Annotated in this window: 52 protein-coding genes and 1 pseudogene (1 of these 53 running past the window's edge); 15 read left to right on the top strand and 38 right to left on the bottom strand. The window is 52.0% G+C overall.

Annotation, left to right across the window (positions count from 1 at the left end):
• Positions 1-468: 468 nt before the first annotated feature.
• From cysK to hrpA, 5 genes are all read right to left on the bottom strand, one after another.
• A complete protein-coding gene (cysK, locus tag ACH5Y9_RS11150) occupies positions 469-1,446 on the bottom strand; it encodes a cysteine synthase A (RefSeq protein ID WP_171694985.1) in 978 nt (325 codons plus the stop codon).
• Positions 1,447-2,150: 704 nt separating this feature from the next.
• Entirely contained in the window at positions 2,151-2,375 is a 225-nt protein-coding gene (locus ACH5Y9_RS11155) for a hypothetical protein (RefSeq protein ID WP_445369663.1), read from the bottom strand.
• An 83-nt stretch (positions 2,376-2,458) separates the two neighbouring features.
• Entirely contained in the window at positions 2,459-2,782 is a 324-nt protein-coding gene (locus ACH5Y9_RS11160) for a hypothetical protein (protein ID WP_033158040.1), read from the bottom strand.
• A gap of 155 nt (positions 2,783-2,937) precedes the next feature.
• A complete protein-coding gene (locus ACH5Y9_RS11165; RefSeq protein WP_445369664.1) occupies positions 2,938-3,645 on the bottom strand; it encodes a rhomboid family intramembrane serine protease in 708 nt (235 codons plus the stop codon).
• A gap of 42 nt (positions 3,646-3,687) precedes the next feature.
• A complete protein-coding gene (hrpA, locus tag ACH5Y9_RS11170) occupies positions 3,688-7,581 on the bottom strand; it encodes an ATP-dependent RNA helicase HrpA (protein ID WP_445369665.1) in 3,894 nt (1,297 codons plus the stop codon).
• 387 nt (positions 7,582-7,968) lie between these two features.
• Here hrpA and ACH5Y9_RS11175 point away from each other — a divergent pair.
• Positions 7,969-8,510 (top strand): annotated as a pseudogene (locus ACH5Y9_RS11175) (REP-associated tyrosine transposase).
• A gap of 58 nt (positions 8,511-8,568) precedes the next feature.
• Here the strand turns inward: ACH5Y9_RS11175 and ACH5Y9_RS11180 are convergent.
• Both ACH5Y9_RS11180 and ACH5Y9_RS11185 read right to left on the bottom strand, forming a co-directional pair.
• Positions 8,569-8,934, bottom strand: a complete 366-nt coding sequence (locus tag ACH5Y9_RS11180; RefSeq protein ID WP_445369666.1) for a hypothetical protein — start codon at positions 8,932-8,934, stop codon at positions 8,569-8,571.
• Positions 8,924-9,109: a hypothetical protein gene (locus ACH5Y9_RS11185; protein WP_133120726.1), complete on the bottom strand. Its 186-nt coding sequence runs from the start codon at positions 9,107-9,109 to the stop codon at positions 8,924-8,926. Before ACH5Y9_RS11185 ends, ACH5Y9_RS11180 begins: the two co-directional genes overlap by 11 nt.
• 172 nt (positions 9,110-9,281) lie before the next feature.
• Between ACH5Y9_RS11185 and ACH5Y9_RS11190 the strand changes: the two genes are divergently transcribed.
• Complete coding sequence (locus ACH5Y9_RS11190) at positions 9,282-9,758, top strand: hypothetical protein (RefSeq protein ID WP_445369667.1); 477 nt, start codon at positions 9,282-9,284, stop codon at positions 9,756-9,758.
• 54 nt (positions 9,759-9,812) lie between these two features.
• On the opposite strand, the gene ACH5Y9_RS11195 is transcribed toward ACH5Y9_RS11190, so the two are convergent.
• From ACH5Y9_RS11195 to ACH5Y9_RS11240, 10 genes are all read right to left on the bottom strand, one after another.
• A complete protein-coding gene (locus tag ACH5Y9_RS11195) occupies positions 9,813-10,100 on the bottom strand; it encodes a hypothetical protein (RefSeq protein WP_445369668.1) in 288 nt (95 codons plus the stop codon).
• 112 nt (positions 10,101-10,212) lie between these two features.
• Entirely contained in the window at positions 10,213-12,720 is a 2,508-nt protein-coding gene (locus ACH5Y9_RS11200) for a PEP/pyruvate-binding domain-containing protein (RefSeq protein WP_445369669.1), read from the bottom strand.
• Positions 12,704-13,573 (bottom strand): phosphatase PAP2 family protein, encoded by an 870-nt coding sequence (locus ACH5Y9_RS11205; protein ID WP_445369670.1) that lies wholly within the window; start codon positions 13,571-13,573, stop codon positions 12,704-12,706. Before ACH5Y9_RS11205 ends, ACH5Y9_RS11200 begins: the two co-directional genes overlap by 17 nt.
• Positions 13,566-14,762 (bottom strand): 1-acyl-sn-glycerol-3-phosphate acyltransferase, encoded by a 1,197-nt coding sequence (locus ACH5Y9_RS11210; RefSeq protein WP_445369671.1) that lies wholly within the window; start codon positions 14,760-14,762, stop codon positions 13,566-13,568. Before ACH5Y9_RS11210 ends, ACH5Y9_RS11205 begins: the two co-directional genes overlap by 8 nt.
• Before the next feature lie 232 nt (positions 14,763-14,994).
• On the bottom strand, positions 14,995-15,801 hold the full coding sequence (locus ACH5Y9_RS11215; protein ID WP_445369672.1) for a formylglycine-generating enzyme family protein: 807 nt from the start codon (positions 15,799-15,801) through the stop codon (positions 14,995-14,997).
• 98 nt (positions 15,802-15,899) lie between these two features.
• On the bottom strand, positions 15,900-18,926 hold the full coding sequence (locus ACH5Y9_RS11220; protein WP_445369673.1) for a formylglycine-generating enzyme family protein: 3,027 nt from the start codon (positions 18,924-18,926) through the stop codon (positions 15,900-15,902).
• Positions 18,926-19,909 (bottom strand): AAA family ATPase, encoded by a 984-nt coding sequence (locus ACH5Y9_RS11225; RefSeq protein ID WP_445369674.1) that lies wholly within the window; start codon positions 19,907-19,909, stop codon positions 18,926-18,928. The genes ACH5Y9_RS11220 and ACH5Y9_RS11225 overlap by 1 nt, the downstream gene beginning before the upstream one ends.
• Entirely contained in the window at positions 19,906-21,396 is a 1,491-nt protein-coding gene (locus ACH5Y9_RS11230; protein WP_445369675.1) for a hypothetical protein, read from the bottom strand. The genes ACH5Y9_RS11225 and ACH5Y9_RS11230 overlap by 4 nt, the downstream gene beginning before the upstream one ends.
• On the bottom strand, positions 21,396-21,743 hold the full coding sequence (locus ACH5Y9_RS11235) for a trypco2 family protein (protein ID WP_445369676.1): 348 nt from the start codon (positions 21,741-21,743) through the stop codon (positions 21,396-21,398). Before ACH5Y9_RS11235 ends, ACH5Y9_RS11230 begins: the two co-directional genes overlap by 1 nt.
• A 183-nt stretch (positions 21,744-21,926) precedes the next feature.
• Positions 21,927-22,685: a class I SAM-dependent methyltransferase gene (locus ACH5Y9_RS11240; protein WP_445369677.1), complete on the bottom strand. Its 759-nt coding sequence runs from the start codon at positions 22,683-22,685 to the stop codon at positions 21,927-21,929.
• Positions 22,686-23,265: 580 nt separating this feature from the next.
• Here ACH5Y9_RS11240 and ACH5Y9_RS11245 point away from each other — a divergent pair.
• From ACH5Y9_RS11245 to ACH5Y9_RS11270, 6 genes are all read left to right on the top strand, one after another.
• The gene (locus tag ACH5Y9_RS11245; protein ID WP_445369678.1) at positions 23,266-24,087 is read left to right on the top strand and encodes a hypothetical protein; all 822 of its coding nucleotides are present in this window, start codon (positions 23,266-23,268) and stop codon (positions 24,085-24,087) included.
• A gap of 325 nt (positions 24,088-24,412) precedes the next feature.
• Complete coding sequence (locus tag ACH5Y9_RS11250; RefSeq protein ID WP_101055547.1) at positions 24,413-24,934, top strand: DUF1097 domain-containing protein; 522 nt, start codon at positions 24,413-24,415, stop codon at positions 24,932-24,934.
• A gap of 433 nt (positions 24,935-25,367) precedes the next feature.
• The gene (locus ACH5Y9_RS11255) at positions 25,368-26,915 is read left to right on the top strand and encodes an alpha-isopropylmalate synthase regulatory domain-containing protein (RefSeq protein ID WP_445369679.1); all 1,548 of its coding nucleotides are present in this window, start codon (positions 25,368-25,370) and stop codon (positions 26,913-26,915) included.
• A gap of 231 nt (positions 26,916-27,146) precedes the next feature.
• Positions 27,147-27,290, top strand: coding sequence for a hypothetical protein (locus tag ACH5Y9_RS11260; protein WP_445369680.1), 144 nt, complete (start codon positions 27,147-27,149; stop codon positions 27,288-27,290).
• An 84-nt stretch (positions 27,291-27,374) separates the two neighbouring features.
• A complete protein-coding gene (locus ACH5Y9_RS11265; protein ID WP_445369681.1) occupies positions 27,375-27,671 on the top strand; it encodes a VapC toxin family PIN domain ribonuclease in 297 nt (98 codons plus the stop codon).
• 133 nt (positions 27,672-27,804) lie between these two features.
• Positions 27,805-28,335: an REP-associated tyrosine transposase gene (locus ACH5Y9_RS11270; RefSeq protein WP_445369682.1), complete on the top strand. Its 531-nt coding sequence runs from the start codon at positions 27,805-27,807 to the stop codon at positions 28,333-28,335.
• 345 nt (positions 28,336-28,680) lie between these two features.
• Here the strand turns inward: ACH5Y9_RS11270 and ACH5Y9_RS11275 are convergent, their stop codons facing one another.
• Positions 28,681-29,721, bottom strand: coding sequence for an IS481 family transposase (locus tag ACH5Y9_RS11275; RefSeq protein WP_445366359.1), 1,041 nt, complete (start codon positions 29,719-29,721; stop codon positions 28,681-28,683).
• A gap of 353 nt (positions 29,722-30,074) precedes the next feature.
• Positions 30,075-30,521, bottom strand: coding sequence for a hypothetical protein (locus ACH5Y9_RS11280; protein ID WP_445369683.1), 447 nt, complete (start codon positions 30,519-30,521; stop codon positions 30,075-30,077).
• Between the two features lie 710 nt (positions 30,522-31,231).
• Here ACH5Y9_RS11280 and leuB point away from each other — a divergent pair.
• A complete protein-coding gene (leuB, locus tag ACH5Y9_RS11285; RefSeq protein ID WP_445369684.1) occupies positions 31,232-32,338 on the top strand; it encodes a 3-isopropylmalate dehydrogenase in 1,107 nt (368 codons plus the stop codon).
• Positions 32,339-32,486: 148 nt separating this feature from the next.
• Here leuB and ACH5Y9_RS11290 read toward each other — a convergent pair whose 3' ends face one another.
• Positions 32,487-34,562, bottom strand: coding sequence for a carbon starvation CstA family protein (locus ACH5Y9_RS11290; protein WP_445369685.1), 2,076 nt, complete (start codon positions 34,560-34,562; stop codon positions 32,487-32,489).
• A 240-nt stretch (positions 34,563-34,802) separates the two neighbouring features.
• On the opposite strand from ACH5Y9_RS11290, the gene ACH5Y9_RS11295 reads away from it, so the two are divergent.
• The gene (locus ACH5Y9_RS11295; RefSeq protein ID WP_445369686.1) at positions 34,803-35,294 is read left to right on the top strand and encodes a cytochrome P460 family protein; all 492 of its coding nucleotides are present in this window, start codon (positions 34,803-34,805) and stop codon (positions 35,292-35,294) included.
• A 26-nt stretch (positions 35,295-35,320) separates the two neighbouring features.
• On the opposite strand, the gene ACH5Y9_RS11300 is transcribed toward ACH5Y9_RS11295, so the two are convergent.
• The 5 genes from ACH5Y9_RS11300 to ACH5Y9_RS11320 all read right to left on the bottom strand — a co-directional run bounded on the left by ACH5Y9_RS11300 (position 35,321) and on the right by ACH5Y9_RS11320 (position 40,971).
• Positions 35,321-36,268 (bottom strand): histone deacetylase family protein, encoded by a 948-nt coding sequence (locus ACH5Y9_RS11300; protein WP_445369687.1) that lies wholly within the window; start codon positions 36,266-36,268, stop codon positions 35,321-35,323.
• A 276-nt stretch (positions 36,269-36,544) separates the two neighbouring features.
• Entirely contained in the window at positions 36,545-38,119 is a 1,575-nt protein-coding gene (locus ACH5Y9_RS11305; protein ID WP_101055750.1) for a peptide chain release factor 3, read from the bottom strand.
• 349 nt (positions 38,120-38,468) lie between these two features.
• The gene (locus ACH5Y9_RS11310) at positions 38,469-39,278 is read right to left on the bottom strand and encodes an ABC transporter permease (protein ID WP_205454064.1); all 810 of its coding nucleotides are present in this window, start codon (positions 39,276-39,278) and stop codon (positions 38,469-38,471) included.
• Positions 39,275-40,012, bottom strand: coding sequence for an ABC transporter ATP-binding protein (locus tag ACH5Y9_RS11315; protein ID WP_445369688.1), 738 nt, complete (start codon positions 40,010-40,012; stop codon positions 39,275-39,277). The genes ACH5Y9_RS11310 and ACH5Y9_RS11315 overlap by 4 nt, the downstream gene beginning before the upstream one ends.
• A complete protein-coding gene (locus tag ACH5Y9_RS11320) occupies positions 40,009-40,971 on the bottom strand; it encodes a PQQ-dependent catabolism-associated beta-propeller protein (protein ID WP_445369689.1) in 963 nt (320 codons plus the stop codon). The genes ACH5Y9_RS11315 and ACH5Y9_RS11320 overlap by 4 nt, the downstream gene beginning before the upstream one ends.
• A 430-nt stretch (positions 40,972-41,401) precedes the next feature.
• Here ACH5Y9_RS11320 and ACH5Y9_RS11325 point away from each other — a divergent pair, with 430 nt between their 5' ends.
• A complete protein-coding gene (locus tag ACH5Y9_RS11325) occupies positions 41,402-41,608 on the top strand; it encodes a hypothetical protein (protein WP_033158060.1) in 207 nt (68 codons plus the stop codon).
• Positions 41,609-41,868: 260 nt separating this feature from the next.
• Here the strand turns inward: ACH5Y9_RS11325 and ACH5Y9_RS11330 are convergent, their stop codons facing one another.
• A complete protein-coding gene (locus tag ACH5Y9_RS11330; RefSeq protein ID WP_445369690.1) occupies positions 41,869-43,530 on the bottom strand; it encodes an ATP-binding protein in 1,662 nt (553 codons plus the stop codon).
• A gap of 263 nt (positions 43,531-43,793) precedes the next feature.
• Here ACH5Y9_RS11330 and ald point away from each other — a divergent pair, with 263 nt between their 5' ends.
• Positions 43,794-44,909: an alanine dehydrogenase gene (gene ald, locus ACH5Y9_RS11335; protein ID WP_445369691.1), complete on the top strand. Its 1,116-nt coding sequence runs from the start codon at positions 43,794-43,796 to the stop codon at positions 44,907-44,909.
• 269 nt (positions 44,910-45,178) lie between these two features.
• On the opposite strand, the gene ACH5Y9_RS11340 is transcribed toward ald, so the two are convergent.
• Together ACH5Y9_RS11340 and ACH5Y9_RS11345 are read right to left on the bottom strand one after the other, a co-directional pair.
• Positions 45,179-46,213 carry a restriction endonuclease gene (locus tag ACH5Y9_RS11340; protein WP_445369692.1) on the bottom strand — a complete coding sequence of 345 codons (1,035 nt, stop codon included), beginning with the start codon at positions 46,211-46,213 and terminating at the stop codon, positions 45,179-45,181.
• Positions 46,214-46,357: 144 nt separating this feature from the next.
• Positions 46,358-46,555, bottom strand: coding sequence for a hypothetical protein (locus tag ACH5Y9_RS11345; protein WP_445369693.1), 198 nt, complete (start codon positions 46,553-46,555; stop codon positions 46,358-46,360).
• A 289-nt stretch (positions 46,556-46,844) separates the two neighbouring features.
• On the opposite strand from ACH5Y9_RS11345, the gene ACH5Y9_RS11350 reads away from it, so the two are divergent.
• Entirely contained in the window at positions 46,845-47,117 is a 273-nt protein-coding gene (locus ACH5Y9_RS11350) for a CopG family ribbon-helix-helix protein (RefSeq protein ID WP_445369694.1), read from the top strand.
• Positions 47,105-47,398: a type II toxin-antitoxin system RelE/ParE family toxin gene (locus tag ACH5Y9_RS11355; protein WP_445369695.1), complete on the top strand. Its 294-nt coding sequence runs from the start codon at positions 47,105-47,107 to the stop codon at positions 47,396-47,398. The genes ACH5Y9_RS11350 and ACH5Y9_RS11355 overlap by 13 nt, the downstream gene beginning before the upstream one ends.
• A 1,273-nt stretch (positions 47,399-48,671) precedes the next feature.
• Here the strand turns inward: ACH5Y9_RS11355 and hemN are convergent.
• Genes hemN through ccmA form a run of 10 tightly spaced genes read right to left on the bottom strand, consistent with a single transcriptional unit; the run spans position 48,672 to position 56,834 of the window.
• Entirely contained in the window at positions 48,672-50,051 is a 1,380-nt protein-coding gene (hemN, locus tag ACH5Y9_RS11360) for an oxygen-independent coproporphyrinogen III oxidase (RefSeq protein ID WP_445369696.1), read from the bottom strand.
• On the bottom strand, positions 50,051-51,259 hold the full coding sequence (gene ccmI / locus ACH5Y9_RS11365; RefSeq protein WP_445369697.1) for a c-type cytochrome biogenesis protein CcmI: 1,209 nt from the start codon (positions 51,257-51,259) through the stop codon (positions 50,051-50,053). The genes hemN and ccmI overlap by 1 nt, the downstream gene beginning before the upstream one ends.
• Positions 51,256-51,714, bottom strand: a complete 459-nt coding sequence (locus tag ACH5Y9_RS11370; RefSeq protein WP_101055538.1) for a cytochrome c-type biogenesis protein — start codon at positions 51,712-51,714, stop codon at positions 51,256-51,258. The genes ccmI and ACH5Y9_RS11370 overlap by 4 nt, the downstream gene beginning before the upstream one ends.
• Positions 51,711-52,241, bottom strand: a complete 531-nt coding sequence (locus ACH5Y9_RS11375) for a DsbE family thiol:disulfide interchange protein (protein WP_319961336.1) — start codon at positions 52,239-52,241, stop codon at positions 51,711-51,713. The genes ACH5Y9_RS11370 and ACH5Y9_RS11375 overlap by 4 nt, the downstream gene beginning before the upstream one ends.
• A 5-nt stretch (positions 52,242-52,246) precedes the next feature.
• A complete protein-coding gene (locus ACH5Y9_RS11380) occupies positions 52,247-54,184 on the bottom strand; it encodes a heme lyase CcmF/NrfE family subunit (RefSeq protein WP_445369698.1) in 1,938 nt (645 codons plus the stop codon).
• Positions 54,181-54,615 carry a cytochrome c maturation protein CcmE gene (ccmE, locus tag ACH5Y9_RS11385; RefSeq protein WP_033158068.1) on the bottom strand — a complete coding sequence of 145 codons (435 nt, stop codon included), beginning with the start codon at positions 54,613-54,615 and terminating at the stop codon, positions 54,181-54,183. Before ccmE ends, ACH5Y9_RS11380 begins: the two co-directional genes overlap by 4 nt.
• Positions 54,612-54,779: a heme exporter protein CcmD gene (ccmD, locus tag ACH5Y9_RS11390; protein WP_033158069.1), complete on the bottom strand. Its 168-nt coding sequence runs from the start codon at positions 54,777-54,779 to the stop codon at positions 54,612-54,614. Before ccmD ends, ccmE begins: the two co-directional genes overlap by 4 nt.
• Positions 54,776-55,537, bottom strand: a complete 762-nt coding sequence (locus ACH5Y9_RS11395; protein ID WP_445369699.1) for a heme ABC transporter permease — start codon at positions 55,535-55,537, stop codon at positions 54,776-54,778. Before ACH5Y9_RS11395 ends, ccmD begins: the two co-directional genes overlap by 4 nt.
• Positions 55,537-56,211: a heme exporter protein CcmB gene (ccmB, locus tag ACH5Y9_RS11400; protein ID WP_205454053.1), complete on the bottom strand. Its 675-nt coding sequence runs from the start codon at positions 56,209-56,211 to the stop codon at positions 55,537-55,539. Before ccmB ends, ACH5Y9_RS11395 begins: the two co-directional genes overlap by 1 nt.
• Positions 56,202-56,834, bottom strand: coding sequence for a cytochrome c biogenesis heme-transporting ATPase CcmA (gene ccmA, locus ACH5Y9_RS11405; RefSeq protein WP_445369700.1), 633 nt, complete (start codon positions 56,832-56,834; stop codon positions 56,202-56,204). The genes ccmB and ccmA overlap by 10 nt, the downstream gene beginning before the upstream one ends.
• Before the next feature lie 146 nt (positions 56,835-56,980).
• Here ccmA and purE point away from each other — a divergent pair, with 146 nt between their 5' ends.
• On the top strand, positions 56,981-57,340 hold the 5' portion of the coding sequence (gene purE, locus ACH5Y9_RS11410) for a 5-(carboxyamino)imidazole ribonucleotide mutase (protein WP_445369701.1). Its footprint extends 138 nt past the window's final position; the window shows 360 of its 498 coding nt (coding positions 1-360); the start codon lies at positions 56,981-56,983; its stop codon lies beyond the right edge, outside the window.

Below are 57,340 nucleotides of genomic sequence, written 5' to 3' on the forward strand. Positions count from 1 at the left end.
ATAAGCAACGATTTGGCATGAGTTAGTGATCATTGGTACTTTTAAATGCTTCTCTTGGGTTAAGTTCTACCTATAAAATTTCTTTTCTAATTTTATTTGTCATCGACCAAAGAGCTATGAGTGTTTGCCTATATAACATTTTTTAATGTAATTTATGATTATTGCACTTACTCGAACTGCTTGTCAGATTTGGTGCTTAAACCAGACCGTCAGAATCATCAATGAACTTCTGCTAAGGGTCGATTCCAGCAAATCAACAATCTCAACCCTCCCGTTTTTACCCAGAACACCAGACTTCCCTGTTGGATATTCAGCCTCAACTTGCGCAAGACAGAAATATTTTCAGCTACCGGCCAAAATGATGTTTCGACCTAATAATGCATATAGCGGAAATACAAAGGGGGCAGCAGCCAGTTTGCCAAGCTTTTACAAAAACCTTAGCCACCGCCCCTTAACTTCAGCACCGACTCAAACCGCCACGCCCTGCGCATCGAACAAGCCTTCGAATAAAGCAGAGCTCAAATAGCGCTCGCCGGAGTCCGGCAGTACCACCACAATGGTCTTGCCGACATTTTCCGGCCGTTTTGCCACCCGCACTGCCGCCGCAACCGCCGCGCCGCAGGAAATTCCGGATAACAAGCCTTCTTCCCGCGCCAAACGCCGCGCATACTCAATCGCTTCGTCATTACTGACTTGCTCGATGGCATCGATCATGGATAAATCCAATACATCGGGCACAAATCCGGCCCCTATGCCCTGAATTTTATGCGGCCCCGGCTGTATATCTTGGCCGCTGCGATACTGAGTTAACACCGGGCTGGCTTCCGGCTCCACGGCGATGGAAACGATGGGTTTGCTTTGCGTGAGTTTGATGTAGCGCGACACGCCAGTAATGGTGCCGCCAGTGCCGACGCCGGCCACTAAAATATCGACCGCACCGTCGCTGTCATGCCAAATTTCCGGGCCGGTGGTCTGCTCGTGGATTTGCGGGTTAGCGGGGTTTTTGAACTGCTGCAACAGTACATAGCGCTCAGGATCGGAAGCGACAATCTCTTCAGCCTTGGCAATGGCACCTTTCATGCCTTTGGCGCCCTCGGTCAGCACCAGTTTGGCGCCGTAGGCCACCAGTAATTTGCGGCGCTCGATACTCATGGTATCCGGCATCGTTAAAGTCAACGGAATGCCGCGGGCGGCGGCGACAAAGGCCAGTGCGATGCCGGTATTGCCGCTGGTTGGCTCGATTAACTCTTTGCCGGGTCCCAGCAGGCCGCGCTGCTGCGCATCGTTAATCATTGCCGCGCCGATGCGGCATTTCACCGAATATCCAGGGTTACGCCCTTCGACTTTAGCCAATAGGGTGACTTGAGCGCCGTCGGTAATGCGGTTAAGCCTGACCAGCGGTGTTTTGCCGATAGACTGCGAATTGTCGGGATACCAATATGCCATAACATTTTCCTTCAAAATGGATAGTCCAAAAAAAGCCAGTGCGCATTGACCTGCACTGGCTGTTTGTGGGGTTGAATTAAGCTCACACCGCTAAATCAGAAAAACGTGTTGCACACGCCCTGAATAGCCGTAGTACCACAGCTCCAAGATTGCGCCTGTTTGAAGATTTTTGCAACCTGCAGCCAGACTGCATCGTACATCCCTGGGATAGCCGGCCATCAATCAAAGACAGTAAATTCAAACCGCAAGAGAGCACCGCCAGCCAAAGCCTAGCGTTACCGAAAAGTAATAGAAGGTTGGAAGAATGATCCTGAAAGCGCATACCGGTGAAGGCATGCGCGAAATCGGCAGAATTTACTTTTTGGATGTTCTGATAATTGAAGTCAGATGACGACCGCATTGTGCGCAAACAAAGTTTCCGGTGGGTACGCCGGAGACATATTCTTTGGCTAAGGACGGGTGGTCGCAGTGCTCGTCATTTCTGCTTTTAGTTGATGTATCTAATTTCTTTGCGTCCATAATCTTCCCCTTGCTTTACGCATACTTACAGGATTATTTAACAAATTTTTTTACGTTAAAAGTTAAGCAAAAAACATACGCACAGAACACAAGCCTATGTACTTAAAAGACTTTTATTAGCCGCAGACCAAACCCAGCAAAAGTCGAACCGTCAGGTGTAAATTTTCTCGACTTAGCCATTTACGCTAACCATCCGCTTTACCGATACAACAGCCGCTTAATACGCCAATTTGCATAATTTGAGCTGCTAATAGAGTGAAATCGAAAAAATCAACTGAACCAGTTTGTTTGCTTGCAAAAAAGCTGCTGTAAAAAATTCCGACAGCTGATAAACGCCGGGGATCTGGCCGGCTACCAGGGAATTTACCGGGCCAAATACCATTATTCAAGCCGCCGGACCAAGCAACCATTTCGGAAAATAATCAATGTGTGGCAAACCGGCAGGCACAAAAAAGGGGCTTGCAGCCCCTTTTTTACGATTGCGTGGAGCAGTCTATTTAACTGCCTCGGCAATTTTGTTGAACGCTTCAACCCGTTGCTTGCCGGTATTGGCTAAATCGATGCCATTCTCGACGATCATTTGAATCAAGCCCGGTGTGCTGTAAACGATTTTGCCCATGTAAGCCACTACCGGCACGGCAACAATCGCACCGAACAAAGTACCGATACCCACCATATGCAGCATTTTGGTAATCAACACCACTATATCCAGCGGCAACAAAATCAAAGTACCGAAATACAACAATACGATGAATGTGAACAGCGCGAACACCACAAACTGCAGCAGTCTTACCAATGCGACATTAAGGTTTTTCATGTTAATTTGTCTCGAATGAATGAAGAATCTTTTGCAAACACAGGCAACGAACTTGTTTTTCGTTGCCTTTTCAGCCGGTTAGCCAACTGGCGGCATTATAAAATAAAAGCCCTACTGTTTCTTGCTTTTTTGCCGGTTAAACGCGGCGTTAAGGCCTATTCATCAGACAGGAATTGATATGCCGCGGGTTTCTTTTCGATAAAAAACGGATGCAGCAAAGCGCCGGCAACGAAACCGCCCAGATGCGCCCACCATGCGGAATCCACCGCGACATTATCTAAAACCGCCGCGGTGAATACGTCGCCGATTTGGATAATCACCCAAAATCCAAGAAAAGCTATCGCCGGCACATGGAAAAACACCGGGTAAAACAGGATAGGCACCAATATCACAACCGTGGCTTGTGGGAAGCGAAAAAAATACGCCCCCAACACGCCAGCGATGGCGCCGGATGCACCGACCACCGGCACCGCCATCTTCGGATAAAAATACCATTGCGCATAGGTTGCCAACAGGCCGCACAATACGTAAAACATCACAAAACGTTTATGCCCCATCAAGTCTTCGATGTTGTCGGCGAATATCCATAAAAACACCATGTTCATCAACAGGTGCAGGAAACCGCCGTGCAGGAACATATTGGTAAAAAACGACAGATAATGATCCGGCGGCAAACCAAAACTATAAGCCCAATCCGGATTGGAATAGCGAATCGGCACCATCCCATACATGTAGACAAAGTGTTGCCCCATCTCGTCCGGCATAAACAGCATCACCACATACACAGCAATACAGACAGCCATGATGCTCCAAGTTACATAAGGCTTGATGTTACAAGGTATCGAATCTCGAATGGGTATCATCTTAGGCTTCCTAAAGTAGTGGGCACACAAATCAGAGGCTGATTAAAACTTTTCGTTCCAAGTCTTTTCCAGACGCTGCACCGAAACCGGGTAAGCCGTTTTCAGTTGCTGCGCAAACAAGGACACGCGCAATTCCTCCAAACTCCAGCGGAAGGCTTCGCGCTCAGGCATGGGCACCAAAGTCTTCATTTGCTTTTCGACATGTTGCCAAAAGCGTTGCGATAGCCTGTGCAGACCTTGTATATCCGCCGAATCGGGCTTTTGCTTATCCAGACGACACTCAATGGCTTTTAAATAACGCGGCATCGCTTGTATCTGCGCCAGCGGCGTATACCGCAAGAAACCGCTAAACAACAGCAAACTCAACTGTTTCTCCAAGTCTTCTCGCAAACTTGGGCTGACGCCAGGCTGTTTCAATCGCTGTCTGACCGTTTGGTAGTTTGCCATGATTTCCGTGACATGCTTGCCCACCTGATTCCCAACCGTGACCAGCGTAGCCTTTTTGGCCGCCAGCGCCGCTTCGAACTGCTGCTGGCTGCGGATCGTACTATCAGCAACAAACACACTATTAAAGATCAAGAATAGTAGATCCTCCTTAAAATCGCCGCCCGGCCGTTCTGTCAAAAACGGGTGCTTGGGCAGTTGATTGTAGGCCAATTGCAAGGTGGCCTGTACCCCGCTGTTTTTTAACAAATACTGGGCGTCCTTGCGGCATTGCAATTGAAACAACTTAGTCAAACCGTCGAAATGCGCCAGATCGGCTTTGTATTGGGTGTCGAGTATTTTCACCCCCACCGTGTCGCCTTCGTCCACAATGGCCGGAAAGCCGATGAAGGTCTGGCCTTTTTGCATGAACTGCCAAGTCTCCGGCAAGTCGTCAAACGCCCAGGCGATACAGCCGGTGTAGTTCATTTCCTCTTGCGCCAGCTTGTCGAAACTGTCACCAGCCTTTGTGGCATAGTCGGCTTGCAGCTTAGCCAGGTTACGGCCATAGCCCAAGGCCCGGCCATGATCATCAACGATGCGGAAATTCATTTTCAAATGGTCCGGCAAGGCATCCGGCTGCCACTCATTCAAGGGTATCGATTCGCCGGTCAGTTTGCGCAAACGACCGCTCAACCACTCGAACAACGAGCCCTTAAAATCCGGTTCAATTTCCAGGCAAGCTTTGGCGGTGTTCGGCACCGGCACGAAATGCTTACGCAGATGCTTGGGTAGCGATTTGATCAAGGCCGTGACTTTTTCTTCCAGCATGCCCGGGACCAACCAATCGAACGGCGCCTGGCGAATTTGATTGAGCTGATGCACAGGTACGATGGCCGTCACCCCGTCTTCGTCGTGGCCCGGTTCGAAGCGGTAATGCAGTTCGATAGTCAAATCGCCAATCTTCTTGCTGTCCGGAAAATCCCAATCGTTGATCTTGCCATCGTCGTGGCGGGTCAAATCTTCCTTGGTCAGAAACAAAATCTTCGGGTTTTCGCGCTCGACTTTCTTGCGCCATTGATCGAGGGTAATGCCGCTGACCACCTCGGCCGGCAGCTTTTTATCGTAAAACTGATACAGCCACTCTTCGTCTTCCACCAAATCGACGCGGCGGCCCTTGTGCTGAATGTACCCCACCTCTTCCAGCAAGGCCTCGTTGGCCTTAAAGAACGGCGCATTGCTGTGATAATCATGATTTACCAAAGCATGACGGATAAACATCTCCCGTGCGGCTTTAGGATCGACATTTTCGTAGGGCACTTTGCGCTTGGCTTGCAAGGTCAAACCGTACAACAAGGTACGCTCGTAAACCCCGCTGCGGCCGGCGTTTTTCTCCCAATGCGGGTCGTAGTAATTTCGTTTGACCAGATGCTGAGCGCAGGCTTCTATCCATTCCGGCTCGATCTTGGCAACAGTGCGCGCATAGACCTTACTGGTCTCCACTTGTTCGGCGGCCATGATCCACTTCGGCCTTAGCTTATGCTGGCCGGAACCCGGAAAGATGAAAAACTTCAAGCCACGCGCACCCAGATATTCGTATTGCTCGTGTCTAAAACCGATATTCGATAACAAACCCGGCAACAACGCCATATGAATCTGTTCATAATTGGCCGGATTACCGCTGGTCTTCAAGCCCAAATCACCGCGTGCCACCTGCATAATTTGAGTATGAATGTCATGCCATTCACGCATGCGGATATAGGACAAGAAATTATCCTGGCAATACTTGCGCAGCTTGCTGTTAGTCAAATGCTTTTTCTGTTCTTCAAAGGCATTCCACAGATTCAGCAAACTCAAAAAGTCCGAATCTTCGGCCTTGAACTGCGCATGTTTGGCTTCGGCCTGCGGCAATTTATCGGCCGGTTTGTCGCGCGGGTCCTGAATGCTCAAGGCCGAGACGATGATCGCGACCTCGTGTAGCGAACCCAATTGCGCCGCCGCCAGCAGCATGCGCGCCAGTTTGGGGTCGGTCGGAATCTTCGCCAACTGCCGGCCAGTTTCAGTGAGATTGCCCTGCTTATCCAACGCATCGACTTCGAACAGCGAAGTCTTGCCGTCGCGGACCATTTTTTCGTCGGGCGGTTCGACGAACGGGAATTCTTCGATGTCGCCCAATTTCAAAGCCGCCATCTGTAATATCACCGACGACAGATTGGTGCGCAGTATTTCGGGATCAGTAAACTCCGGCCGGGCCAGATAATCCTCTTTCGAATACAGCCTGATGCAAATACCTTCGGCCACCCGGCCGCAACGTCCTGCCCTTTGGTTAGCGCTGGCTTGCGAAATGCGTTCGATCGGCAGGCGTTGAATCTTGCTCTTGGCACTGTAGCGGCTAATGCGGGCGTGGCCGGAATCGATTACGCAGCGGATGCCCGGCACGGTCAACGATGTTTCGGCCACGTTAGTCGCCAAGACGATGCGCGGCTTGTTACCGCTGGGTTTGAACACCCGCTCCTGCTCGGCAACGCTGAGTTTGGAATACAGTGGCAACACATCGTAGCGGGCGTTATTGTGCGACTTGCGCAAGGACTCGGTGGTCTCGCGAATTTCGTGCTCGCCGCTCAAGAAAATCAGAATGTCGCCGCGCATATCCCGATACAACTCGTCCACCGCATCCAGAATGGCTTGCTGCAAATCGGCCGAGGTTTCGTCGTCTTCCTCGATTAACTCGATAGGCCGATAACGCACATCCACCGGATAGGTACGACCGGAAACGTTGACGATAGGTGCGTCGTTAAAATGCTTGGCAAACCGCTCCGGGTCGATGGTCGCGGAGGTAATCACCACTTTTAAATCCGGCCGTTTCGGCAGCAGCCAGCGCAAATAACCCAGCAAAAAATCGATATTCAGGCTGCGCTCGTGCGCCTCGTCGATGATGATCGTGTCGTATTGATTTAAATAAGGATCGTTCTGCGACTCCGCCAGCAGGATGCCGTCGGTCATCAATTTGACCAGCGAATTAGGATGGGTTTGGTCATGGAAGCGCACCTTGTAACCCACCGCCTGGCCGATAGGTTGACCCAATTCCTCGGCGATACGGTCGGCAACGGTACGGGCGGCGATTCTTCTTGGTTGAGTGTGACCGATCAAACCGGTTAAGCCGCGCCCTATTTCCAAACAAATCTTCGGTAACTGCGTGGTCTTACCGGAACCCGTCTCACCGCAGACGATGGTGACTTGATGATTTTTAATCAGCCCGGCAATCTCGTCCTTCTTGCCGCTGACCGGTAAATCCGGGTAATTAATCACCGGCACCGATGCCCGGCGCTGATTGCACCGCCCCACCGAACGTTCGATCTTCTCCGCCACTTGCTGTATTTGCCCTGCCACATCCTTGCCCTTACTCGCCTCGCTGCGCAATCGGTCCAGTTGCCGCTTCAAGCCGTGGCGGTCGGTGCCCATACAGTTTTGGAGATTTTTGGCGAGTTGTTTCAGGGTGTCGTGGACGGACATGGGCGGAGAATCTGGTAAAAGCCCGGCATTATAAGGGTAGACGGGGCGGGTTTACATTTGACTTGGGAGAATTAACTTGACTCCGGGCGGGCAAGTGTTGCCGCCTATTCCACTGGTTACCAAGCTCCAGCTTAGTAAGTGAGCCTCGAAAGCTCCAGCTTTGTTATTAGCCAGGAAGCAATAGCTTCCAAGACTTAGGTTCCAAGCGAGAGCTTGGAAACCAGAAAACCAATACCGACCTCTGGAGCTGTGCCAGTTGAGCTCCCTCGCCGAAACGTGGGAAAGATAAAACAGGGTTTATCCAATGACCGTATGTGAGCTAATTGCCGACTGTAGGATGGGTAGAGCGACGCGAAACCCATCAAACGAAACGCTGATAAAACGGATATGACAGAATATCGCCGACATCGCCTCAAAGGCGGTTGTTATTTCTTCACAGTCAATTTAGCGGAACGGAATCGGACATTGCTGACCGATAAGATTGAACTGCTTCGCGAGTCTTTTCGTGACGTTAAGGATCAACACCCGTTTACTATTGACGCGATTGTTGTTTTACCGGAGCATCTCCATACCATTTGGATGTTGCCGGAAGATGACGATGATTTTAGTTGCCGCTGGCGGCTCATTAAGACCCGCTTTACTGGAAAGATCGAAAAAAGTGAACGAATATTCAAAAGCCACCAACTCAAACAGGAACGCGGTATTTACCCACAGGGCACAAGTGGCAAAGACGATTTTGGGAGCACCGCATTAGAAACGAGGACGACTTCGTCAAACATGTCGACTACATTCATTACAATCCAGTAGAACACGGCTATGTCCGTTGCGTTGCCGATTGGCAGTATTCTTCATTTCATGATTTCGTGAAACGCGGCATTCTCCCGCCAAATTGGGCGGGTAATAGGCATCCTGAAATGGATTTGGGATAAGCCAATATAATTTCAATGGGTTTCGGCTAGCGCCTCTACCCATCCTACGAGCTAAATACTAAAAGCCAGCGCAAATTATTGGGTTTAGTTTTTCGATCACTTCAAATCGCTTTCCATCAGGATCAATACCGAACAAATTCCAGTTGAATCGATATAGTTTGCCACGAAAACATAGCGGTTCTTTTGTTATGGCAATGCTATCGATTAACTGCACGATATTTACCTTACTCGACACAGGAATAATCGTCTCGCCATCTAGCTCGCCTCCTTTGCTTTTCTCGACGGTCAAATGATAGCAGCCTTCACAAGCAAGCATCTCGTATCGCGCACTGACAATTGACTCTTCAAGCTGAAGTTTAGATGCCACGAGTAACCCACTAATGGCCATGGCGGTTAAACCCAATATAATAATATTAACCTTCATTACTTGATAAGCCTTTGTATTTCATCATGTTCAATAATCCCTTTTTAGTTGTTTTTAAAAGTAATCCGCCATTGTGATAGATAGAACGTTTCCCACTGGTTACCAAGCTCCAGCTTGGTAACTGAGGCTCGAAAGCTCTAGCTTTCTTTATTTGCCGGGAAGCAATAGCTTCCAAGATTGAGTTTCCAAGCCAGAGCTTGGAAACCAGAATCCAACAGAGAAGCAACCAAAACCAGCCCAGATTCTAGCAAACAAAATCACGCGCGCTTCCAAAAATGGCCTACGCTTTTCTTCTGCGGACCACACCCCATCCTCCGCAGTATCACAAACGCCAAAAGGAGATAAACATGAGTCAACATCTGATTTCTTTAACCCTTTCCGACAATGATCTGACCGATATACACGCCGCGCTAAAGACATTGGAAGACCGCTTTGCCGGCTTCCTGGTCTTAACCCCGGAAGAGCGCCGCACCATCCTGAAGATGGGCGATAAAACCGAAGCGTTCTGCCGGCAGACGCTGACGGTGGCCACCCAAAACACGCATGCCATTCCGCCCGGTCTCGATGTCGTCGAAGCGCAAGCCGATATGGCGACTCTTGATAAGCTGCGCCCTCGCCTACACCGCCTGCGCGATTTAATGAGCAAAGGTGACGATACCGACATGGCGCTGGGCAGTGATATTTATAGTTTTAGCCTGGATGCTTACGCCTCGTTGAAAATCGCCGGCAAAGGCGCGGGCTTGGAAACCCTGCGGCAGGCAATGTCTGTTCGGTTTAATCGCGGCGCCAAGGCAAAAACCCAAGCCACCCAACCTACAGGCTAAACAATATAAGCATAATGGCTACCCGGCAAGGCATTCCGGCTTACCGCCTAAGCTTTATCCCTTGGCGGAATAGCTGAAAGCATAGCGCGCAAGCCTTTCCGCTAACGCCGCAAGCTTATTAGAGCCACTCGCCACTTTCAGAGCTTTGCCCGCAAGGTAAATCGCTTCGCTGGCAAGGCAATTTGCCAAAAGCGCAAGCCGAAATGGCTTAAGCGCAAGGCCTTGAGCCCAAACCGCCACCTTCTTCGGTTCGCGCGCTGGCTTCAATGGTTTGCGCGCAAGAAAAAAAGCCTTGCCCGCCAGGCCAATAAGCTTGCGAGAATCCGGAAAAGCCTTGCTCACAACTCTAATTGGCTTGCGCGCAAAGCTCTGAATCTTGCGGGTATGGCAAAAACCCGGGGGTGTCCCGAATTTTTGCAAAGTTGACCGACCGACCTGCTTACGAAGACTTGCTTTAATCCAGTCTTACTCGGCCCGCAGTACCATCGACTGTCACTTTGTCGCCGTTCATCAACGCATCCAGCACACCTCTGACGCTCATTACTGCGGGTAAGCCCACTTCCCGTGCTGTCACTGCGCCATGCGACAAGGGTCCGCCGCTTTCCGTAATCACAGCCGCCGCCTTATAAAATAAAGGTGTCCAGGCCGGGTTGGTGGTGCGAGCTACCAGTACCGCGTTGGCCGGAAAATCGGCGAAATCGTCCTGCGACAACACCTTAAATACCACACCGCTGGCAACGCCAGGGCTACCGGGCAAACCAACAAAATCCCCATCTTTAGCGGAATAGGCTTGTGACTTACCCAATTCCCATTCCGGTGAATGCTGCCTATGGTTTTGATAAGCCTGTTTTTCCCGGACTATGCTATCCGCCAAACAATGCCACGACTCGGGGTCGTTAAGGCGGATTGCTTCCGAGAGCTGTTCGGCTCTGGCAAAGAACACATCCATCGCTTCCGTAATGATGCCTCTGGCCTGCAAGGCGACACCCAAGGCCCTTAAACCCTTGCGGAACGGCAATGTCAGCCGTGTCGTCTGATAATGTTCTATGTCGTCCAATGCGGTATAAACCCGCGCCAAGCGCAATAGCTCCTGAACAGGAAACCGCAAATCCTCCGGCAACCCGCCGATCAATTGCCGCTCGGTTTCCAACATCCGGATTTTCAGAGTACGTTCTTTTTCGGCAGGGTCTTCCAGGGCAGAGTCCAACATCATTTTCAGATTTTCAATCACCAGCCATGGCGCTTCCAACCAGGTCGGATGATAGGGATCAAACTCCACTTCCCGATGCCCATGATCCTGTAAAAAACGCTGGAAAGCGGCTGCAATATCTGCTTCCTGTATGAATCCGCCGGAAGCCAGAAATTGCTGGCCCGTTTGGGTGCGCAACGCCTGAACAAGTTTGGGGCGTTCGGCAATCCGCCTTGCCAGCCGGTAAAGTTCCTTGTTGACGAAACCCGTTTTGGTTTCGCAGTACGCCAGCAAGCTATCAAAGGTCGTCGGCGCATCCGCTTCGCCAACCGCCGCCCCAACGATGCTGTAGACCAATTTGTAAAGGGTGCGCTGAGTAATGGAAATGGCAATATTAGGCAGGAAATATTCCGCACCTAGCTGCTTCACCCGCAGTACAAAATCCCACAACTCGGGAATCGAGCGTCCTGCCAGCGGCTCGGCCATTAATTCGCCGAGGCCGAGTAAATAGCGATCCAAATCGCGCGACCACGCCATCGGTAATTCCTGCACCCAAGCATAGCGTTTGCGCAGTGTCGGCAAAGCGGACAGCAGTTCGGCAACTGAACGCACGTTTAAGGAATTTGCAGTGCCTTCGGCATAAACTTCCACGGCATTCTGATTGCCGTATACATAATTATCGAACAAGGCGAACCACTTGCCGTGAAACGGCGGCAAGCCCATCAATTCGAAAGAATGCGACAGCGATTGGTGAAAACCCTCCGCCACCAAGTCCCAAGCCAGCGGCGTAATCACCGAGGGAAACCGCTCGGCGGATTCGTCACGGGTCCAGCGCGGCGGGATACGGGTAATCGGCCGTGCTTGCAACAGCCATAACTGTTCACCCTCAAAACCCCACTCTATATCCTGCGGATAACCGTAAAACTTTTCGACGCGGCGCATCAAATCGGATAACTCAGCCAATTCAGGTTCACTGAGACAAGGTAAATTAGCTTGATCATCTGACAAGTTCTCGCTGCGCGTACCGGTGCGGTCGGCGACGATGCATGAGGATTTATGGGCTAAAACCGCATCCAATACTCGCCCGGACGACTTATCCAGCAACCAATGATCAACTTGATGCTCACCGCCCACCACCGATTCACCCAAGCCAAAATTGGCATCCACCGATTGCTGCGCAGGATCGCCGGTAACCGGATTGATGCAAAACCCCACGCCGGCGACCCGATTGAAGGCCATTTTTTGCACCACCACCGCCATCGCGGTGTTAGACAAGCCGATGCCGGCCTGCAAGCGGTAAGCTATGGCGCGGGCACTCCACAGCGACACCCAGCAATCCCTGATGCGCGATACAATGTCGTCGATGCCCATGCAATTCAGATACGTTTCGTGCTGCCCGGCGAATGCGGCGCCGCCCAAGTCCTCGGCAGTGGCGGAGCTACGCACGGAGAATGCCGTGTCGCCCGGAAACTCAGCCAACATCTCCGCAATTGCCTGCTTCAAGCTTTCTGGCACCGGTAGCTGGATCAGCTGCTCGCATATACGTGTGCACGCCTGTTCCAAGGCCAGGGGTTCGTCTATAGGCAAATTCCGAAGCAAATCCGGCAATGCATCGTATTGCTCAATGAACGAGTAATAACCCTCCGGCGGCAACACAAAGCCTGGTGGTACCGCAAACCCTCCCTGAGTCAAGCGGGCAAGGTTGGCACCTTTACCGCCGGATATGGCAGAGTCGAGAGCAGACGGATGATGAAACTCAAACAGGGTTGGCATAGGTATCCTTCTTGCTGGGGTTAATGGCAGGGTGAGCGGCATGACGGCGAGCTTCGTACAAACCAAAACCGGCCAACGCCAAGCCGCTGAGGACATCGACAAAATAGTGATAACGCAAATAAAAAGTAGCGATCCATAAACCCAATATCGGCAACAACAAAATCCAGAACTCAAGGCGATGATGCCGTGCCGCAAATCCCAGTATATAAAGCGTCACAGCCACGTGTAGACTCGGCCAGACATCGACTTTATTACTGCCTTGTTCAACCATGGCTTGATTAAATGCCGTGACCGCGCCGCCGCTCAATTTGACGTTGAACAACTCCGGATAGGCCAGCCAAGGCCCGGCAACCGGCACCAGCAGATAACCGAGAAAACCCAAGCCGTAAACCGCGAATAGACCGGTGTAAAATTCCCCGAGCAATTCCCGGCGCCGGAAAAAATAACGCAGCAGGCTGACCAGCAATAATGGCATCAATAACAAGTAGCAAGCGCTCATTAGTTCGGTGAGCGGTGGGCTAATCCATCGTTCCAACCATACCGACGGCGTTTCCCCTATCAATAGCCGATCCAATGCCAATAGCTGGGCATCGAAGCGTACGCTCCGGACAGCGGGGATAGCCCCGGCCATGGCTTGATATGACACATTCATACCCACGGCCAAGCTGACGCAAATGGCCGCCAATAGCCCCCAACTGCGTTGTCTGGAATATCTGCGTGCCAATCCGGCCATGCCGGCCAACATCGGACAAAACAATAGACTCCAAACCGTCAGATGCGCGATTTCCATGGCTGAAACAGCGCCCAGATAGATACTGAAATAGCGTAAGGGCGGGTCGAGAAGTTTATTCATGCGCTTTGCGCTCCGCCAAATTCCGATAGGCTGTTACCAATACCGCCCTCACCTCAGGATGAAAAACCGCGTTACCGAGTGCTACCGTCAATTTACGGAATCGGTACCAAGCCAATACGCCAACAATGCTGATCGCGCCGTAAAGAACACACCAACTTGGTCCGGCACATAAAAACAAACCCACGCAGACGGTCACGAACCAAAATAATCCTACCGGCACACCGACGACCATGCGCCAAAAGGCAATAACATTCGGCTCGTCCGGCAGAAGCTGACTAGCGATATGCCCGGCAGCCAGCACCGGGAAATTCAATACGCTGAAACAAGCGATGACAGGCGCCAGCAGTAACCACTTGACTAAATCCCGCTGCCACAAGCGGAGCGGCATTAAAGGTAGGCCTTGATGAAGAAAAAGACCTTTATCCTTGGCCACTGCCTCTAACTGCCTTAGCGACTCTGATAAAGCAGGCGCAATCTGCCCCTCGAGTTTTTTTAAGTGTTCAGCGTAAGAAAGATCGGTACCTAAAATGCGGGCATAAGCCAATTTTTCTGCCGTTTGCTGAGCTTCGGTATCGACAAAATTAACCCCAACAGCCTCCAGGCCATCAACAATCGACTGGTGTATCGCTATCTCGTCGGCATTTTGCGGAATTATGGGTTCACCTATCAAAACCTCAACACGGCTTTGCCAGCGAGTAGGGTCTTCATAATGAACAGCCAATGGCTGGATAACGGGCCTGACTCCAGCAGCCATGGCTTGGGCTATGATACGCGCGGCACCACGGTTAAACGGTAAATGTCGGCAACCCAGGGAACTAGTGCCTTCCGGCATGATGAACAGTTGTCCACCCACTTTCAGTAAGTCTATGCATTCCGCCAGGGCCTTGCCGTTATCGGCCTTAATGCCGCGAGCCTTATCCTTGGCACGGGCTACCGCAATACCACGAAACAAAAATCTGCCCAACGGTAAACGCTGCAGCTGCGCCGATACCATCGGCATAGCTAAAGGAACGGCAAGCGAATACGGTGCGGCATCGAGCGCGCCATTGCGGTGAGTGGCTACAAACACGACAGGGCCGACTAACGTTAGCCGCTCTTTGCCGACGACTCTTATTCGGCTGAATGCCAGATAGCCAATACAGCGCCATACGCCGTGGTGAAGCAATCCCGCAATATTTAGACTCGTCATACTAACGCCCTTCCTTGTCAGGCAATATTCGTAGCACGAAATATAGCTGGAGAATCCGGTTAAGGTATTTCGCTTATCTGACGCATTGAGTTAAGCCGGGTCATCCTAACCAAACAGCGAGATCCGCCAATCGCTACTGTCGCTTGCTTGCAGTACCGCTTTATTTCCAAGCAAAGCATTGATCTTTGGAATATCTCAGGTAAATCCCTGCCCGGAAACCCCGGAATTGAAGCTAGCCATCAACCAGCAAACGAAATCCAAAGAACTCGCTGCGTTGGGATTTATCGAAGTGGTATCGGTAGGCGGAACGGGCGAAGGTCGCATCGGCATCCCAGGAGCCGCCGCGAGCGATTCGTTCGGTGGGCAATTCTGAGGTGACCGGTGAATCAACGTCCATCTGTTCTCGCCAAGCATCCTGACACCACTCCCAAACATTGCCGTGCATCTCGTAAAGCCCCCAGGCATTCGCCGGCAAACTCTTTACCGGCACGGGTTTACCGCGAAATTCGCACTTCGGCGCGTTTGCGTAGGGGTAGTCGCCGTTGAAATTCGCTTGCTGCGAATCAATCGTCTCACCAAAATTGAACGGCGTATCGCTACCGCTACGACAGGCGTATTCCCATTCCGCTTCGCTAGGTAGCCGGCCTTGAAAACCGGGGATAGCCTGGTTTAACTGCGCAATAAACGCTTGGGCACCGTCCCAACTCACCCGATGTACGGGAAAGTTGGGGTGTTCCTGATGGCGGCTGGGATTATCATCCGGATGAACTTGCAGCCACAGCGCTTGAGTCACAGCGGTGTCGGCCAGCCAAAAGCCTGATTCAAAGTCCACCCGCTGCCGGGATTCGTAGTGGTAGCGTCCTGTTTCCGTCTCCGGGAAACCCATCAAAAATGTCCCAGGCTCGATCCAGCGAAACACTTGCCTGACATCGTTGAATATTAAAGTTTGCCATAAACCACAAACATCCTCGCCCCATTGGCTGGCCCAAGGCAGGGGGAACATCGGTGGCGACAGATTATTGCGGTAGTGTGAGCTCATAATTTACAGGCAGATAAACATTAGCGTTACAAAACGCACAGTTGGTGCGGTAATAAGCACATTGCCACAGTATCGTGGAAACAAGGATCGGACGACATTCATTTTCTGGATTTCTTTCTGAGTTGATGCCATCTGTCGCGTATTGCCGCTGCCAACCCGGCCTGCGGCTGCTCCGCGACGCCGCTGTCTGGACGGGGCGCGTCCCTGGCCGTTGCTGGTTTTACGGCTCCTCCGCCTGGTCCTGGCTTGAGCTCAGCATGACCTAGGGCAAGCCGGAAACCGAGGTCGCTGGAGCGAAGGCCCGGCGTATTGAGGGAACGAAAAGCGGAACGCACGTTCCTGCCGCGATCATTCCACGAGCCGCCGCGCAACACAAGGTCGCCGCCTGTACCTGCATCCGGCTGCGTCAGCGGATCGACTACGGTCGCCGTGCCCAGGTTGTCTTGCCAGACATCCTGACACCGTTCCCAGACGTTGCCGTGCATTTCGTACAACCCCCACGGGTTGGCCGGCAAGGATTTGACCGGCACGGTTTTTTTACGATTCAAGCCCCGTTCGCCGCCAGCATAAGGCCAATCGCCATTGTAGTTAACCTGATCAGGTGTGATGTTGTTGCCAAACGAAAACGGCGTTGAAGTACCTGCCCGGCAAGCGTATTCCCATTGCGCCTCGGTCGGCAATTGTGCTTGCAAACCGGGCACCAGCGCATTCAGGCGCTCGATAAAACGCCGGGCATGCTCCCAACTGACCTGCTCAACTGGATTTTGCAGGGTGTCATTAAAATGACTCGGATTGTGGCCGCCCAACACCTCCAGCCATAAGGCCTGGGTGACCGTGGTGTCGGCCAACCAGAAACCCTGAGTCAAGGTCACGGCATGCAGGGTTTCATCATCGTAACGTTCCGGCTCGTCCGGCGACGATCCCATCATAAAGCTGCCCGGCTCGATCCAGCGGAAGCGTTGCGTGACGTCGTTGACGGTGAGATCGGCGTAGAGGCCGTATTGGTCTACCCCAACAGGCCAGGATCTAGGATTTTCCGGCTCCCATCTCGGTTGGGTAAGCAGCGTCCTTCTATCTTCCTGATTTAACAGGATACTATTGATAAACCGCTCGCCCCATTTTTCCGGCAATGGTCCGGCCTCGGTAAACCGTCTTAACTCGATGTAATGGTTGAAGCCATCCCCTGCTTGTAAGCAAAAGCGATAATCGTTGCCCGCAAAGCGTAAATTAGCCGACAGCCCTTCTATATTTCGGACGATACTGTCAGCCCAGCTGGGCTTTGTAAATGCTGAAAACGTCATTCTGGCCAACCCAGTATCAAAATCCAGGGTCTGCCCATCCAACTGACCGACGATGCACGACTCACCATGGGCCGGCAAGCGAAGCGATTGTATATCCACTCGCATCCGGCCATTTTCTACCCAACTTCTGCACAGCATGATACTGTCGTGGATTGCGTCGAATTCGGCCAATTTCGCGCCACCTATCGCTACGGGCCTGGTGTCGGCATACGCGATACTCAAGGCTTCACCAACTTGCCAGATGCCATAGCGAGCTAATTCGGAGCGTTCACGAATCAGCTCATGCACGATGGCGGCATCATATTCCGCAGGCAACGGAGCGCCAGCCCGCAGTTGCTCGCGATACGCCAAACCGTAAAGCGCACTGGTATAGCGGTGATTATTCAAACGAATCGCCTCACCGCTTAACCGGTTTAAATGCCGCCGGGCAAATTGCGTCATGCCGCTGTCGGAATGCGCACCCTGCAGGGTTTTGGCGAAACGTTGCATAAAAGACTCCGCCTGTTGGACATCGGCCAATTGTTCGAGCGGGAAAGCCACCAAGGGCAAGGCGTTGATGACTTCCTCCGCCCAAATCGCCGGAAACTGGCCGATATGCTGGCGTTTGAGCAAACTCAAGACTTGATATTGCAAGCCAGCGTCCAGCTGTTTAAATTCGGCTTGATACTCGGCCCGTTTTTCCGGGCGCATGCTGATGGCGGTATAACCCCATTGCATATCGGCATGCTGATACACCGCCGCTTCTATGCCGCTATCGGCTTGTTCAGCGGGTAAACAGCGTAGCAAGGCGCGCGCCAACTCAGGTTCGACGTGTACGGCAATGGATAACAATGCCAAGACCTTGCGAACATGCTCAGCGTGGGCCTTGATATCCGGATCGATCTTTTCCGGTTTGAGCTTGCCGTGTTTGTGCCACAACACTTGGCGGATGGCGTTTAGGCGCTCGGGCTGTTGCTGGGCCGCCGATACGGGCGCCAGCACGACCGGCGTGGTGTTTTTACGGCTTAGTTGCCGGAAAAAACTGTCCCACCGCGTGCGTATGGGGCTGTGTTGTTCAGCCAATTGCCCCAGGTCGCTGACGATGAACACCACACTTTGCGCGGTGAGCGCTTGCCACTGCTTAAGCCGTTGCTGTTGATCAAACCAATCCCAATATTCGCCTAGCGGGTCATTGTCAATGACGCGAATTTCCAGGCCGTTCAACCCATACTGACGGACGATACTTTCACACAAACGATGGGCGTCCAACCAGAACGGCAGCAAGCGTTTGTTCAGATCGAGGACGACATAAACCCGCCCGGCCGGCACAACACGTGGCTTGCGCGGCAGATGATACAAGGTTTGCAGGCGGGCGATACGTTTGACCAACTGCGGTATATCCAGTCGCTGCCCCAAGCTATGGCTTATGGATTGCCGCAAAAAATCGCGCATGCGGGCTTCCGGGACGATGGCTTGGTGCGGCAGCGGTTCTCCGCTGGCAAAGGGCTGCAAATCGGCATCGGAGAGCGGCTCAACGCCTTGAAGCACGGGCGGCAGGCTGTCGCCGAGCTGTTGCGGATCGGCATAATGCTCCTGAGATGCAAGGGCGTAGAACAATGCTTGCGGGCGTTTCAGCGCTAATTTAGCCGGCGTAGGAGCAGGATTTGGATCGATTTTGGGAGGCTCCGGACGGGGCACTTTATAATCAATTTCATGGCCTATCGTGACTGGCGCACACCATTCGTAACCCAATATCGTAGCGCTCAGGCATTTTTCGTCATGGGTTTGACAGCGCTGCAGCCAGCGCAGTAAGTCGCCGCGACTGGTCTGAGTATGAATCGACATTACAACGCTTTGCGCAACACAAAGTGCTGGATCTCAGCCAGCAAACATTGCTGATAGGCATCCCGTTCTTGGCCTTGCAGCGAGGAATCGGTCATTTCATCCAGCGCCGCCAATAAATCCAGATACTCCGCCAAACCGGCCTTGATGGTGCCGTGGCGCTCAGCCTCCTGCCGATCGGCGATTAGTTGTTGTAGCGCCAGGCGTTTGATGGCTTCGCTGCACTGGTTATCATTGAAATGCACCTTGGCGCGCTCCAAAAACCAGGTTTCAAGGTTTATATCATCCACCGCCAAATGCAGCACCAGACAGCGCCGAATAAACGCCGCCGGCAGTTCACGCTCGTCGTTGCTGGTGATGATCACTAACGGCGGCAGTTGTTTGTCTGCCGTCTGCAGTGTCTTGCCGATGGTTTCTTCCAACAGCGGTACGTCAAAACCGCCGTTACCCAGCACTTCCAGCAGCGCATTGGGCAATGAAGGCTCGGCTTTGTCGATTTCGTCGATGAGTAAAACAATACCGTTGCCCAGTTCGCCGTCGTCGGAAATCTGCGGACGGTAGACTTTATGACGGCAGACATCGTTGTATTGCTTGGCCGCACTTTCGTAGCCGAAGGTCCACCACAGCACGCCGGGATTGAGATAATGCTTGGGGTTGAGTTTGTCATCATCTTTGATACCGGCGTGAGCGTCGTTGAGGCGTGCGACCGGATCGTAACGCCAGAGCAAATCCTGGCCTTCGGTGTTGATGTTGACGACTTCGGCGATGAATTTGCGCTTGAGCTTGGCAGCAGCTGCCCGCGCCAGATAGCTCTTGCCCAACCCTGGATCACCTTTTACCAACAGGGGGCGGCGGGTCGCTAAGGCCATTTCCAGGGCATAAGCGCTGGCTTTATCCAGAAAATAACGGCCTTGCCGCCAGGAACCACAGTCTGGGTAATCGATGACGCTCTCGGCTTGAAAATGTTTGAGGGTGGTTGCTGTCATGTGCTTGATTGGCTGGTTTCGAGTATGTTGAAGAGCTCTTCAAACTTGGCACTGAGCTCTGCTTCTTTTTCCGCCTCGGCTTCGCCGTAATGGACGATAGGTAGATCTGGCAAACAATCCGCTGCACTCAAAGCCTGACAATTGACTTCTTCTTGCAATGGGTTGTTAAGCAATTTGGGGTCACCAAGATTTAGTTCCAGGCGATACAATTGATTTAACGCGGGGTCTTGACGCTGCTTGATCACTGCGTTTAACTTCCGACGCTCAAAATTACCTAGCTGTTTTGTCGGTGGCACTTTGTGAATGGCGGTGTGAATCGATTCGACTGCATCTTTTTTGAATGCCTCCGTATCCCACCCTGTTTCGCGAGTAATCACGGATGCATCAATGGCATGCTTTCCCCGTACCTCCCCTTCACGAAACACAAAATCGGGATTAGTCCCATAAATTGCTGAAAGGGATAATTCTGTAGCCATTGCAGAATACACCGAAAGTTTGATCAAAGCCTGTTTGGGAACAGCACTCTCAGGCGCCATCAGTCTGGCAAAAAAATAAAATAGATCAATTAATTTATGGCGTACAGTATCGCCTGCATCCTGTTTGAGCGCACCAGAACCCGCATATAGCAATATATCCAACACAGCCAATCCATCAATTTCGAATACTTCCAATAATTGATCATATAATTTTTGGCTGGTGGTATTCGGCAATTTTAGTTTCAATCGATCAGCAAGTTCCTTGAATAGGATTTCCTCATCGGACATCTTCGACAAGACGTTGAAAATTTGTTGCTTCTGCTCAGCAACGAATCTTTGATTTCTTTGAGCGTGACTTTCTATGCCGGTTACTTCACGAAACCGTTGACTATGATTGATTAAGTAAGGAATGGAGACACCGATCAACTGTTTCTGCATCCACTGATTATGATCAGTGATGATGGACTGAATTTTTCCACTGGCAAGATCAAAAACCGGCGCTCCCGACATACCACCCCAACCGTTCTGTAAACCGTTGGCTTGGGCAACAGTAGGGTCTATCGTGTCATCCAGCGTGAGCTTAACTTCAGGCTTTTCCAAATCGGCGCCAAATTTGCCGGTAGTCGATTCCATGCAATTACCAGTTACATTTGGATAGCCTGCCGTTTGCCAGCCGGTTCTGGCAACGAAAAGTCGCGATGCCAAGATCGATTCAGCCGGTTTAGTCTTAATTTCAGACGGTAAATCGCAATAGAGGACAACCAGGTCGCATTTGGATTTTATATCTTCCGCCGGGCCTTCTCCGTCATAAGCGATACCGTTGACTGTGGCGGTCAATGGTTTGTCATTACTGTCTTTAATGGCCGGCCATTCGACAGTGATAGATCCCCCACTTTGCCAGTCGACAGCTTCGATTACGTGTCTAGCTGTTAGCAGCAAGTTCGGAGCGATAGGATAAGCAGTACCAATATTCCCTCTATGTTTGATTCTGGCAGTCAATATAAGCTCCATTAGCTAACTCCTGAACCCCCACCTTTTAATTTGACCTTTCCGGGATTACCCGTTTGCGGATCAAGGTTTTTCGCGTCCTCCGGCTCTAAACTCAATTTAATTTTATGTGTGACAGCATTTTTGTAGCTTGCAGAGGCCTCTGCATCGATGCCGCCCAACACCCAGAAATTAAATTTACCGCCAGCTTTTCCACCGACTGATTTTTCGACCACCATTTGCAATTCCACTTCTACGCTATTGACTTTAAAGCGGATGGTTTCCGCCTCCCCGTGCATCGAAGCCGTCACCAAACTTTGTCTCAGCTCTTGAATCACTTCTGCCAAATTCAGCTTGTCGTTCTCGTTCATAGCCGCTCCTTTCGTCATTTATTTAAAGTGTTGGGCGTAACCGACTGTGTTTTACCAATTCGTTATCGGGCGCCTTTCTGAGCGCTCTGAATTGTCTTTGAACTCAATCTCCCCAACAGTTATCTTTTCCGTGCTCCAGCGATACGCAGCGCCGGAGCACGGAAACGATGACCGATAAAAAAACTAAGCCAATTTCGGCTTTATCGCGGTCATCAACATGTCCACGCCTTCACGATAAGGCGAATGCACATCGCTGAACCCGAGAGATTGCAGGGTGGATATGACGGCTGGCACATGCATGATGTGGTCCGGCGATTCGTCGCTCAGCAAATGTACCACCCAATCTTCCAGAAGATCGTAACGCTGCAGTTCCCCAAAGGTCTTGAACCAGTGGCGAATGTCGGCTTGCGTGGAAGCCAAATGCCGCGCGGGATCATCGATAGCGAAGCGGTCGCCGTTTGCGAACAATCCACCCGGTTTAAGCACGCGCCAGATTTCGGCAAAGACTTGATCCCGATAGTCATTCAGAAAATTGTGAATGGCATAATTCGAGGCCACAACCTCAACGCTGGCGTCCGGTTGCTGCTGTAAAAAAGCTAGCGCATCGCTCTCGATGAATTCGACACGACCGTTGTCCACATACTCCGCCAAATTCGCGCGCGCCTGCGTAAGCATTGCCGCTGAGGCATCGAAAGCGCGCAGATGCAGGTCCTCGCGCTGAGTAAGCAAGGACAGCGTGCTCAATCCTGTGCCGCAGCCGATCTCAAGCCCCTGTAGACTATTGCCGGGATGCCATGCGGCGACTGTCTCGCCGAGCTTTTGCGTCAGCACCACGACATTGGGACACATCATACCGAGAAAATCGTACTCTTCACCGATGCGGCCGGTAAACGGATTCTGTGCGGTTAAAGAAGGCATCACGGCATTTTCATTCGAATTCATAAATAGCATCCCGGTTTGTTTAATAAATACGCGCTGGTGCTTGATTGCAGCGGGCAGGAAGGAGTGTGTGGATTTCGTATTTTTGCTCTGAAATTATAATCAGATAAACGCGCTACGGATACCGAGCCACCCACTTCCCCAAACGCTGGTATCCTTCGTGTTGTTCTCTAGCCGCTAACCTCGATAAATCGCAGTCAACACGCTAAGTTTCAAAACGCGAATGGGGCCAATCTTTAAGCGTTCCAACCCAGCCAGCGTCACCGGATTTCGATGAATGTGGCGGACATGCTGCCGCTAATTCGATACAGCGTTATTGTCATATAAACCCGACAATATTTTGTTATGATCTGACCCATGTAGTCTGCTCTCTGCCTAGAATACTGGCTTGGCCCTTAAATTCCCGGCATTCTTCGTTGCCGCCTGCCGCGGTGCTAATCTACTTGAACCGCTGGACTGCATGCTGCATGCTGCATGCTGCATGAGAGCGACGATATTGACGGGTTGAATTGGTCATCAAACTAAAGGTTTAGACCTCTTGGGAAAATGATTTTCAAGCGCTTTTAAATTGGAGAAATACGTTATGTCTAAATTACGATTTGTTGTTTCCACGTTGGCGTTGGCTTGGCTACCCAATGCTCAGGCGGCCTACAGCGGTAGTCTGTCGTTTGTTCAACCTACGGGCACTGTCGTTGCAACCGATAACATTCCGATTTGGTTGAAACTAAGTTTGGACGCCACATCGGATCCCTTGGTTTTTTCCAGCACAGGTGGCGGTAACCCGCCGTTTGGCATCAATCCGGCCAACTACCCAAGCAGCTTTACTTACTATGATTCAAACACTAGCCAAAGCAGATACATAGACAATGGCGTACTTATCACCGTGGATAGTATTTCTTTGAGTACTTCTATTGGTTGTGCCGGTACATTTCTGGCCGATAGCTGCTCTTCCGGACCTTACGAATTCAATTTCGACTCCAGCCCGAACAGTATCCTAAGTAAGCAGAATATCGCCTTAAACCCTGGCGATAGCGTTGAGTATTTGCTTGGCGAATTTACCCCGAAAAATGGCGCAGCCGCAGCCGGCGAATACGAGTTTTATACGGCGGGATTGAGTTTATATTTTTACGGTACGGTTAGGGCTCCGAAATTAGATGAACACGGTGCACTGGTTCTGGATGGGAACGGAGATCCGATTTTGGAGGACTTTGTTAACGCCGACGGTAGCCTGGAAATCGCCAGCACCGCATGTGCAGCGCAACCCGATCCAACTTGCTCAGAGAAATTTGCGCGGACAGTCGTCGCAGCTCCCGTGCCTGTGCCCGCCGCGTTTTGGTTATTTGGTTCAAGCCTGCTCGGTTTTGTCGGCTACCGCCGGCCCGTTATCTTTACGCGGTCTGTCTGAGTCTTAATTAAAGCACGTCTGTCTTCGCAAATACTCCAAACCGCCAGCCCTTATATATACTGGCGGTTTGGAGGTTTGCAGCCAAATAGTTTAGTTTGCGCGCCGGCATTACCTGACACTTCCGCTGGTCGAAATGATCAAACCCCATAACAGTGCATGCGTTTAAACCAGCCGAGGATTGGTATCTGGAGGCTATTCTCTGCTACCATTTAAATCGGTCGAGGCGGGATTGCTTGGCCGTAAATGGATTTCGGTTTTGCAGGGCAGCCTCAATGCATCATCGAGCAAACCACTATCGATGAGGCGCAATATCAGAGGGACAAACATGGACAAACTTACAGCACTTTCTTTAAGCATCGGCGTATTGGCGGGCGTAGCCACATTTTTGGCGGTGGGACCGGCTAGCGGCGTGTTCTTTATCTGGGCAGCCACCATTGCCTGGGCAGCCTATTTTTTCTTGGGTGCGACCAAGGAAGCCTTAAAAAATACTATCGTCTGCGGGATTTTCGGCGTATTCATGGCCTGGGTAACGGCGATTATCTTGACCGGGATTTCGCCGGACACTGCCTTAGGTTTTCCAACAATGGCCGCCATTACTGTGACTTTTGCGGTCGTGGTGATGTGCCTGGCCGCCAATTTTCCGCAATTGGCAACCATTCCTGCCAGCGTCTTAGGCTATTCATCCACGTTTGCCTACTTATTGCAAACACCGGACAAGTTGACACAGGAAGTCTTGTTCGGCGCATCGCTGAGCAATCCTTTGCTGGTGATTTCAATCTCAATTGTAGTGGGTACTTATTTTGGTCAGCTTTCCGCGCAATTAGCGGCTAAGTGGACTAAAGAGTAACCACATTTTTAGGCTGAACCCGTCGGGGTTACCGGCAAACACCCACTCCGATTGTTCGGCAAAAATAGGCGGAATGTAAAAACTCCGCCTAACTATCAAAAAAATTTCGGTCGTTTAATCATCGTTCCGTTCAGAACTCTCCGGCTCCCAGCGAGGAACGCGAGTGCCGATTTCCCTCCCCTGAATTTCGCTGCTCGCAGCCCCGGAATTAGCCGCAAATTGCCAATTCATTCTGTTTTAGGCGAAAATGGCACGTTACGCATAGCTCAGTCTCTTTCGGAATAAGCAATCAGATTGCTCATAAGCCGCGCGACCAGCTTATGCACAAAGGCCATTTTTTAAAGACGCACGGGGTGTCGCTATCGCTCTACCCTGTCTACGAAGTTAGCTTGGTCAGATACCGCTACAGGACGCATCGAGAACAACAAAAATCATGTCTACCCATTCAAGACACATCCAGTTAATGGATACCACGCTGCGCGACGGCGAACAAACCCAGGGCGTGGCTTTTACGCCGATGGAAAAAGTCAGCATAGCCAAAGCTTTATTGCAGTTTTTGCGCGTTGACCGAATCGAAGTCGCTTCGGCGCGGGTTTCGGAAGGCGAGAAGGAAGCCGTCAGCCTGATCAATCAATGGGCACGGCACGAAGGTTTTGCCGAGCGCGTTGAAGTCTTGGGCTTTGTCGATCATACCCGCAGCGTCGATTGGATCAAATCGACTGGTGGTAGCGTGATCAATCTGCTGGCCAAGGGTAGCGAAAAACATTGCCGCGAACAGCTCGGCAAAACCCTGGAACAACACAGTGCCGATGTGCTGCAAACCATTACCTATGCCCACCAGCAAGGCCTGAAAATCAATGTTTATCTGGAAGATTGGTCCAACGGCTACAAAGACAGCCGGGATTATGTTTACGGCTTGATGGAACGCTTGCAACAAGCCCCGATCAGCCATTTCATGCTGCCCGATACCTTGGGCGTGATGTCGCCTGACGAAGTTTTCGCCAGCTTCAGCGATATGTGCCAGCGCTACCCAACCCTGCAATTTGATTTCCATCCGCACAACGATTACGGCTTGGCGACCGCCAACGTGATGGCGGCGGTGCGGGCCGGCGTCAGCGCGGTGCATTGCACCGTCAACTGTCTGGGCGAACGGGCCGGCAACGCCTCCATCGCCGAAGTAGCGGTGGTACTGCGCGATAAAATGGCGATGGAACTGTCCGTGGACGAGAGCCATTTAGTGCGCATCAGCGAAATGGTGGAAAACTTCTCCGGCAAGCGCGTCGCCGCCAATGCGCCCATCGTCGGTGCCGACGTGTTCACCCAAACTGCCGGCATCCATGCCGATGGCGACCAGAAAGGCGGTTTGTATAAAACCAAGCTCGGCCCTGAACGATTTTCCCGTATCCGCAGTTATGCCTTGGGCAAGATGAGCGGCAAAGCCTCCTTGAAAAAAAATCTGGAGCAGCTGGAGCTGGATCTGTCGGAAGAAGACCAGAAGAAGGTTCTGGCGCGCATCGTCAGCATAGGCGATTCCAAACAAACCATTACCACCGACGACCTACCGTTCATCATCGCCGACGTATTGGAAAGCAAGAGCTATCAGCACATCAAATTACTGGCTTGCTCGATCAACAGCGGTCTGGATTTGCCGTCTACGGTCAGTATCCGCGTGGATGTCAAAGGCGAGAAACACCAGACCACCGGGGCCGGCAGCGGCGGTTTCGACGCCTTTATCGACGCCATCGGCAAGGTATTGCAACATTACGATTACACCTTACCGACGCTGGCCGATTTCGAAATCCGCATTCCCAAAGGCGGCCACACCAGCGCCTTGACCGAATGCGTGATTACCTGGGATTGCGGCACCGAACTGCGCAAAACCCGCGGCGTACACGTCAACCAGGTATTTGCCGGCATTTTGGCGACCATCAAGTTGATCAACATCCAGTTGCATGAAAAGGCCAATAGCCCGCAAGCTTAGATGAGCGGCCCGCAGGACAGCCTGCCAAGCCGAAAGCAAACGCCTTCAATCCCTAACCCAGTCATTGTCCGAGGAAAATCCGCTCGTCGAGTTGTACCGAATTTAAGGCATCCACATAGTAAATTTTGATACAGCAAGCCATCATAATTTATATCGAGAAAATACTATGCGGACCACCGTAACCATTGACGACACCTTATACCAAAAGCCCTGAAAATGGCCGACCCGGACATGGATAAAGCCGAAATCTTCCGGGAAGCGATGAAAACCTTTGTATGGGTTCAGGCCGCCAAACGCTTAGCTGCCTTGGGCGGGAGCCTACCGGAGATGACTGATATTCCCCGAGAACGCGGCCAAACCAACTCGTCCGCATGATATTGGTCGATACTTCGGTTTGGGTTAACCCATTTCAAAAATCGTAACGAGGATTTGGTTCGGTTACTGCTTTCCGATTCGGCCTTGATTCACCCTCTGATCATTGCACAATTGGCCTTTGGCGCGCCACCCGCGCCGAGAACTCAAACTCTGAACAACCTCCGCCAATTAAGGTATTGCAATCAAGCTGGTTTGCAGGAAGTGGAAGACTTTATCGAACGTGAAGCGCTATATGGCTTGGGTTGCGGACTAATCGATTTGCAGTTGCTAGCCTCGGTTTTGATTACGCCCGGCGCCAAGCTGTGGACGTTGGACAAGCGGTTGGCGAAACTGGCTGAGCGGTTTGGTGTGGCTTATCGAATATCGCCGACTACGAATTGATTTACATGTTCCGTGCGGTTCGTTACCTCACCGCACGCTACGAGCTACGGCTGCGTGATTTATCATCGTTCCCACGCTCCGCGTGGGAATGCAGCCCCGGACGCTCGGGCGTCTTTATGAATCAAGGTAAAGCATGGGAAGAAGCCGTTATCTCATCATCGAAGCCGACAAACCCCATTTCATGACCTGCACCGTCGTGGAATGGCTGGCCGTGTTTACCCGCCCGGAAACCGTGCAAATCGTCCTCGATAGTTGGCAATACCAACGCCAACACGCAGGTTTAAAACTCTACGGCTACGTGGTTTTGGAAAACCATCTGCACTTTATCGCCCAAGCCCCGGAACTCGACAAATGCGCTGCCAGCTTCAAAGCGTATACCGCCCGCCGGATCATTGACCACCTCCAGCAGCAAAAAGCCGAGCGCCTGTTGCAACGCCTGCATTTTGCCAAAGCCGCACATAAACGGGATCGCGAATACCAGTTCTGGCAAGAGGGCGTACATGCCGAAATGATTTTGAACGAAGCGATGATGCGGCAGAAGCTGGACTACATCCACGCCAACCCGGTCAAGCGCGGTTATGTCAACTTACCGCAGCATTGGCGTTATTCCAGTGCCGCCGACTATGAAGGCTTGGCGGGGTTGATGGAGATCGATGTTTGGTGATGGACGCTGGAGCGTCCGAGGCTGCGTTCCCACGCGGAGCGTGGGAACGATGAAATGAATCCGGCGCAAAGCTGTGGGCGCTGGACAAACGCTTGGCGATTCTGGTCGAGTGCTTTAGCGGACTATCAAACATTGCAGAGCACGAATTGACTTTAGGCTGTTAGTTTCGATAAATATCCTCGACTTGGATTATTGGCATATGAGCAATCATTCCTGAGGAGATTGACGCTGTTCGCTTTGATTCTTCGTGAGCCACCGCTGCTGTAAGATAAATTAAAGTACTGCGGACCTGTATTAGCTCAGACCTGATCTGACAGTTACCGTTTTTGCGGGGTGTCTGTCAGATTAGATTTGGTTCAGATTTTTTTGAGCCCAAATCTGTTTTCCATCCAGCAAGGTATCCATCGGCGTTCTGCCGTTGCACATTTTGCCCTGATGAGTTCGGTCATTGTTGTAATAAACCAGCCATTCGTCCAGATCTTTTTGGAGTTGATCCAGGTCGCTATAGAGCTTTTTGCGGAACGTGACCTGATAGAACTCCTGCAAGATGGTCTTATGGAAGCGTTCGCAAATCCCATTGGTTTGCGGTGACATGGCCTTGGTTTTGGTATGGTCGATGTCGTTGATCGCCAGGTATAGCTGATAATCATGCTGTTCGACCTTGCCACAATATTCTGTGCCGCGATCCGTCAGAATGCGTAGAACGGGTAATGCGTTGGCTTCGTAGAACGGCAATACTTTGTCATTCAGGATATCCGCGGCAGTAATCGGCGTTTTGGTGGTGTACAGTTTGCAGTGTGCGACTTTGCTGTAGGTGTCCACGTAAGTCTGCTGGTAAATCCGCCCAACCCCTTTGAGGTTGCCAACGTAAAAGGTATCCTGCGAACCCAGGTAACCGGGATGGGCTGTTTCGATTTCGCCGCAGGCTTGATCATCCTGCTGCTTTTTCTCCAACGCCGCAATCTGCGCATCGCTCAGCATTAACCCTTCGGCGGCTACCTTGGCTTCCAGTGCTTTAAGCCTCTTTTTAAAGTTCTCCAGGTCATGCCGTAACCAGATGGAGCGAACGCCGCTGCCGGATACGAATACCCCTTGTTTACGCAGTTCATTACTGGTTCGATGCTGTCCATGCGCTGGCCACTCAACCGCATAGGCTTTCACTGCCAGCTCAATGCTTTCATCGACGCGATTCTTCAGATTCGGAGACCGGCGGTTTTTGTCGATTAAGGCATCAATGCCACCTTCGGCTACCAGCTCTTGATAACGATAAAACGTATCGCGCGAGACACCCATCACCTTGCAGGCTCTGGAGACGTTATTCAGTTCTTGGGCTAAATTTAACAGCCCCGCTTTGTGTTTAATGATCGGATTGTTTGTATGGATCATGAGAGTTACCTTTTGTGTTTTGTGTAAGGATTCGACACCCCTATCAAAACCGGTAACTCTCATCTTTTCAAGTCGATGTGTCAGATCAAGTCGTGACTAATACAGTTTAAGACAAGTCGATGCTGAACACACCATTTTCTGTAAGCCTTTTCAAGCTCATCTTCTCCACCAAAGATCGAAAAGCCGGGATTTAATTCATCCCAATTTGCTAATTTATTTAAGTGTTCGAGTAACTCTAACATTGGAGCTTTGGCATGATTTTCTACTCCCAATGACAAAGCATTGCAAAAAGCGACTCTACTACTCTTAAGAAATAGTGCTTGAGTTTCTGGATCTTCGATAAATCTCGAATATCAAAAAAGTGCCATACCTCGATTCCCAATTGCCATTGAGAATTCAGGTATATCAGAAATTGCTTGATCCCAATATTCTATAGCTTCAGTAAAACGACCAACATGATTAAGTACATTGGCAAGATTGGTTGTAATACGTAGCTTAAGATCGGTGCCAATTTCCCTTGTCGATGAGTTTCTAAGATAATTGAGTGCTGACCTAAGGAAGTAAATTTCGTTATCAACGTTCGGATTAGCCCAAGCAAAATCTTTTCTATCGTTACTCGCCTGTCTTAAACAGGAAAAAACGTTCGCTGTATAGAAGTCTAAGGTAGCATTTTCTAAATCAGTCAGCGTTTTCCTATCGAAACTTTCAATATTTGCCAGTGCTGAATTTAAACTTTGGATGTCTTCAGTCTCAATTGATGTGTCGATCCAACTAGCTAATTTCTCCAATTTTAATTTCATTAGATTTTAGAAACGTAGAGGTAATTAATGAAGTGCAATAACCGAATCATACGAAATATACCACCAATCACGCTACAGCCGTGCCGCGCCAGCGGTATAATGCCTGGGAAGCCAGAGCGTCTGTCGCTGAGTCCTCATGTAGGAGCCTGGGGACAATAAAGACGAATACGTGCGCTGCGGCAAATAAGCCGGCTGCTGGTTATCTTTTTGCCATCGCTTTACTCGGCCGTTGAACATATTTTCTCCATCGGCCAAGCTTTTTTCTCGGTCATTGGACAAAATAACTCCAACGTTTCAGCTCAGAACTCGAGCGATGTAGTTCTTAGGGAGAATGATCAAGAAAAAAGCTCGGACGTTTTGGTTTAGAACTGCAGCGTTTTAGAAAATTTCTTGATCGTTCGAGTCCGGAGCTCGGCCGTTCCGGAAAATTTCTAAAACCTTGCGGCTCTGAGCTCGAACGTTTGAGAAAATCACTCGAATTACCGCCATATCCAACAGCTCGACGGGCTATTCAACCCTGCAGCAACGGTTTTGCTTCCCGGTAATTCAGTAAAAACGTTTACAAAACCCATTCCATTTAGGTTTTGCCTAGGTTTGCCGGGCGGCTGTTTTTCGGGGGAAGCATCGCAACCAATCTGCTAAAATCCGCTGTTTATTTTTCGATAGAAATTCCTGATTTAACGCTTTAATCACTCAGCACTCACCATCTCATGAAAAACTACAAAATCGCAGTTCTGGCCGGCGACGGCATCGGCCCTGAAATCACCGCGGAAGCCATTAAGGTTTTGAAAGTCATCGAAGAACGTAACGACGTTAGCTTCGAGCTGATGCCGGCTTTGTTCGGCGCCTGCGCTTATTTCGCAACCGGCGATGCTTTCCCGCAAGCCACCATCGACATTTGCGACCAGGCCGACGCCATCCTGAAAGGCACGATAGGCTTGAATCACGAAGAATCGAAGAAAATCCCGGTCGACAAACAACCGGAGCGTGGTGCTCTGTTGCCGCTACGCCGCCGCTATAACACCTACGCCAACTTTCGCCCGGTTTTCCTGCCCAGGTCTTTGGCGCATTTCTCGCCGCTGAAGCCGGAAGTGATCGGCGATGGCATCGATTTGATTATGGTGCGCGAGCTGGTCGGCGGCCTGTATTTCGGCCAAAAAGAAGCGGGAGTCAACGAGCAAGGCCTGCGTTACGTGCGCGAAACCCTGGAATACGACGAGGAACAAATTCGTCGCATCATGCACCAGGCCTTCAAACTGGCGCAAAAACGCCGCAAGTTGCTGCACAACATCCATAAAAGCAATGTGCTGAAATCCAGCGTATTGTGGAACGAGGTGATGGAAGAAGTCGCCAAAGAATACCCGGACGTTCAGGTCGTCAATTATCTCGTCGATTCGGCCGCGACCGCACTGTGTCTGAAACCGACCCAGTTCGACGTGATGGTGATGGAAAACATGTTCGGCGACATTCTCAGCGACCAGGGCGGCGGCATTTTGGGCTCGCTGGGCCTGATGCCGTCAGCGTGTATCGGTCCGGAAAAAGCCTATTACGAGCCATCCCACGGCTCAGCGCCGGACATCGCCGGCAAAAACATCGCTAATCCCTACTCGATGATCGGTTCGGTGGCCATGATGCTGGAAAACAGTTTTGGCATGGAAGCGGAAGCGAAAAACGTCTGGGCGGCGATGCAGGGCGTGTTTGCCGACGGCTACTCTACCGCCGACTTATCCAAACCCGGCAGCGGCGTGACGATGATCAGTACGGTTGAATTTGGTGACAAAGTGGTGGCAAAGCTACGGGAAATGCCTAAGGTCTAATAAGGGCTTGCCATACGATACGCGGCTTAGGCTGCGTTATCTTTGCTTCTACAAGCCTCGTATCCCAGTTGCTGATGTTTGCGGAAAAGCGCCAAGCGCGTGTGATTAAAACAGCATCCGCCACGATCCCTACTTTTTCGCAAATGCTTTAATCCCTTACCCACTCTTCAACCAAACGGCTGGGTATATGCGGCGATTCGCTGGATTGCGGGTGGTTTTTGCCGGCGATGACGCAATAGATCACCCGCAGGGTGTCTGCCAATAATAGCCAGGTGATCAGCATGAATAAGCTGGTTAAACCGGCGTTCAAGTAGTCGTTGAAAATCAAATGCGGTGCATTTTTGACTTGCTCGGCAGGGAGAGCGCTGTTGGCGAGTCTGGCGGATAAATCCGCGGCATGCGATAAAAATCCCACCCGCAAATCGGCGGCAAACAATTTTTCCCAAGCGGCGGAGCTGGTGACGACAATCAACCAAGCCAGGGGGGTTGCCGTGACCCACACATATTTCAGCTTGTCCGACTTCACCAATATCGTGGTGCCCACACATAAGGCTATTGCCGCCAGCATCTGGTTGGCGATGCCGAACAACGGCCAGAGGCTGTTGATGCCGCCTAAGGGATCGATAGTGCCCATATACAGGAAATAACCCCAAGCCCCGACCACCACGGCACTGGTCAGCAGTATGCTGGGATAGCTGTTGGTTTTAGGCAAACCAACATTGCTCAGAATATCTTGCAGCATGAAGCGGGCGACGCGGGTGCCGGCGTCGAGCGTAGTCAGAATAAACAAGGCCTCGAACATGATGGCAAAGTGATACCAGGCCGCCAGTAGATGCTCGCCGAATACTTGCGCAAACAAACTGGCCATGCCCACCGCCAGCGATGGTGCGCCGCCGGTGCGGGCAAACAAGGTGGATTCGCCCATGGTTTTGGCCAGGGTTTGCATTTGGTCGACGCTCACCGGAAAGCCCCAGCTGCTGATCTTGGCCACCGCGTCCACCGCTTCCTTACCCACGATACCGGCCGGGCTATTGATCGCAAAATACACGCCAGGCTCCAACACCGATGCTGCAATCATCGCCATGATGGCGACGAAGGATTCCATCATCATCGCCCCATAGCCGATGAAACGGGCGTCTTGCTCGTTAGCCAGCAGTTTGGGTGTGGTGCCTGAGGAAATTAGCGCATGAAAGCCGGAAATGGCGCCGCAGGCGATGGTGATGAACACGAACGGAAACAGTTTGCCGCCGAAGATAGGCCCGCTGCCGTCAATGAACTGGGTCAGGGCCGGCATTTTCAATTCCGGGCGCAGCACCACGATAGCGACCGCCAGCGCGCTGATGGTGCCCAGCTTCATGAAGGTGGATAAATAATCTCTAGGCGCCAGCAATAGCCACACCGGCAGTACCGCAGCCGCAAAGCCGTACAGGATCACCATCAAAGCCAGTTCCGGTGCGTCGTAATCGAACCAGCCACGGATGGTCGGATTCTCATCGATCCAGCCGCCACCCAGTACCGCAAAAATCAACAGGGACACGCCAATCAGCGTGGCTTCGGCGACCCGGCCCGGCCGCAACTGATTTAAATACAAGCCCATCAACATCGCGATCGGAATAGTCGCGGCGACAGTGGACGTAGCCCAAGGGCTGTGTTTCATCGCATTGACCACCACCAAGCCCAATACCGCGATCAGAATTACCATGATCACCATCACGCCCAGCATCGCGGCCGTGCCGCCGATATTGCCCAGTTCATCCTTGGCCATTTGCCCCAGTGAGCGACCGTCGCGGCGCACCGAGAAGAACAAAGTGACAAAATCCTGCACGCAGCCGCCTAATACGGCGCCGATCAAAATCCACAAGGTACCGGGTAGGTAGCCGAATTGGGCGGCCAAGGTCGGCCCGATTAAAGGGCCGGGGCCGGCGATTGCCGCGAAATGGTGCCCGAATACCACCCATTTATGGGTAGGCATAAAGTCGCGGCCGTCGTCGAAACGCTCTGCGGGAGTGGCGCGGCTTGGATCCAATACCAAAACTTTGGTCGCGACAAATGCGCTATAGAAACGATAACCCAGCGCGTAGATGCAAAGCGCCGCGACGATCAACCACATGCTATTGATGCTTTCACCGCGTTGCAAAGCAATGCCGCCGACGGCGAAGGCGCCAGTCAGAGCGACGCAAGCCCAGAAAAAAATGGACGGTACTTGTTTGTTGGGGCCAGACATGGCGGGTTCCTTTGGATTGTAATCGGTGTACTGCGTGATAGAGTTGGCAAAATGGTAGCATGTCAGCGTCAATTGCTGTTGGCGGATTCGCTTTGAAACAGGCTGTTTTTCCAGGTTTTACCGCTAATTCGCGATTGTCATCGACTGGTTTGATTCAGCTGGATTGAACAAGCGTTAGCCGCTAAGCTGCCAGCGTATAATAATGGCTTGTATTCACTAGAGATAAAGGAGGACGAGAAGATGAACAGAACTATTTTTAGCGGCTTATGTTTGGCAGCGGTGGCGTTAATGCCGTTTAGCCTGGCTTTCGCGGAAGCCCAACCGACTGCTAAACCCGAACATGGCGAATACCGCGACTGGCGTTTGCTGGGAGTGTCTTTACGCCACGATAAAAACAGCATGCGGGCCATTGTCGGTAACCATGTGGCTATCGCTGCCGCGCGTGCAGGTAAAGTCAAACCTTGGCCGGACGGCAGCATCATCGCCAAAATTAAGTGGGGCGAAAGAAAGCATCCGAACTGGGAACAAGCGACTGTGCCAGGCGAATTCACTGCGGCGGAAGCGATGGTGAAAGACAGCAAGAAATACGCTGAAACCGGCGGTTGGGGCTTTGGTATCTGGGAAGGTAAAACTTTAAAAATGTTGGATCAGGAAAAATCCGCACCTTGTTTTGCTTGCCATATGCCCATGAAAGACAGCGATTACGTTTATACCCTACCTAATCTCCAATAAACGCGGTATTTGAGACGAGAGGCGGTTCATTCGCCTCTGATTGGGCTGCCCATCAAGCTGCGGACATGAGCGGCAACACTGTTAGCTAATGCGCTTAGATTGTATCCGCCTTCCAATGCCGAAATAATTCGACCCTGGCAGCAGGCATCGGCGATGCAAAGCAATTCGTCGGTAATCCAGCGATAGTCGTCTTCCACTAGGTCCAGCGATGCCAAAGGATCGTCTTTATGGGCGTCGAAACCGGCGGAAACCAAAATCAATTCGGGCTTGAAGGTTTTCACTGCCGGCAAAATGGACTGGCGATATTTATCCCGAAACACCTCGCCGCCGCTGCCGGTGGGCAGGGGAATATTGATAACGTTCCCGACACCGCTTTCCGAGGGATGGCCGCTGCCGGGGTAATGCGGCCATTGATGGCTGGAAGCATACAGCACTTGCGGCTGTTCGCAAAAAGCCGCCTGGGTGCCGTTGCCGTGGTGCACGTCAAAATCCACGATAGCGATTCGGGTCAGGCCGTAGCGGCTGCGGGCATACTCGGCGGCAATGGCGATATTGTTGAACAGGCAAAATCCCATCGCATAATCCGGCATGGCATGGTGGCCGGGAGGGCGGGTGGAGCAAAAAGCCCTGGCGTTTTGGCCGGTGCAAATTCTATCGACGGCATCGCACACTGCGGCCACGGCCCGCAGAGCTGCAGGTTTGGAGCCGGGCGATACCACGGTATCCGCGTCAAAATTGGCGTAACCTTGTTCAGGAATGGTTGCTAGCACTTTCGCTATCATGGCCTTGCTGTGTACCAGGCCAATCTTATCGAGAATGTCGGCGGGAATGTCGACTGTGATTCTTTGCAATGGCGCAAATTCGGGTGCCGACAAGGCTTGTTCGATCATATGCAGCCGGTCAATGCTCTCTGGATGGGCTACGCCGGTGTCGTGGCCCAAAAAATCCGGGTGACTATAGTAAAGTGTGCGCATAAGCTTACTCCTGCGGATGTTGCTTAAAGTCGTATCTTTATCGGATTGGCTTCGGCAGTGTATATCCCTTGTGCAAATATATCTATAAATATTAAGTGTTTAGCCTATTTTTTATTGATCTGAGTTTTTGCGCTGGGAGATAGCGGCACGGGGTCTTTCGTGGACAATCAACGGCTGCGGGTGATGGTGTCGGCCGTGAAAAAACTGTGCAGGAATCGCTTGGCCTCAAGCGATTCCGCATGATTTGGATTTAAAAGATTGGCTTTGAATCAGCTTTCAAAGCTCTCTGGTCTGACTAAAATGAATGTCCGGCCAGCGTTCTTCGGTCAATTGCAAATTCACCCGACTGCTGGCTAGATAAACCAAATAGCCACCACCATCTTCAGCAAGGTTTTCGAAGGCCTTGTTCTTAAACTCTTCCAGTTTGGCCGGATTTTTCGCGCTGACCCAACGTACGGTATTGATCGGCGAAACGTCGTAAGCACATTCGACGTTGTACTCGTTTTTGAGACGATGGGCGGTGACATCAAACTGCAAAATACCGACCGCACCGAGGATTAAGTCATTGTTTTTCAGCGGGCGGAACAACTGAGTAGCGCCTTCTTCTGTCAATTGAATCAAACCTTTTTGCAGTGCTTTGGCACGCAACGGATCTTTTAATACCACGCGGCGAAACAATTCCGGCGCGAAGTAAGGGATACCGCCGAATTTCAAGACTTCGCCTTGGGTAAAGGTGTCGCCGACCTGAATAGTGCCGTGGTTATGCAAGCCTATGATGTCGCCGGCATAAGCTTCCTCGACGTTTTTACGACTGTCCGCTTGAAAAGTAATGGCGTTGGCAACCTGGATGTTTTTACCAATCCGGACATGATTGACCTTCATGCCTTTATCGAATTTGCCCGAACAGATTCTTAAAAACGCCACACGGTCGCGGTGCGCCGGGTCCATATTGGCTTGGATTTTAAACACAAAGCCGGTGAATTTTTCTTCATCGGGCATCACTTCGCGTTGCTCGGCTTGACGTGATCTAGGGCCAGGGGCGTATTCCGCAAAAGCGTCCAGCAGTTCGATGATGCCGAAGTTATTGATCGCCGAACCGAAAAACACCGGGGTTTGTTGACCCGCCAAATATTTCGCGTGATCGAACTCGTGACTGGCACCTTTTACCAATTCAATCTCGTCGCGCAATTCTTCCGCCTGATAACCCAGCAATTCGTCGAGCTTGGGATTGTTCAAGCCTTTAATGACTTCGGCCTTGGCGATACGACCGCCGTGGTGCGGACTGAACAGCAAAATTTCGTCTTTATACAGCTGATAAACCCCTTTAAAGCGCTTGCCCATACCGATTGGCCAGGTCATCGGCGTGCATTGAATTTTCAGCACGCTTTCGACTTCGTCGAGCAGTTCGATAGGCTCACGGCCTTCGCGGTCCAACTTGTTGATGAAGGTCAGGATCGGTGTATCCCGTAGCCGGCAGACTTCCATCAATTTGATGGTTCTATCCTCTACGCCTTTCGCCACGTCGATCACCATCAACGCCGAGTCTACCGCTGTTAATGTTCGGTAAGTATCTTCGGAAAAGTCTTCGTGGCCTGGGGTGTCCAGCAAATTGATAATGCAATCGTTATGCTCGAACTGCATCACCGAGGTGGTCACGGAAATCCCCCGCTCTTTTTCCATCTCCATCCAGTCGGAGGTGGCATGGCGCGCCGCTTTGCGACCTTTGACCGAGCCGGCTAACTGAATCGCACCGCCGAACAGCAGCAATTTTTCAGTGATGGTGGTTTTACCGGCGTCGGGGTGGGAGATGATGGCAAAAGTGCGGCGTCGCTTGTATTCAGGAAATTCCATTGATTGCTTTATTTGAATTTGCATAGTTGTGTACGCGGTGACGCACACAAAATTAAAAGTACACTTCCGGCAATGCGCTAGGTGTTGCCGGAAAATCATGGAATTATATCGTAGATTCTTCCCAGGCGATGACGTCGTCCGAATCCCCAAATTGCCGCAAATTAAAATTAACCCAAGGGGTCATAAAAACGGGTCGTCAACTTAGATTATCGGTTGGTTTTTGCCATGCGCAGCTTGGTTTATCGCAGGACGAATGGTGAAACAGCCCATGGCTATCGGTGTTCTACACACAAGGCTTAGCTTCAGGAGATTGGCCGGCCATCTAGGGGGATATTCGGCCAATTCGCTATTAATCGCCACCACCACCTTTTTTAACCATCATACCCTTACTTGGGTTATAGCCCATGATCGCCGCGCCCATAAACAGCAAAAACGCCGCGCCGGTAAAGAGTAAGGCCTGTTGATTAAACTGCTCGTACAAGGCAAAACGGATCAACTCCACCGCTTGCGAGAACGGGTTGTATTGCGCCAGGGTTGACAACAACTCGCTGGACTCCTTGATCTTCCACAACGGATACAAAGCGGTGGACATGAAGAACAGCGGGAAAATTACGAAATTCATCACCCCAGCAAAGTTCTCCAATTGTTTGATGAACGAAGACAGCAGCAAACCCAATGCCCCCAACATCATGCCGGCGAGTACCAGTGCCGGCAAAATCCAGACATAGCCCATCAGTGGCGCCTGAATGTCGTAAAGCCAGGCAATGCCCAGGAAGGCGTAGGATTGCAGCACGCCCACCGCCGTACCGGCGATCAGTTTGCTGCACAATAAAAACCAGCGCGGTAACGGACACACCATCAACATACGCATACTGCCCATCTCCCGGTCGTAAACCATGGACAACGAGCTTTGCATGCCGTTAAACAACAGGATCATGCCCAACAATCCGGGGGTAATGTAAACCTCGTAAAGGATATAAGTCTCGTAGGGCGGCGCAATGGCTATGCCCAACGCGGCGCGAAAGCCGGCGGCGAAGACGAACAGCCACACCAGCGGCCGCACCAAAGCGGAGACAAAGCGTTCGCGCTGATGTAAGAAGCGCAGCAATTCGCGGCCGACGATGCCAAGCGTTGCCCGCCAGTAATGTAACACCCTCATGCTTGCGGCCCCTGAGTCAGTTTTTGGAATACCTGGCCGGGATCGGCCCACCCGGTGGTCTGCAATATCTCCGAGAGTTTGCCGCTGGCTTTGACCTGCCCCTTGTGTAAAACAATCAAGCTATCATCGGCGGCGATTTCGTCGATCAAATGCGTGGCCCACAGCACGGCCAGATTTTGCTGTTTCACCAAGTCATGTACATGGCTAACAATAGCCTGACGGCTGGGCATATCCAGGCCAACGGTGGGCTCGTCCAGCAGAAGCAAACTGGGTTTGTGCAACAAGGCCCGGGCGATCTCCACCCGGCGTTTGTGGCCGCCGTTCAATTGTCTGACCTTTTCGCCGCGACGTTCGAACATAGCCAAACGCTCCAACTCTTCTTGAATGCGTTTGTCGGCGGCTTTGCGTCCTATACCGTGCAAGGCCGCGTGGTAACGCAGGTTTTGCGTCACCGACAAGTCAGGGTCCAGCGTAGTCTGTTGAAACACCACACCCAAGCGCGCCAAGGCTTGCAGGCTTTGCTTTTTAAGATCAAAACCGCAAAGCTCGATGCGCCCTGCCCTGGCATCGTAAAGCCGAGTGATCAAGGAAAACAGCGTACTTTTGCCTGCACCGTTAGGGCCGAGCAAGATGGTGCATTCGCCGGACTGCACGTTAAAACTCACGGCATCCAGCGCCTTTTTCGCGCCGTAAGCAAAACTCAAGTTTTCAACCGCTAAGGCAATCTCGGTCATGGTTTAACCGCCACGCCCCAGGGATAACGGCCCACAGCCACCGATTTGGTCACTTTATGGTTTTCCAGATCGATGATCGAAACATCGTTGCTGACACCATTGGTGGTGTACAAACGCTTTTGATCCGGCGAAAACGCTAGATTCCAAACCCGTTGCCCAACCAATAAAAACTTCTCCACTTTATAGGTTTGGGCGTTGATCACCGCGACGCGATTGGCAGGTCCCATCGCCACATAACCGTAGCGGCGTTCCTTATCAATCGCGATGCCCACCGGCTGAATCTGATCGCTACTGACGCCTTGAACGTCCAGTTTGATGTTCTGCACGATCTGTTTGGAGGCCGCATCGATAATGGTCAGCGTGCCGGCCATTTCCGAAGTAGCCCACAATTGCTGGCTATCGTCGGTAAATGTCACCGCGCGCGGCCGTGGATCGACCAGCGTGTTATCCAAAATCTGCCGGCTATTGGTATCGATCCAGTGCAGCATATTGGTGGTTTCCGAGGCGCTGATGGTCCATTTGTTGTCGGGGCTGACCGTAATGCCTTCCGGCTCCACGCCCACTTTGATCTTACCAACGGCTTTTTTTGCGGCGATGTCGATGACCGTTACTTCCGCATCATCTTCATTGGAAACATACATGAATTTGCCGTCCGGGCTCAGCGCAAAGGTTTCCGGATCTTCACCGGACGGCAATTTGCCCATTTCCTTCAGTGTTTCCGAATCGATCATGCGGATGGTGTTATCGTCGCTGGTAGCAACGAACAGCGTCTTGCCATCCTTGCTAATCGCGATGCCGCGTGGCCGCTGACCAACAGGTACGGTTTTGACTAGTTTGCCTTCGACGGGATCGAGTACCGCAATTGCGTTATCTTTTTCCAGCGTGACGAATAAGGTTTCGGCTTGCGTGGCCGTCGCAAATAAGATGGCGGCCATTCCGGCCATTTTTATCGGGTGCATAAACTTTTCCTTGGTATGCCTGATGTCATTTTACTGGTCTATTTAGTGTAACGAGAGATAACGCTTCACCAACAAATCGATGTAGTCAGCGGAGAGGGATAGATATAAACCCGCTAACACGGCCTATCATAAGCAATGCCCTCCCCTGCGGTTGGGAAGTTTAACCCGAAGCTCGACGGGATTACATCCCTTCGCGCGTAGGGAAATTATCCTAATTTATCCGACCATTAAATATCGCCACCGCGGGTAAAAAACGCTGCACCCTGTACCCTAGAACAATACCGGATCAGCTACTGTCAAGGCGAAGATATACACAACACTCGCCATTTGTTATTTGCATCGCAAAAACCGGCAGAGGAAGTTGCCAAAAATCTTAATTTGGAAACACAAGATCAATTGCTGTTAAATTCAGGCTGCCAAGGACATAGAAATGAAAATTTACCTAATAACGGAAGACCAACTGGAAAACATTGGAAAAAAGCATGATTCTCTGCTTAAAACCGGAAGCATGTGCGATCTGATGCTGGACATCGCGGCGCAAGCCGATGATGTTCAAACCTTCGATGCCGCACTGGAGTTAGCCAACTGTGAGCTGGATAGATTGGAACTGTTTTTTGATACCTGTGACTTGGTTTGAGTTGATTACTGTCGGTTTCCCGACCAATCACTGTTGCGCAGAGATGATCTTATCTGCAAAAGCAACGCCGGCCCGCTACAACCCCCAAACTAAGCTCGCAGCATTCGAACTTGCTGTGGCCCGATCCCAAAAACGAACAGCATAGACATGACTGACTTACCCCCGGCGAGCTTGGCGATCAATTGTTAACGATCATCTCATAGGGCCTCTTCTTCCTAGCTGGAATAGAAACCACGAGATACCCCCCAGACACCCTGATTTTAAAGCCGATTCTGCGTCCGCCAGTTCGCGACAATATCCTCCACATCCAGGTCATCCGGTCCTTCGCGCCAGCTAGTGTAGTAATCGACATCGTTACTTTTCGGCTCCGGATTGGGCCGGTAGATTTGGACCCGGGTCGGCAGCGGCGCGGCCTCACCGAGCACTAACGCTTCCCCCCGGCCGAGCGAACTAAGAATGTCGGCCAAATCGCCTTCAGCCTCCGGCACTAGGCCGCGAATATAATGCTGGTCATCCGGATTGGTGGTACGCAGACAAATAAACGAGCTGCATTGCGCCAGCATGGTTTCCGACAGTTCGGTCGGCCGTTGGCTGACCACGCCGATAGAGACCCCGTATTTCCGGCCTTCTTTGGCGATCCGCTCCATCATCCGCTTGGTGCCGTCGAATTGCCCGCCTTTTTCGCGCGGGATATAGGCATGCGCTTCTTCGCAAATCAGCGTAATCGGAAATTCGCGGCGGCGCGGATTCCAGTAGTTGAATTCATACGCCAGCCGCCCAACTTGCGCGGACACCGCCGGCCGCACGTCGGTCGGTACGGAGCTAAGATCGACCACGGTAATGTTGGCTTTTTTTTGCCCCAGACCGACGAATTGCCGGAGCAAATCCGCCATGCTGGCCGAGTTGTTGCGTTTTTTGGGTTTTAACAAAAAGTCGTAACGCACGTCGTTGAAACGGCTCTGCATCGTCACCAGAAACTCGTCGAACTGGCCGAATAAAGCACCCTTGGTTTTACCGAAATCCTTGCGCTCTTCGTTGGCGGCTTTGAATTGCATATACATTTCCGCCAGCGAAAAATAAATCGGCGTATCTATCGAAACGGTGGTCAAGCCGATGGCTTTGGCCTCTTTGCGTTTCAACTGCTGCAACACTTCGCGCATGAAAGACATCTGCATCGAAGCGCCTCTGTCGTCTCTATCGATGAACAAATCCACCAATTCGGCGTAAGACATCATCCAGTAAGGCATCTCCAAATCCATTGCATCCACGTAATTGACCAGCTCGTCGGGAAACGCCGATTCGATGCTGCCATCAGGCCGTTTCCAGCAATATTCGCCGTGCAGATCCAGCATGATCATATGGGTTTTCGGCATCGCCCGCATCGTATGCTGAATCAAGCTGGTGACGGTCCAGGATTTACCGGAACCGGACTGGCCGATAATGGCAAAATGCCGGCCAAACAGTGCGCGTGGGTCCAGGCTAAGATGATAATCCTTATGGCTGGCCAGCTGACCGATAAAAAATTCGTAATCGCGAAATTTGGAAAAAATCGCGTTGATTTCACTGAGCCCAACCGCATAAACGGCTGCGCCCGGCGTCGGGTAGTGGCGCACGCCGCGAATGAAGACGTTATTTTCATTCAACTCGCCGACCGGAATCAACGCAATGAAACGGTCGGTAAAACGGTTGCCGGCGCTGTCGAAACGATCCCGTTCCCACATCTTGAACACCAAGGCCAACACACCGATATGCGACTGCCTAATCACCACATACGAACCGATATGGCCGGCCAGTATTTCCTCGTCGCCCAGTTTAATGATGGGCGCCGCTGTTGAATGTTCTTCAGTGATACGGGCATCCATACCGTCGCCTCTGACTTCGGTTAAATGGCCGATCAGGATGTTTTGCGTTTGTTGGGTCATGATGTTCTCTCTGGTAAAGCCGCTGGGCTAAGCTTAGACGATTTTTACGGCCCGTCCCGTCCAGAGCAATCTATGCAACCACCTGGGACAGCACAGCGGTTTTGCGCCAAAATGGCAAACAAATCGCTACAAACGCGACAACATGGCGCTAGGCTCGTAAGAGTAAGTCGTTGAACATTTGGCACTTTTGACTGACAAAGCCATACGGTCTGATTATTGCTGTCATCAAACCGGCATCATTTAATATTGCACAAGAGGTGAATATGAAAATCGGTATACCCAAGGAAATCAAACCCAACGAAAACCGGGTATCGGTGGTACCGTCCGGCGTTGCCGCGTTGGTGAGCGCCGGCCATAGCGTGACGATGGAAAGCGGCGCCGGCGTTGGCGCCGGTTTCGAAGACGCGCTATACCAGGCTGCCGGCGCGCAGTTGGTGGACGGGCCGGAGCCGGTTTGGGACTCCGCTGAGATGATCGTCAAGGTCAAGGAGCCGATAGAACCCGAATGGTCGCGGATTCGTCCCGGACAAACCCTGTTTACCTATTTTCACTTTGCCGCCAACCGCCCGTTAACCGAAGCACATCTGGCATCCGGCGCTACCTGTATCGCCTACGAGACCGTGCAGTTGCCGACCGGCGAGTTACCCTTGCTGACGCCGATGTCGGAGGTAGCCGGCCGACTGGCGGTGCAAGAAGGCGCGCATTATCTGGAAAAACTGTACGGCGGCCGCGGCATGTTGCTCGGCGGCGTACCGGGGGTATTACCGGCCAAAGTGTTGATTTTGGGCGGCGGAGTGGTCGGCACGCAGGCGGCAAAAATGGCGGCAGGTTTGGGCGCGCAAGTCACGGTAATGGATTTGTCGCTGGAGCGTCTGCGCCAACTCAGCGATATTTTGCCGGCCAATGTACAGCTGTTGTTTTCCAGCCGACACGCCATCCTGGAGCAAATTCGCACGGCGGACCTGGTCATCGGCGGCGTATTGGTCACCGGCGCAGCCGCGCCCAAATTGATTCGCGCTGAAGATTTAAAATTGATGCAAGCCGGCGCAGTCATCGTCGATGTGGCGGTGGACCAAGGTGGCTGTGTAGAAACCACCCATCCTACTACGCACGCCGAGCCGATTTATGTCATCGACAATGTCGTGCATTATGCCGTTGCCAACATGCCCGGCGCTGTAGCGCGCACTTCGACCCTGGCCTTAACCAACGCCACCCTGCCCTATGCTCTGCAACTCGCCAATAAAGGCTGGCAACAAGCATTGCGGGACAATTCGGCGTTATTGAAAGGCTTGAATATCGTGGGCGGTAATGTTACTTGCCAAGGGATTGCCGATGCATTTGGTTTTAATTATTTGCCGCCGGAGCAGTTCTTGAACTGATTCAATCCCCTAAACCGAACGGTGGTAGGGGTGCGAAGGACACCCCGGATTATGTGGTTTGTAACCAACTTCGGCACCTTACCCAATCTGCGGCTCAACTATTCATCTCGACAAGGGTGAACCGGATTATCCCCGCCGATTTGGTCGAATGTAATGACAGCCGCATCGCGCACGTGTCTAGTTTTACCGGGTGACCCAGCGCGGAGTAACGTTGCGCGGTGTGGATTTAAAACAGTCATTTCGATTGCCATCGAAGCGAGCGAAAAACCTTATTCCTCATCCTGCAAAGCCACCGTCCAAATCCGCTTCAATGGCAGCTCGGCTTTCAGGTCGTCGTCGAGGCGGTCGTAATGGGCGAAAAGTTGTTCCAACAATTCCTTTTGGGTCCATAGCCGCACCCGGAAAAAACTGGCGGCTAATTCCTTCTGAACGTTGTTTTTAAAACCGCTCCAGGACACGAACAAACCTTCGTCGGCGCCGAATTTAGCGACGGCGCCCAGCAGTTTGTCCACGGTCGGGCGGTCGATAGGATTGGCTTCGGATTTGACTTCCACGCACAAGCGCGGCGAACCGAAACCCAAAGGCCCGGCCCCTGCCAGAATATCCGCACCGCCGTCGGCGCCTTCCGGGCTGCGGTAGGTGGTGTAGCCTTGGGCTTTGAGGATGGCATCCACCAATCGAGTCAAGTCGTGCCCCTTGAAACGGGCGTCGATCAGGCGAGCGATTTGGTCTTGCGCCAGCTCAGCCAAGTTGGCGCTGCCAGCGGCATCGTCGGCGATAGGCGTACCGGGCTGAATGGTGGACAACAGGCTTTCCGCCTTCCAACCGTTGGCTTGCATCGCCGCCAAACGTGGCTCTGCGTTGTTGCGTTGAATACGGCAGATGGTCAGGAACGCGCCGAAGGAATACAGCAAATCCTGGCCAAAATGGGCGCGCGGAATTGCCTCGCCTATCCATTTGACCGACCGCCAGTGATAAAACGGATTGCCCGCTTTGGCATCGAATTGGTAATCGCCGGTGACTTCGCCGATATAAATCGCCGGCTGGCTTTTCAGCGGCAGCACTACCCAATCGCCCGGCCTGATGTCGTGAGCAAACGGCCAGACTTGGCTTACCCAGTTGGCAATCGCCTTGGGTTTGCAATCGGAGTACCGGTTGTTCATCGCCGCCGTCAAATCCACCCGTTGTTTGAGCTTGGCAAGGTTGACGTCCAAACCGTCCCAGGTCACGTAAACCCGGTTTTCCTGAATGAATTTTTGTTCGTATTCGCCGTGCGAACCGGCTCGGATTAGCCAGATTGCCATAATTAGCATCCTTGGGTGGTAAATTGATTTTTCAAATGAGCCAAAGCCACAATCGGCGCCCTACCCCTTGTTTTGCTGCCAAATCCTGTTTACCCGTTCGTCATCGCGGATGCGTTCCAGGATTTGGTAGATTCGGCCGCAATCTCAGGTTTGCATGGCGATACCGTAGCGTTGGTTGATAGCATCGACCAGGGTTTGATAGCCCTCTTCGGTGATGTCCGGCAGAAAGTCGCTTAAGTCGGAGCGATTGGTAAAAAACGCCGCCGTATCGGGGCCGAAATTCAGAAACGGCCAGAGTATGTGTTGTAAAAAATCCTCCAGCAATTCAGGGTCGTCATACACCCGGTTTTCTCCTGTCGGGTTGCTGCGCCCTAGGGGTCAAGTCTTGCAATCATGCATATATGCATAATTTAGAACACAGCTGCACATTCGGTTGCTCCGGACTAAAATCAAAGAAAACAGTCCGGTATTTAGCCGAAACGATTGAGCCTGTCCCTTATCAAAAGCCCCCTGCGCAGAATAGATTGGGGCCAATAAAATGGTGTGGCTGTCTCCTGACATTGACACTTTCCGGAAGCCCAAGTCTGCTATAGTAGTTATAAGTACTACCTTTTACTATGAGGGCTCTGCTATGGCAACTTCAATCAAGCTTGATGATGGCTTAAAAACTCGAATTCAAAATCTTGCCAATCTGAGAAGTCGTTCGCCGCATTGGATCATGCGAGAAGCCATCACCGATTATGTCAATCGCGAAGAAGCCAAAGAACACTTCAAACAAGAAGCGCTGAATTCATGGAAAGCTTATCAGGAAACAGGGCAACACCTTACCGGCCAAGAAGTGGGTGATTGGTTGTCGACATGGGGTACTGATCAAGAGGCGGAAATTCCTAAGTGCCACGATTAATAATTACGGCCAACGCCGCTGCAGGATTAGAGCGTTGCCGTCAATTTTTGGCTGAAAAAAATCCACTGGCCGCGAACCGTGCCGGTCAAACCATAGCACGTACATTTAAGTTTCTGGAGTCCGACCCCGAGCTTGGTCGACCATTCGACGATGCGCCTGAGTTGCGTGAGCTGCTTATAGAATTTGGCGATGCAGGCTATGTAGCCTTGTATCGCTATAACTCAGAATCCAATACGGTTTACGTCCTGGCATTTCGACACCAAAAAGAAGCCGGCTATTAAGTAAACAAAACACGATCCGGTGCGCCAAAAGGGTGCTGCCGTTTTGGCGTTTGGTTCATCGGAAATCTCGAAAAGGGTGTGCGATGCATACCCTACATAAATATCGAATCGATTTTTCTTAAGTCTGTTTGGCTAGTGGTAAAGAAAACAATAGGGAAATGCCATAACACAAAAAAGCGGTATCAATTTCTTTTCCCACCAGTAATTGAACAACTGTCAGCAGTAACATTACTGCGCCGAGGTGCCAATTCGAGGTGAAATAAATAACAGCGATCACGAGGACAGCGCCTAGAATATTGGCCATCAACCTGATTGAATCGCCAAAAACCAATGGTGTCATACAATATGGGCATGACAAGACGCTCTCACCGACGATGCGTTTACTGTCTTCCCTGGGAATGGGTTTTTGGCATGATCCACATCGACATTCAAACATATTCATCGTCCTCTTCGTCGTAAAAACAGTTGAAACTAATAGTCCCGAAACGGATCACATGACAACTCAATCATATGCACTCAATCGGCTTGGAGTTATCGATTTTAAGATAAATAGCAAGTAGCCTGGATGAAGCGCAGCGGAATCCGGATAATCGAAGCCATCAAAACCTCGATTTCGTTTCACTCCATCGAGGCTACATTATTTGCTCATCAACCGACTTTTAGTGCCAGAGCATAGGAGCTTGAAGCGCATCGTTCGCGACCGTATTGAGTTGAAAGAATCGATTCACTGGAAGAGGCCGCTTTAAGCATTCCCCTCTAAATCCGGCGCTGGATGTGGGGACCACTGGCCTCAATGCCTAGCACTTCAAGCGAAAAGCTATCACCGATAAGCTATTTGCCCCTCCCGAATACCTCTTATCTTTAACCGCCTGGCATTTTCGGCTTGCCGGCGCAGCAAAAAGTGATTCGCGCCAGGCAAATTGCTGCTATCACCAACCGGTATAAGCCAACGCGCAAGCAAAAAAGCTTCTCACGAATGGCAAATCGCTTTAGTCGCCAGCCTAGATAGGCTGGCGTGCAAGCTAAAAAGCTATTCGAGAAAACCAAAACGGTGCAAGTCCAAACCGGCATAAGCTTGCGCGGCACCCGAAATGCTATTCCAAGCAGGTAATTTTGTTTAACGGCCGGCCTCAACGGCTTGCCCGCAAGCAAACATGCTTCGCGGACGGAACAATTTGCTTTAAGCGCAAACCCGGATAGCCTTACCCGACAGGGAGCCGGCGGTTCAGCCTTAACGCGATGCTCAAGCAGTGAACTACTCTTGCGCTCAGGCTCAGATCACTTTAGAAAATTGCTGCTGTTTCTGCGCCAGGTATTTGTCAAACACCATGCAGATATTGCGGATCAACAGGCGGCCGGCGGTTGAGACTTGAATACCGTCGGCGTCTAAATCCAATAAACCGTCGGCTTTCATCAGACTCAGGTTTTCCAGCTCGGACGCAAAATACTCGGCAAAATTAATAGCAAACTCGGTTTCGATTTTGCTGAAAGTCAGTTCGAAGTGGCAAATCAGTTGGGTGATTACCGCCCGGCGCAATTTGTCGTCTTCATCCAGATCCACGCCGCGAAACACCGGCAATTTGCCTTGGGAAATGGCGGCGTCGTATTCGTCCAGTTCCTTGTAATTTTGCATGTAAGCATCGCCGACCCGGCCGATGGAGGTCACGCCCAAACCCACCAAGTCGCAATCGGAATGGGTGGAATAGCCCTGGAAGTTGCGGTACAACTTGCCTTCGCGTTGCGCCACCGCCAGTTCGTCGTCCGGTTTGGCGAAGTGGTCCATGCCGATGTAGACATAGCCGGCATCGGTGAGTTTTTGCCCGACCATTTGCAGGATTTCCAGTTTCACCGTCGGCGTTGGCAAATCGGCGTCATTGATTTGCCGCTGGGTTTTGAAGCGGCTGGGCATGTGGGCGTAGTTGAAGATCGAAAATCGATCCGGCGCGTAGGCCAGCACTTGCTCCAGTGTGCGGGCAAAAGTCTGCTCGGTTTGCAACGGCAGGCCGTAGATCAAATCGATATTAGTCGACCGAAAGCCTTCCTTGCGCGCCGCTTCCAGTACAGCAAAGGTTTGTTCCTTGCTTTGCAGGCGGTTGACGGCTTTTTGCACGTCCGGATCGAAATCCTGCAAGCCTAAACTGATGCGGTTAAAACCAAGTTCGCGCAGCTGGGCGATGGTCAGGTCGTTGGTTTCGCGCGGGTCCACCTCTATCGAGTATTCGCCGCTGTCGTCGTCATGCAAATTGAAATGCTCGCGGGTGGCATCCATCAAGCGTTTCATTTGCTCGTAATTCAAAAACGTCGGTGTACCGCCGCCCCAATGTAGCTGATTGACCGGCCGGCTGTTGTCGAACAGCTTGCCCTGCATCTCAATTTCCTTGCAAAGATTGTCCAGATACGGCACGGCATGGGCGCGATTTTTGGTGACTATTTTGTTGCAGGCGCAATAAAAACACACCGTGTCGCAGAACGGGATGTGAAAGTACAGCGACAGCGGCCCGCCGGCGGCGTTGGATTTTTGAATATGCTGCAAATACTCGGCTTCGCCGAAACCTTCGTGCAATTCCAGCGCGGTGGGGTACGAGGTGTAACGCGGACCGGACTTGTCGTAGCGTTTGATCAAGTCCAGGTCGAATGCGATTGATTGATCCATTACTGCACTTCTTGATTGATGGTGATGCCGACGCTGGGATTACCCGAGACCGCATCCAACTGCGCGGTGCCGATTAAATCGCCGGGTTGCGGCATCGCGTTACCGGTATTGGAGATTCGGGCAACGATGCGCAACTGTTTGAAATCCGCCAGATGGGTTTGCGGTTGCATCGCCATGCTGTCGTTCAATACCACGCTGGCTGGTAAATCAGAAACCTGTTTACGGACGATGGCCAGCGGCATTTTTGGACCGTTGACGGCCTGAGCATAGATAAACACGGTGTATTGCGGTTCAGCTTTGGCTTTGACTGCCTCATCCAATTCGACTTTCACAGTAATATCGATAGCCGCCGCCGATGATGCCGGGGCTTGCGGTTTTTGCTGCTCCACTTCGGCCATCTGTATCATTTTTTGCAATTGCGCCTGGGATTCATCGTCAGTAGGCAGCAGAGCGGATAATTTCTTCCAATGCGTGATTGCCTGGGCAAAATCCCCGGCTTCAGCTTTGGCCATGCCCGCCAACCATAAGGCAGTGTGGTCTTCCGGTACCAGCTTTAAAGCTTGTTCGACTAGTTCGCTTGGCTCGCCGTCCATTTGGCCGTTACGCGCCATCGACAAGGCATCGGCGTAATGCAGCATGACGGCCGGATCGTTGGGTTTACGGCGATTCAGTTCGGCAAATACGTTGGCGGCATCCTGATATTGCTGCGCGTAAACATAAGCACGGCCCAACATCATCCAGCCTTCCAAATCTTCCGGATGCTGTTTTAGACGCTCTATCAGTTTGTTGACCATGCTTTTGACATTGTCGGCCACTTTTTGATTGTTAGCCGCCAATTCGGCTTTGACCAGGGCTTGCGGTTCGCCGAGCAAGCCATATAAAAACAGACTTAACAGCGGTAGCGTAACCGCGACGACAGGCACCATCCAACGACCGGATTTGGCGCTGGGCACTGCGGGCGAGTCGGTTTCTAGATCGTCCAGCAGAGTCAGTTGTAATTCGCGATATTGCGCATCGTATTGCGCTTGCGTCAATGCACCGTTTTGCAATTGCAGTTTAAGCTCGGCCAGTTGTTGGCGAGCAATCGCGGTATTGCGTTGCTCGCCGTCAGCGCAGCGCAGCGGCGTTTTTTTAAATAATGGCGGCAGCAACACCAACAACGCCAGCACGATTAAACCGGCTATCACTAGCCAAAACTCAAGATTCACGAGTCGTCACCTTTTTCCAAAATGCTGTTTAGCTTGGCTTGTTGCTCTTTCGTTAGCGATTGGTCCTCGCTGGTACTGGTTTTGCTGCGCAACACCCAGACCGTGGCCAAACCAATGACCAGGAACAGAACCGGCCCCAACCAGAGCAGCATGGTTTTTAGTTTCAAGGCCGGCTTGTACATCACAAAATCGCCGTAACGATCAGTCATGAAATCGACGATGTCTTGGCGGGATTTACCTTGTTGCAGCATTTCATAGACTTGCCGGCGCAAGTCCTTGGCCAAGTCGGCGTTGGAATCGGCAATGGTTTGATTCTGGCAAACCAGGCAGCGCAGCTCAGAAATCAAGGTTTGATAAGCCTGTTCCTGCTCGGGTTGTTTGAAGTCGCGGTATTCGATCTCGGCTTGGGCATGAAACACAAACAGCGACAAGATCAAGGCATGGAGCGTTTTCATGCGCTTTCGGCCTCCAGTTTTTCAATCAACGGCAGGAAAATGCTTTCCAGTTCGCCGGGCTGGACCGGACCGGTATGTTTGTAGCGCACCACGCCGCGCTTATCGATCACAAAGGTTTCGGGTACGCCGTAGACGCCATAATCGATACCCACGCGGCCATCGGTGTCCATCACGCTGACGTTATAAGGGTTACCGTGTTTGCTCAGCCAGGTGTTGGCAGCCTGCGCTTCGTCCTTGTAATTCAAACCTACCAGCAGCACTTTGTTTTGCTTGGCCAGCTCGATCAATAAGGGATGTTCTTCGCGGCAGGATACGCACCAGGATGCCCAGACATTCAGTAACCAGACTTTGCCTTTAAAATCGGCTTGGCTCAGGCGTTGCCCAGGTGTCGCCAAAATCGGCAAATTAAAGGCCGGCGCCGGTTTGTCTATCAGTGGCGAGGGGATTTCGCGGGGATTGAGTTTTAATCCAATCGCCAAAAAAACCGACAGGGCGATAAACAACAGCAGCGGTAACAGATATTTCATTAATTTTACGCGAGAGGCTTGTTAAGCAAACGATAGCGGCGGTCGCTGGCGGCAATCAGGCCACCCAGGGCCATGAACACCCCGCCCATCCAGATCCAACGAATGAAGGCTTTGTAGTAAACCCGCAAGCTCCAGGCGCCTTGTTTATCCAAAGGCTCACCCAAGGCCACGAATAGATCGCGGAACACACCGGCGTCGATAGCGGCTTCGGTCATCGGCATGGTTTGCACCCGGTACACCCGCTTTTGCGGCGATAACTCAGCAACAGTGGCACCGTTATGACTGACAGTCAGATAGCCTTGCTCGGCGCGGTAATTCGGCCCTTCGGTGCTTTTCACGCCATGGAATTGGAATACGTATCCAAATAAATCCAGGGTTTCTTCCGGTGCCAAACGCACGTCGCGTTCGATGCTGTATACAGAGGTAAAGGTAATACCGATCACGAACACCGCGATGCCAAGATGCGCCAAGGTCATGCCGTAAAAACCGGCTGGAATTTGTTTCAGGCGCTCGATTGACCAGCTTTGCAGGCGTTGTTTGAACGCGAGGCCGGTGATCGCCAAAGTCCATAAAGCCAGGCCGGTACCCAAAGCCGCGCCCCAGGAATAAAACGGCATGGACAGTGGCGTCAGCAACGCCAAGCCGATAGAAGCAGCAATCAGCCAGCGTACCCGTGAGCCTAAGGCTTTCAAGTCGTCGCTTTTCCAGCGCATCAACACACCCAAGCCAACTACCAAGGCCAAGGGCGCCATCAGCGGAATAAACACCGCATTGAAATACGGCGGACCCACCGACAATTTTCCCAGTCCCAGGGCATCGACCACCAAGGGATACAAAGTACCCAGCAAAATGCTGGCGGCGGTGACGACCAGCAACACGTTATTCACTAGAAGTACCGATTCCTTGGAAACCAATTCAAAACGGGCATGGCTTTTAACTTGCGGCGCACGAATCGCATACAACAGCAACGAACCACCTACCACCACGGCCAAAAAGATCAGGATGAACAAGCCACGGGCCGGATCGCTGGCGAAGGCATGTACCGAGGTCAACACCCCGGAACGGACCAGAAAGGTGCCGAGCAAACTCAAGGAAAACGCAAAAATCGCCAGCAACACTGTCCAAGTCTTGAACACGCCCCGTTTTTCGGTGGCGGCTAGAGAGTGAATCAAGGCGGTGCCGACCAACCAAGGCATGAACGAGGCGTTTTCGACCGGATCCCAAAACCACCAGCCACCCCAGCCCAATTCGTAGTAGGCCCACCAACTGCCCAGCGTGATACCCAGCGTCAAAAACATCCAGGCGATATTGGTCCAGGGCCGCGACCAGCGCGCCCAAGCCGCATCCAAGCGGCCTTCCAGCAAGGCGGCTATCGAAAACGCGAAGGCTACCGAGAAGCCGACATAGCCCATGTATAGCATCGGCGGATGGATCGCCAAACCGGGATCTTGCAGCAAGGGATTTAAATCGCGGCCTTCGGCCGGAAACGGAAACAAGCGCGCGAAAGGGTTGGAAGTCAGCAATAAAAACAGGATAAAGCCGATGCTGACCAAGCCCATTACACCCAAAACTCTAGCGCGGGTGGCATCGGGGATATGCGCGCTAAATGCCGCGACCAGCGCGGTCCAGATCGACAAGGTCAGTGCCCACAGCAACAAGGAACCTTCGTGCGCGCCCCACACCCCGGAGATCAAGTAGATCAGCGGCAAGGCGGTATTGGAGTTTTGTGCGACGTAAGCCACCGAGAAATCGTGGCTGATGAAGCTGGCGGTCAAACAACCGTATGCAAGGCCCATGAACAGCAATTGCCCGAACGCGGCGGGCTTGGCGACATGCACCCAGCCGGTAATAGACTTTCCGGCGCCGAAAATAGGCAAGATGCCTTGTACAATTGCCATGCACAATGCCAAAATCAAGGCGAAATGGCCGATTTCAGGAATCATGGTTGCGCCGCCGGTTTTTTCAGGCTGCCGGCCACTTCGGGCGGCATATAGTTTTCATCGTGTTTAGCCAGCACTTCTTCCGCCACGAACACGCCACGGCCATCCAGCGCCCCCTTGGCGACGATGCCCTGCCCTTCCCTGAACAAATCCGGCAAGATGCCCGAATATTCCACCGTCACTTCCTTTTCGAAATCGCTGAGTTTAAAGCGCACCAACAAATCGGCGTTGGGCCGCTCCACGCTGCCTTTGACGACCATGCCACCCAAGCGAAACTGGGAATTGGCTGGCGCCTTGCCGGACGCCACATCGCTGGTCGAGAAAAAATACATCAGATTTTCGTTAAAGGCTTTTAGCGCAAAAGTTGCGGCCAATCCCAGCACCGCCAACATTAAAACGATCAATATCAAACGCTGTTTTCGTATCGGTTTCATCGTGCTTGCGTGCGTTTTTGTTTAATGGTGAGTTGCCGCAGTAACTGCTTGCGTTGCAGCACCGGCCAAACGATGTTGACGATCAATACCAGCGCGGTCACGCCGTAAGCCGGCCAGACGTAAACGGCGTAACCGCCCATGTATAGAAAGCTTTCCCAGCTCATGCTTGTTTCTCCAGCAGCGCTTTCACCCATTGCGAGCTGGTTTCGCGCTTTAATAATTCCAGTTTTGCGGCCTGCAATACCGCGATCAAATAATAAAACTTGAAGGCCACCGCCATCAGTAACAGCGGCACCAGCATGCTGAGGTGAATGGAGGGCTTATCCATCTTGCTGACGGTAGGGCCTTGATGCAGAGTGTTCCACCATTCCACGGAATAATGGATGATGGGTACGTTGACGACACCCACCAACGCCAATATCGACACCGCCCGTGCCGCCGAGCGTTTATCCTCAATGGCGCCGTACAAACTGATCACCCCCAGATACTGAAACAACAGGATCAACTCAAAGGTCAAGCGCGCATCCCAAACCCACCAGGTACCCCACATCGGTTTGCCCCACAAGGAGCCGGTCACCAAGGCCACGAAGGTAAAACAGGCACCGATCGGCGCGCTGGCGATCAACATCACTTCGGCCAGTTTCATGCGCCAGACCAGCGCAATCCCGCCCATCACCGCCATCAGCACGTAAATGAACAAGGACATCCAGGCCGCCGGCACATGGATATAAATGATCCGGTAACTGTCGCCCTGCTGATAATCGGTCGGAGCCCGATACAAGCCCAGATAAAGGCCCGAAACCAACAAAATCAAAAAGATAATCGTCAACCAGGGAATGAACCGATCCGCCAATGCATAAAAATGCGGCGGCGACGAGGTGCGGTGAAAAAACCGGCTAACCGGCGCAGGTATCCAAGACATCAATTAACACTCATTTTTAACGCGGCCGCTGTCGGCAGCGGCACCAATACCAGTGCCGACAACAACATGGCCAATAAAATATATAGTTGGGCGCCTACCGGCAAGCCGCTGGCGGCCCTATCCACCGCGCCGCTGGCAAAAATCAACACCGGTACATACAAAGGCAATACCAATAAGGACAACAACATGCCGCCCCGGCGCAAACCTACAGTCAACGCCACGCCGATAGCGCCAATCAGGCTCAGCAGCGGAGTAGCTAAGATCAATGTCAGCCATAAAGTTCCCATCGCTTGCTGCGGTAATCCCAAAAACACCGCCAGCAGAGGCGCTACCAGCAATAATGGCAAACCGGTCACCAGCCAGTGAGCGATGATCTTGCCCAGCACCAATACAGATAAGGCATGCGAACTGAGCAGCATTTGCTCCAGCGAACCGTCCTCGAAATCGCTACGGAACAAACCATCCAGCGACAACAAGGCCGCCAACAAAGCGGACACCCATATCACGCCCGGCGCCATCGCCCGCAGCAGATTAGGTTGCGCGCCGACCGCCAGCGGGAACAAGGTCACCACCAGCACGAAAAAAAACAGCGGATTGGCCATTTCGGCGCGGCGCCGAAACGCCAGCAACAAATCGCGGCGAATGATCGCCCAAAAAGCCTGGATTATTGGCATGCTTGCAGATGAATGCGTTGCAGATTGAGATCGGCCATGCTTAGATCGTGATGGGAGGTCAAAACCGCCATGCCACCGTGCTCGATGTGCTCGGCCATCAGCGATTCTATCAATTTGATGCCTTGCCTATCCAGCGAGGTAAAAGGTTCGTCGAGTATCCACAGGAGGTTATGGGTGATCAGTAAACGGGCCAGCGATAGCCGGCGCTTCTGTCCGGCGGACAGGGTGTGTACCGGATTATCATCAAAACCGGCCAGTTGCACCTTGTCCAAGGCTTGCTCGATGTCATATTTGCCGGTGCTGCCCAGCGCCAGCGCAAACTTCAAATTTTCCAGCACCGTCAATTCCTTTTTTGTACCATCGGCATGACCGACGTAAGCCATGTCATCGTAATAGCTGCTGTCGGCGATTTTGCTGCCGCACCAATAAATCTCGCCGGCATCGGCTTCCCTAAATCCGCACAGAATGCGCAACAACGAGGTCTTGCCGCTGCCGTTGGCGCCTTCCAACAGCAAGGTCTCGCCGGCGTGCAACGTGAAATTTAAATTGGAAAACAACAAGCGCTCATCGCGGAAACACGATAATTCACTGGCTTGCAGCGAAGCGTGTTGCGAGCTTTCCATTCATCCGTCCTGGGGTTGATCTGTTATGAGGGGCGCTATCTTATCATCAAGGCAGCCGGAGTTAGTAATTTGCCGACAGAGAAAATCTCCCCATTTATGCGATAATCGGGCTTGTTTCGACTGATCGCAAATACCGGAGATTTTGCATGACCGCATTGATAGGCATCATCATGGGTTCCACGTCCGATTGGGAAACCATGCAACATGCAGCGCAAACCTTAGAGCATCTTGATATTCCGCATGAAGTGGAAGTGGTTTCGGCCCATCGTACCCCCGACAAGTTGTTTCAGTATGCGGAAACCGCGGAAGGCAAAGGCTTGGAAGTCATCATCGCCGGCGCCGGCGGTGCCGCGCATTTGCCGGGCATGACCGCCGCCAAAACCCCGCTGCCGGTACTGGGTGTGCCTGTGCAATCCAAAGCCTTGAACGGTATGGATTCTCTATTGTCAATCGTGCAAATGCCGGCCGGCATTCCGGTAGGCACCTTGGCCATCGGCAAGGCTGGC

It is taken from the genome of Methylomonas sp. BW4-1 (assembly GCF_052474385.1).

What these genes read in the sequence shown, in the direction of transcription:
- cysK (WP_171694985.1), bottom strand. Translation starts at nt 1,446, where the DNA reads ATGGCATATTGGTATCCCGACAATTCGCAGTCTATCGGCAAAACACCG.
- ACH5Y9_RS11155 (WP_445369663.1), bottom strand. Translation starts at nt 2,375, where the DNA reads ATGGTTGCTTGGTCCGGCGGCTTGAATAATGGTATTTGGCCCGGTAAA.
- ACH5Y9_RS11160 (WP_033158040.1), bottom strand. Translation starts at nt 2,782, where the DNA reads ATGAAAAACCTTAATGTCGCATTGGTAAGACTGCTGCAGTTTGTGGTG.
- ACH5Y9_RS11165 (WP_445369664.1), bottom strand. Translation starts at nt 3,645, where the DNA reads ATGATACCCATTCGAGATTCGATACCTTGTAACATCAAGCCTTATGTA.
- hrpA (WP_445369665.1), bottom strand. Translation starts at nt 7,581, where the DNA reads ATGTCCGTCCACGACACCCTGAAACAACTCGCCAAAAATCTCCAAAAC.
- ACH5Y9_RS11180 (WP_445369666.1), bottom strand. Translation starts at nt 8,934, where the DNA reads ATGAAGGTTAATATTATTATATTGGGTTTAACCGCCATGGCCATTAGT.
- ACH5Y9_RS11190 (WP_445369667.1), top strand. Translation starts at nt 9,282, where the DNA reads ATGAGTCAACATCTGATTTCTTTAACCCTTTCCGACAATGATCTGACC.
- ACH5Y9_RS11200 (WP_445369669.1), bottom strand. Translation starts at nt 12,720, where the DNA reads ATGCCAACCCTGTTTGAGTTTCATCATCCGTCTGCTCTCGACTCTGCC.
- ACH5Y9_RS11205 (WP_445369670.1), bottom strand. Translation starts at nt 13,573, where the DNA reads ATGAATAAACTTCTCGACCCGCCCTTACGCTATTTCAGTATCTATCTG.
- ACH5Y9_RS11210 (WP_445369671.1), bottom strand. Translation starts at nt 14,762, where the DNA reads ATGACGAGTCTAAATATTGCGGGATTGCTTCACCACGGCGTATGGCGC.
- ACH5Y9_RS11215 (WP_445369672.1), bottom strand. Translation starts at nt 15,801, where the DNA reads ATGAGCTCACACTACCGCAATAATCTGTCGCCACCGATGTTCCCCCTG.
- ACH5Y9_RS11220 (WP_445369673.1), bottom strand. Translation starts at nt 18,926, where the DNA reads ATGTCGATTCATACTCAGACCAGTCGCGGCGACTTACTGCGCTGGCTG.
- ACH5Y9_RS11225 (WP_445369674.1), bottom strand. Translation starts at nt 19,909, where the DNA reads ATGACAGCAACCACCCTCAAACATTTTCAAGCCGAGAGCGTCATCGAT.
- ACH5Y9_RS11230 (WP_445369675.1), bottom strand. Translation starts at nt 21,396, where the DNA reads ATGGAGCTTATATTGACTGCCAGAATCAAACATAGAGGGAATATTGGT.
- ACH5Y9_RS11235 (WP_445369676.1), bottom strand. Translation starts at nt 21,743, where the DNA reads ATGAACGAGAACGACAAGCTGAATTTGGCAGAAGTGATTCAAGAGCTG.
- ACH5Y9_RS11240 (WP_445369677.1), bottom strand. Translation starts at nt 22,685, where the DNA reads ATGAATTCGAATGAAAATGCCGTGATGCCTTCTTTAACCGCACAGAAT.
- ACH5Y9_RS11245 (WP_445369678.1), top strand. Translation starts at nt 23,266, where the DNA reads ATGTCTAAATTACGATTTGTTGTTTCCACGTTGGCGTTGGCTTGGCTA.
- ACH5Y9_RS11250 (WP_101055547.1), top strand. Translation starts at nt 24,413, where the DNA reads ATGGACAAACTTACAGCACTTTCTTTAAGCATCGGCGTATTGGCGGGC.
- ACH5Y9_RS11255 (WP_445369679.1), top strand. Translation starts at nt 25,368, where the DNA reads ATGTCTACCCATTCAAGACACATCCAGTTAATGGATACCACGCTGCGC.
- ACH5Y9_RS11260 (WP_445369680.1), top strand. Translation starts at nt 27,147, where the DNA reads ATGGATAAAGCCGAAATCTTCCGGGAAGCGATGAAAACCTTTGTATGG.
- ACH5Y9_RS11270 (WP_445369682.1), top strand. Translation starts at nt 27,805, where the DNA reads ATGGGAAGAAGCCGTTATCTCATCATCGAAGCCGACAAACCCCATTTC.
- ACH5Y9_RS11275 (WP_445366359.1), bottom strand. Translation starts at nt 29,721, where the DNA reads ATGATCCATACAAACAATCCGATCATTAAACACAAAGCGGGGCTGTTA.
- ACH5Y9_RS11280 (WP_445369683.1), bottom strand. Translation starts at nt 30,521, where the DNA reads ATGAAATTAAAATTGGAGAAATTAGCTAGTTGGATCGACACATCAATT.
- leuB (WP_445369684.1), top strand. Translation starts at nt 31,232, where the DNA reads ATGAAAAACTACAAAATCGCAGTTCTGGCCGGCGACGGCATCGGCCCT.
- ACH5Y9_RS11290 (WP_445369685.1), bottom strand. Translation starts at nt 34,562, where the DNA reads ATGTCTGGCCCCAACAAACAAGTACCGTCCATTTTTTTCTGGGCTTGC.
- ACH5Y9_RS11295 (WP_445369686.1), top strand. Translation starts at nt 34,803, where the DNA reads ATGAACAGAACTATTTTTAGCGGCTTATGTTTGGCAGCGGTGGCGTTA.
- ACH5Y9_RS11300 (WP_445369687.1), bottom strand. Translation starts at nt 36,268, where the DNA reads ATGCGCACACTTTACTATAGTCACCCGGATTTTTTGGGCCACGACACC.
- ACH5Y9_RS11305 (WP_101055750.1), bottom strand. Translation starts at nt 38,119, where the DNA reads ATGGAATTTCCTGAATACAAGCGACGCCGCACTTTTGCCATCATCTCC.
- ACH5Y9_RS11310 (WP_205454064.1), bottom strand. Translation starts at nt 39,278, where the DNA reads ATGAGGGTGTTACATTACTGGCGGGCAACGCTTGGCATCGTCGGCCGC.
- ACH5Y9_RS11315 (WP_445369688.1), bottom strand. Translation starts at nt 40,012, where the DNA reads ATGACCGAGATTGCCTTAGCGGTTGAAAACTTGAGTTTTGCTTACGGC.
- ACH5Y9_RS11320 (WP_445369689.1), bottom strand. Translation starts at nt 40,971, where the DNA reads ATGCACCCGATAAAAATGGCCGGAATGGCCGCCATCTTATTTGCGACG.
- ACH5Y9_RS11325 (WP_033158060.1), top strand. Translation starts at nt 41,402, where the DNA reads ATGAAAATTTACCTAATAACGGAAGACCAACTGGAAAACATTGGAAAA.
- ACH5Y9_RS11330 (WP_445369690.1), bottom strand. Translation starts at nt 43,530, where the DNA reads ATGACCCAACAAACGCAAAACATCCTGATCGGCCATTTAACCGAAGTC.
- ald (WP_445369691.1), top strand. Translation starts at nt 43,794, where the DNA reads ATGAAAATCGGTATACCCAAGGAAATCAAACCCAACGAAAACCGGGTA.
- ACH5Y9_RS11340 (WP_445369692.1), bottom strand. Translation starts at nt 46,213, where the DNA reads ATGGCAATCTGGCTAATCCGAGCCGGTTCGCACGGCGAATACGAACAA.
- ACH5Y9_RS11350 (WP_445369694.1), top strand. Translation starts at nt 46,845, where the DNA reads ATGGCAACTTCAATCAAGCTTGATGATGGCTTAAAAACTCGAATTCAA.
- hemN (WP_445369696.1), bottom strand. Translation starts at nt 50,051, where the DNA reads ATGGATCAATCAATCGCATTCGACCTGGACTTGATCAAACGCTACGAC.
- ACH5Y9_RS11370 (WP_101055538.1), bottom strand. Translation starts at nt 51,714, where the DNA reads ATGAAAACGCTCCATGCCTTGATCTTGTCGCTGTTTGTGTTTCATGCC.
- ACH5Y9_RS11375 (WP_319961336.1), bottom strand. Translation starts at nt 52,241, where the DNA reads ATGAAATATCTGTTACCGCTGCTGTTGTTTATCGCCCTGTCGGTTTTT.
- ACH5Y9_RS11380 (WP_445369698.1), bottom strand. Translation starts at nt 54,184, where the DNA reads ATGATTCCTGAAATCGGCCATTTCGCCTTGATTTTGGCATTGTGCATG.
- ccmE (WP_033158068.1), bottom strand. Translation starts at nt 54,615, where the DNA reads ATGAAACCGATACGAAAACAGCGTTTGATATTGATCGTTTTAATGTTG.
- ccmD (WP_033158069.1), bottom strand. Translation starts at nt 54,779, where the DNA reads ATGAGCTGGGAAAGCTTTCTATACATGGGCGGTTACGCCGTTTACGTC.
- ACH5Y9_RS11395 (WP_445369699.1), bottom strand. Translation starts at nt 55,537, where the DNA reads ATGTCTTGGATACCTGCGCCGGTTAGCCGGTTTTTTCACCGCACCTCG.
- ccmB (WP_205454053.1), bottom strand. Translation starts at nt 56,211, where the DNA reads ATGCCAATAATCCAGGCTTTTTGGGCGATCATTCGCCGCGATTTGTTG.
- ccmA (WP_445369700.1), bottom strand. Translation starts at nt 56,834, where the DNA reads ATGGAAAGCTCGCAACACGCTTCGCTGCAAGCCAGTGAATTATCGTGT.